The 54,751-nt window shown below is 72.2% G+C and carries 49 protein-coding genes and 2 tRNA genes; 26 read left to right on the top strand and 25 right to left on the bottom strand.

What is annotated here, in order from left to right; translation table 11 throughout:
- Positions 1–309: 309 nt before the first annotated feature.
- Complete coding sequence (locus tag IG74_RS0133505; protein WP_030684880.1) at positions 310–1,029, bottom strand: TetR/AcrR family transcriptional regulator; 720 nt, start codon at positions 1,027–1,029, stop codon at positions 310–312.
- Positions 1,026–2,039: an acyl-CoA desaturase gene (locus IG74_RS0133510; RefSeq protein ID WP_030684882.1), complete on the bottom strand. Its 1,014-nt coding sequence runs from the start codon at positions 2,037–2,039 to the stop codon at positions 1,026–1,028. The genes IG74_RS0133505 and IG74_RS0133510 overlap by 4 nt, the downstream gene beginning before the upstream one ends.
- Before the next feature lie 347 nt (positions 2,040–2,386).
- Here IG74_RS0133510 and ppc point away from each other — a divergent pair, with 347 nt between their 5' ends.
- Complete coding sequence (ppc, locus tag IG74_RS0133515; protein WP_030684884.1) at positions 2,387–5,134, top strand: phosphoenolpyruvate carboxylase; 2,748 nt, start codon at positions 2,387–2,389, stop codon at positions 5,132–5,134.
- Positions 5,135–5,314: 180 nt separating this feature from the next.
- Positions 5,315–8,491 carry a DUF11 domain-containing protein gene (locus IG74_RS48215; protein ID WP_158857868.1) on the top strand — a complete coding sequence of 1,059 codons (3,177 nt, stop codon included), beginning with the start codon at positions 5,315–5,317 and terminating at the stop codon, positions 8,489–8,491.
- 99 nt (positions 8,492–8,590) lie between these two features.
- Here IG74_RS48215 and pth read toward each other — a convergent pair whose 3' ends face one another.
- From pth to IG74_RS0133550, 6 genes are all read right to left on the bottom strand, one after another.
- Positions 8,591–9,187 carry an aminoacyl-tRNA hydrolase gene (pth, locus tag IG74_RS0133525; RefSeq protein ID WP_030684888.1) on the bottom strand — a complete coding sequence of 199 codons (597 nt, stop codon included), beginning with the start codon at positions 9,185–9,187 and terminating at the stop codon, positions 8,591–8,593.
- Positions 9,188–9,277: 90 nt separating this feature from the next.
- Positions 9,278–9,865 carry a 50S ribosomal protein L25/general stress protein Ctc gene (locus tag IG74_RS0133530; protein WP_030684891.1) on the bottom strand — a complete coding sequence of 196 codons (588 nt, stop codon included), beginning with the start codon at positions 9,863–9,865 and terminating at the stop codon, positions 9,278–9,280.
- Between the two features lie 190 nt (positions 9,866–10,055).
- Positions 10,056–11,030, bottom strand: a complete 975-nt coding sequence (locus tag IG74_RS0133535) for a ribose-phosphate diphosphokinase (protein WP_030684893.1) — start codon at positions 11,028–11,030, stop codon at positions 10,056–10,058.
- A 171-nt stretch (positions 11,031–11,201) separates the two neighbouring features.
- A complete protein-coding gene (gene glmU, locus IG74_RS0133540) occupies positions 11,202–12,659 on the bottom strand; it encodes a bifunctional UDP-N-acetylglucosamine diphosphorylase/glucosamine-1-phosphate N-acetyltransferase GlmU (RefSeq protein WP_078869244.1) in 1,458 nt (485 codons plus the stop codon).
- Positions 12,660–12,828: 169 nt separating this feature from the next.
- Positions 12,829–12,904 (bottom strand) — tRNA-Gln (locus IG74_RS0133545).
- A 14-nt stretch (positions 12,905–12,918) separates the two neighbouring features.
- Positions 12,919–13,767 carry a helix-turn-helix domain-containing protein gene (locus IG74_RS0133550; protein WP_030684898.1) on the bottom strand — a complete coding sequence of 283 codons (849 nt, stop codon included), beginning with the start codon at positions 13,765–13,767 and terminating at the stop codon, positions 12,919–12,921.
- A 176-nt stretch (positions 13,768–13,943) separates the two neighbouring features.
- Here IG74_RS0133550 and IG74_RS0133555 point away from each other — a divergent pair, with 176 nt between their 5' ends.
- Positions 13,944–15,275, top strand: a complete 1,332-nt coding sequence (locus tag IG74_RS0133555; protein ID WP_030684900.1) for a sensor histidine kinase — start codon at positions 13,944–13,946, stop codon at positions 15,273–15,275.
- A 137-nt stretch (positions 15,276–15,412) separates the two neighbouring features.
- Here the strand turns inward: IG74_RS0133555 and IG74_RS0133560 are convergent, their stop codons facing one another.
- Positions 15,413–15,904 carry an SUKH-3 domain-containing protein gene (locus tag IG74_RS0133560; protein ID WP_030684902.1) on the bottom strand — a complete coding sequence of 164 codons (492 nt, stop codon included), beginning with the start codon at positions 15,902–15,904 and terminating at the stop codon, positions 15,413–15,415.
- Between the two features lie 52 nt (positions 15,905–15,956).
- Positions 15,957–16,601 carry a YwqJ-related putative deaminase gene (locus IG74_RS0133565; RefSeq protein ID WP_234334533.1) on the bottom strand — a complete coding sequence of 215 codons (645 nt, stop codon included), beginning with the start codon at positions 16,599–16,601 and terminating at the stop codon, positions 15,957–15,959.
- A gap of 247 nt (positions 16,602–16,848) precedes the next feature.
- On the opposite strand from IG74_RS0133565, the gene IG74_RS0133570 reads away from it, so the two are divergent.
- Entirely contained in the window at positions 16,849–17,838 is a 990-nt protein-coding gene (locus IG74_RS0133570) for an SMI1/KNR4 family protein (RefSeq protein WP_030684907.1), read from the top strand.
- Between the two features lie 166 nt (positions 17,839–18,004).
- Here IG74_RS0133570 and IG74_RS53655 read toward each other — a convergent pair whose 3' ends face one another.
- Complete coding sequence (locus tag IG74_RS53655; protein WP_234334536.1) at positions 18,005–18,151, bottom strand: hypothetical protein; 147 nt, start codon at positions 18,149–18,151, stop codon at positions 18,005–18,007.
- Here IG74_RS53655 and IG74_RS49875 point away from each other — a divergent pair.
- Together IG74_RS49875 and IG74_RS0133590 are read left to right on the top strand one after the other, a co-directional pair.
- A complete protein-coding gene (locus tag IG74_RS49875) occupies positions 18,150–20,702 on the top strand; it encodes an SUKH-4 family immunity protein (protein ID WP_234334534.1) in 2,553 nt (850 codons plus the stop codon). The two genes, IG74_RS53655 and IG74_RS49875, sit on opposite strands and share 2 nt — an antisense overlap.
- A 371-nt stretch (positions 20,703–21,073) precedes the next feature.
- Positions 21,074–21,991: a hypothetical protein gene (locus tag IG74_RS0133590; protein ID WP_030684915.1), complete on the top strand. Its 918-nt coding sequence runs from the start codon at positions 21,074–21,076 to the stop codon at positions 21,989–21,991.
- 625 nt (positions 21,992–22,616) lie between these two features.
- Here IG74_RS0133590 and IG74_RS0133595 read toward each other — a convergent pair.
- Positions 22,617–23,702, bottom strand: a complete 1,086-nt coding sequence (locus IG74_RS0133595; protein WP_420709982.1) for a helix-turn-helix domain-containing protein — start codon at positions 23,700–23,702, stop codon at positions 22,617–22,619.
- A gap of 51 nt (positions 23,703–23,753) precedes the next feature.
- On the opposite strand from IG74_RS0133595, the gene IG74_RS0133600 reads away from it, so the two are divergent.
- A complete protein-coding gene (locus IG74_RS0133600) occupies positions 23,754–24,170 on the top strand; it encodes a cupin domain-containing protein (protein ID WP_030684920.1) in 417 nt (138 codons plus the stop codon).
- A 12-nt stretch (positions 24,171–24,182) separates the two neighbouring features.
- On the opposite strand, the gene IG74_RS0133605 is transcribed toward IG74_RS0133600, so the two are convergent.
- Together IG74_RS0133605 and IG74_RS0133610 are read right to left on the bottom strand one after the other, a co-directional pair.
- Entirely contained in the window at positions 24,183–24,632 is a 450-nt protein-coding gene (locus IG74_RS0133605) for a VOC family protein (protein WP_030684921.1), read from the bottom strand.
- A gap of 9 nt (positions 24,633–24,641) precedes the next feature.
- The gene (locus IG74_RS0133610; RefSeq protein ID WP_030684923.1) at positions 24,642–25,124 is read right to left on the bottom strand and encodes a winged helix-turn-helix transcriptional regulator; all 483 of its coding nucleotides are present in this window, start codon (positions 25,122–25,124) and stop codon (positions 24,642–24,644) included.
- Between the two features lie 89 nt (positions 25,125–25,213).
- Here IG74_RS0133610 and IG74_RS0133615 point away from each other — a divergent pair, with 89 nt between their 5' ends.
- Complete coding sequence (locus IG74_RS0133615) at positions 25,214–26,680, top strand: MFS transporter (protein WP_037826482.1); 1,467 nt, start codon at positions 25,214–25,216, stop codon at positions 26,678–26,680.
- Here the strand turns inward: IG74_RS0133615 and IG74_RS0133620 are convergent.
- Positions 26,617–27,477 carry an AraC family transcriptional regulator gene (locus IG74_RS0133620; RefSeq protein WP_030684928.1) on the bottom strand — a complete coding sequence of 287 codons (861 nt, stop codon included), beginning with the start codon at positions 27,475–27,477 and terminating at the stop codon, positions 26,617–26,619. The genes IG74_RS0133615 and IG74_RS0133620 overlap by 64 nt on opposite strands.
- Before the next feature lie 101 nt (positions 27,478–27,578).
- Here IG74_RS0133620 and IG74_RS0133625 point away from each other — a divergent pair, with 101 nt between their 5' ends.
- Positions 27,579–28,427, top strand: coding sequence for an NAD(P)H-binding protein (locus IG74_RS0133625; protein ID WP_030684930.1), 849 nt, complete (start codon positions 27,579–27,581; stop codon positions 28,425–28,427).
- On the opposite strand, the gene rarD is transcribed toward IG74_RS0133625, so the two are convergent.
- Together rarD and IG74_RS0133635 are read right to left on the bottom strand one after the other, a co-directional pair.
- Positions 28,378–29,346, bottom strand: a complete 969-nt coding sequence (rarD, locus tag IG74_RS0133630; RefSeq protein ID WP_030684932.1) for an EamA family transporter RarD — start codon at positions 29,344–29,346, stop codon at positions 28,378–28,380. The two genes, IG74_RS0133625 and rarD, sit on opposite strands and share 50 nt — an antisense overlap.
- A gap of 185 nt (positions 29,347–29,531) precedes the next feature.
- Complete coding sequence (locus IG74_RS0133635; protein WP_030684935.1) at positions 29,532–30,392, bottom strand: SDR family oxidoreductase; 861 nt, start codon at positions 30,390–30,392, stop codon at positions 29,532–29,534.
- Between the two features lie 102 nt (positions 30,393–30,494).
- Here IG74_RS0133635 and IG74_RS0133640 point away from each other — a divergent pair, with 102 nt between their 5' ends.
- Positions 30,495–30,881 (top strand): winged helix-turn-helix transcriptional regulator, encoded by a 387-nt coding sequence (locus IG74_RS0133640; RefSeq protein WP_030684938.1) that lies wholly within the window; start codon positions 30,495–30,497, stop codon positions 30,879–30,881.
- 40 nt (positions 30,882–30,921) lie between these two features.
- On the opposite strand, the gene IG74_RS0133645 is transcribed toward IG74_RS0133640, so the two are convergent.
- The 5 genes from IG74_RS0133645 to IG74_RS0133665 all read right to left on the bottom strand — a co-directional run bounded on the left by IG74_RS0133645 (position 30,922) and on the right by IG74_RS0133665 (position 38,121).
- Positions 30,922–32,004 carry a 2-oxoacid:ferredoxin oxidoreductase subunit beta gene (locus IG74_RS0133645; RefSeq protein ID WP_030684939.1) on the bottom strand — a complete coding sequence of 361 codons (1,083 nt, stop codon included), beginning with the start codon at positions 32,002–32,004 and terminating at the stop codon, positions 30,922–30,924.
- Positions 31,997–33,928, bottom strand: coding sequence for a 2-oxoacid:acceptor oxidoreductase subunit alpha (locus IG74_RS0133650; protein ID WP_030684941.1), 1,932 nt, complete (start codon positions 33,926–33,928; stop codon positions 31,997–31,999). The genes IG74_RS0133645 and IG74_RS0133650 overlap by 8 nt, the downstream gene beginning before the upstream one ends.
- Positions 33,929–34,318: 390 nt before the next feature.
- Positions 34,319–34,978, bottom strand: coding sequence for a response regulator transcription factor (locus IG74_RS0133655; RefSeq protein WP_324607526.1), 660 nt, complete (start codon positions 34,976–34,978; stop codon positions 34,319–34,321).
- Between the two features lie 328 nt (positions 34,979–35,306).
- Complete coding sequence (locus tag IG74_RS0133660) at positions 35,307–36,653, bottom strand: sensor histidine kinase (protein WP_420709983.1); 1,347 nt, start codon at positions 36,651–36,653, stop codon at positions 35,307–35,309.
- A gap of 286 nt (positions 36,654–36,939) precedes the next feature.
- A complete protein-coding gene (locus IG74_RS0133665) occupies positions 36,940–38,121 on the bottom strand; it encodes a sensor histidine kinase (protein ID WP_030684948.1) in 1,182 nt (393 codons plus the stop codon).
- 227 nt (positions 38,122–38,348) lie between these two features.
- Between IG74_RS0133665 and IG74_RS0133670 the strand changes: the two genes are divergently transcribed.
- The 12 genes from IG74_RS0133670 to IG74_RS0133725 all read left to right on the top strand — a co-directional run bounded on the left by IG74_RS0133670 (position 38,349) and on the right by IG74_RS0133725 (position 50,072).
- Entirely contained in the window at positions 38,349–38,741 is a 393-nt protein-coding gene (locus tag IG74_RS0133670) for an NADH-quinone oxidoreductase subunit A (RefSeq protein WP_030684951.1), read from the top strand.
- Positions 38,732–39,388 carry an NADH-quinone oxidoreductase subunit B gene (locus IG74_RS0133675; RefSeq protein ID WP_030684953.1) on the top strand — a complete coding sequence of 219 codons (657 nt, stop codon included), beginning with the start codon at positions 38,732–38,734 and terminating at the stop codon, positions 39,386–39,388. Before IG74_RS0133670 ends, IG74_RS0133675 begins: the two co-directional genes overlap by 10 nt.
- Entirely contained in the window at positions 39,385–40,572 is a 1,188-nt protein-coding gene (locus IG74_RS0133680) for an NADH-quinone oxidoreductase subunit C (RefSeq protein ID WP_078869252.1), read from the top strand. The genes IG74_RS0133675 and IG74_RS0133680 overlap by 4 nt, the downstream gene beginning before the upstream one ends.
- On the top strand, positions 40,569–41,537 hold the full coding sequence (locus IG74_RS0133685) for a complex I subunit 1/NuoH family protein (RefSeq protein WP_030684956.1): 969 nt from the start codon (positions 40,569–40,571) through the stop codon (positions 41,535–41,537). Before IG74_RS0133680 ends, IG74_RS0133685 begins: the two co-directional genes overlap by 4 nt.
- A 56-nt stretch (positions 41,538–41,593) precedes the next feature.
- Positions 41,594–42,235 (top strand): NuoI/complex I 23 kDa subunit family protein, encoded by a 642-nt coding sequence (locus IG74_RS0133690; protein WP_030684957.1) that lies wholly within the window; start codon positions 41,594–41,596, stop codon positions 42,233–42,235.
- Entirely contained in the window at positions 42,232–42,879 is a 648-nt protein-coding gene (locus IG74_RS0133695; protein WP_063761312.1) for an NADH-quinone oxidoreductase subunit J, read from the top strand. The genes IG74_RS0133690 and IG74_RS0133695 overlap by 4 nt, the downstream gene beginning before the upstream one ends.
- The gene (gene nuoK / locus IG74_RS0133700; protein WP_030684962.1) at positions 42,879–43,325 is read left to right on the top strand and encodes an NADH-quinone oxidoreductase subunit NuoK; all 447 of its coding nucleotides are present in this window, start codon (positions 42,879–42,881) and stop codon (positions 43,323–43,325) included. The genes IG74_RS0133695 and nuoK overlap by 1 nt, the downstream gene beginning before the upstream one ends.
- A complete protein-coding gene (locus IG74_RS0133705; protein ID WP_030684964.1) occupies positions 43,322–45,355 on the top strand; it encodes an NADH-quinone oxidoreductase subunit L in 2,034 nt (677 codons plus the stop codon). Before nuoK ends, IG74_RS0133705 begins: the two co-directional genes overlap by 4 nt.
- A gap of 6 nt (positions 45,356–45,361) precedes the next feature.
- Positions 45,362–47,026, top strand: a complete 1,665-nt coding sequence (locus tag IG74_RS0133710) for an NADH-quinone oxidoreductase subunit M (RefSeq protein ID WP_030684966.1) — start codon at positions 45,362–45,364, stop codon at positions 47,024–47,026.
- Positions 47,023–48,591 (top strand): NADH-quinone oxidoreductase subunit N, encoded by a 1,569-nt coding sequence (locus tag IG74_RS0133715; protein WP_420709984.1) that lies wholly within the window; start codon positions 47,023–47,025, stop codon positions 48,589–48,591. The genes IG74_RS0133710 and IG74_RS0133715 overlap by 4 nt, the downstream gene beginning before the upstream one ends.
- 183 nt (positions 48,592–48,774) lie before the next feature.
- Positions 48,775–49,638, top strand: coding sequence for a zinc metalloprotease HtpX (gene htpX, locus IG74_RS0133720; protein ID WP_030684970.1), 864 nt, complete (start codon positions 48,775–48,777; stop codon positions 49,636–49,638).
- Complete coding sequence (locus IG74_RS0133725) at positions 49,635–50,072, top strand: YccF domain-containing protein (RefSeq protein ID WP_030684973.1); 438 nt, start codon at positions 49,635–49,637, stop codon at positions 50,070–50,072. Before htpX ends, IG74_RS0133725 begins: the two co-directional genes overlap by 4 nt.
- A gap of 97 nt (positions 50,073–50,169) precedes the next feature.
- Here IG74_RS0133725 and IG74_RS0133730 read toward each other — a convergent pair whose 3' ends face one another.
- Entirely contained in the window at positions 50,170–51,447 is a 1,278-nt protein-coding gene (locus tag IG74_RS0133730) for an APC family permease (protein WP_051855909.1), read from the bottom strand.
- Positions 51,448–51,545: 98 nt separating this feature from the next.
- On the opposite strand from IG74_RS0133730, the gene IG74_RS0133735 reads away from it, so the two are divergent.
- Positions 51,546–51,812, top strand: coding sequence for a GlsB/YeaQ/YmgE family stress response membrane protein (locus IG74_RS0133735; protein WP_030684976.1), 267 nt, complete (start codon positions 51,546–51,548; stop codon positions 51,810–51,812).
- Positions 51,813–51,952: 140 nt separating this feature from the next.
- Here the strand turns inward: IG74_RS0133735 and IG74_RS0133740 are convergent, their stop codons facing one another.
- On the bottom strand, positions 51,953–52,441 hold the full coding sequence (locus IG74_RS0133740; RefSeq protein ID WP_030684979.1) for a YajQ family cyclic di-GMP-binding protein: 489 nt from the start codon (positions 52,439–52,441) through the stop codon (positions 51,953–51,955).
- Positions 52,442–52,637: 196 nt separating this feature from the next.
- On the opposite strand from IG74_RS0133740, the gene IG74_RS0133745 reads away from it, so the two are divergent.
- The 3 genes from IG74_RS0133745 to IG74_RS0133755 all read left to right on the top strand — a co-directional run bounded on the left by IG74_RS0133745 (position 52,638) and on the right by IG74_RS0133755 (position 53,916).
- A tRNA-Tyr gene (locus IG74_RS0133745) sits at positions 52,638–52,719 on the top strand.
- 228 nt (positions 52,720–52,947) lie between these two features.
- Positions 52,948–53,613, top strand: coding sequence for a GNAT family N-acetyltransferase (locus IG74_RS48220; protein ID WP_078869254.1), 666 nt, complete (start codon positions 52,948–52,950; stop codon positions 53,611–53,613).
- 81 nt (positions 53,614–53,694) lie between these two features.
- Positions 53,695–53,916 carry a hypothetical protein gene (locus tag IG74_RS0133755; RefSeq protein WP_030684982.1) on the top strand — a complete coding sequence of 74 codons (222 nt, stop codon included), beginning with the start codon at positions 53,695–53,697 and terminating at the stop codon, positions 53,914–53,916.
- Between the two features lie 25 nt (positions 53,917–53,941).
- Here the strand turns inward: IG74_RS0133755 and IG74_RS0133760 are convergent, their stop codons facing one another.
- Positions 53,942–54,598 carry an SDR family oxidoreductase gene (locus IG74_RS0133760; protein ID WP_030684984.1) on the bottom strand — a complete coding sequence of 219 codons (657 nt, stop codon included), beginning with the start codon at positions 54,596–54,598 and terminating at the stop codon, positions 53,942–53,944.
- Positions 54,599–54,751 lie beyond the last annotated feature (153 nt).

Raw genomic sequence — 54,751 nt, forward strand, 5'->3', positions numbered from 1 at the left:
CGTCGGGAGAGCCCGGTCCGGTGGGGGCGGGTGGGTGGGACTGTCCCGGCGGCGCGCAGCGCGAGCCCCGTGGCACCGGGCAGCAGCGTGGGGCAACGGCGGCAGGCGTCCCGCGCCGAGGGTCGGGCCGCGCAGGACCGGGGGTGGTCCTGCCCGGGGAGCTCGGCCCGGTGGGGCCCCGGCGGTGCGTAGCGCGGCCCCCGTGTCGCCGGGGCGCGCCGAGGGCCCGGCCTCGCAAGGCGTAGCCCGCTCCGGGGCCCGGCCGGGCCCCGGAGGGCGCGCCCCGTCGCGGTGGGCGGGGCGCTGTCGTCAGGACTTGCGGTGGCCTATGAGCCGCGGCTTCGGCTCGAGCCCGTCCAGACCGTGCCAGGCCAGATTGACCAGGTGCGCGGCCACCTCCGCCTTCTTGGGCTTGCGTACGTCCAGCCACCACTGCCCGGTCAGGGCCACGCTGCCGACGAGCGCCTGCGCGTACAGCGGCGCCAGCTTCGGGTCGAAGCCGCGGGTCTTGAACTCCTGGCCCAGGATGTCCTCGACCTGCGTCGCGATGTCGGAGATCAGCGAGGCGAAGGAGCCCGTGGACTGGGGGATGGGGGAGTCGCGGACCAGGATGCGGAAGCCGTCCGTGTACTCCTCGATGTAGTCGAGGAGGGCGAAGGCCGCCTGCTCGCACAGCTCCCGCGGGTGCCCGGCGGTCAGGGACCCCGTCACCATGCCCAGGAGCTGGCGCATCTCGCGGTCCACGACCACCGCGTACAGGCCCTCCTTGCCGCCGAAGTGCTCGTACACGACCGGCTTGGAGACCCCGGCCTTCGCCGCGATCTCCTCGACGGAGGTGCCTTCGAAGCCCTTGGCGGCAAACAGGGTGCGGCCGATGTCCAGCAGCTGTTCGCGGCGCTCGGCGCCGGTCATACGGGTCCGGCGGGTACGCCGGGGCTTGTCGTTGTTCGATTTCGACGGGCTCTTCGGGGCCCGGGAGGAGCCCTTCGTGCCCGGAGTGCTGGAGTCGGTCGCCACGTGTTCCATCATGCCGCGTCAGCGGCCTGACGGTTGCCAGGGGCATCGATCGCGTCGGTCGGCTTGCGGCGCGCGTCGATCCGGGACTGCGTCGGCCAGCGCACGTCGTACGCCCAGCCGAACTGTTCGAACCAGCGGATCAGGCGCGCGGAGGAGTCGATCTGCCCCCGCATCACACCGTGCCGCGCGGACGTCGGGTCGGCGTGGTGGAGGTTGTGCCAGGACTCGCCGCAGGACAGCACGGCCAGCCACCACACGTTCCCGGAGCGGTCACGGGACTTGAAGGGGCGCTTGCCCACGGCGTGGCAGATCGAGTTGATGGACCACGTGACGTGGTGCAGCAGCGACACACGGACGAGTGAGCCCCAGAAGAACGCCGTGACCGCGCCCCACCACGACATCGTCACCAGACCGCCGACCAGCGGCGGGAACAGCAGCGACACGAGCGTCCACAGCACGAACTGGCGCGAGACGCGACGGATCGCCGGGTCCTTGATCAGATCGGGCGCGTACTTCTCCTGCGACGTCTGCTCCTGATCGAACAGCCAGCCGACGTGCGCCCACCACAGGCCCTTCATCAGGGCCGGCACGGTCTCCCCGTACCGCCACGGCGAGTGCGGGTCGCCCTCCGCGTCGGAGAACTTGTGGTGCTTGCGGTGGTCGGCGACCCAGCGCACCAGCGGGCCCTCGACCGCGAGGGAACCCATCACCGCGAGGGCGATCCGCAGCGGCCGCTTGGCCTTGAACGAGCCGTGCGTGAAGTACCGGTGGAAACCGATGGTGATGCCGTGGCAGCCCACGAAGTACATGAACACGAGCAGACCCAGGTCGAGCCAGCTCACCCCCCAGCCCCAGGCCAGCGGCACCGCCGCGACCAGGGCGAGGAAGGGGACGACGATGAACAGCAGCAGCGTGATCTGCTCCAGCGAACCCTTCTGCTCGCCGCCAAGCGTCGCGGACGGGAGCGGGGCGCCGCTGGGCGCCCCTTTCGATTCTTCGATGACGTCGGGGCTTGTGGTCATTGGACGTTCCCCTGGGGGGTCGAGGGTGAGGGCACAGGCCGTGTGCCACGGGAGCGAGTGCCCGCGCGGCGCTCGGCGCATGCCACGCCTACGGGACCGTAACCTACGGGCACGTAAGTATCGCAGCGCGCGGCACGGCGGCAAGAGGCCGCGAGACAGCCGGATCGCATCGACACCTATCCTTGGATCGGTCGGACAGCGCGGTCCGCTCTGTATCTCCCCCGGTTCACCCGCCGGGACCCCTCCCAGACGTGCCCACCCTCCCCGAGCTCTCCATTCCGTTCGAGCAGGGGATGCCCCATTCCGCAGCCCGCGAGGGCCGGGATTCACCGCAAGGAGCCGCACCTGTGAGCAGTGCCGACGACCAGACCGCCCCGCAGGCCGCCACCACGGCCACCAGCGAGCTGCGCGCCGACATCCGCCGCCTCGGCGACCTCCTCGGCGAGACCCTCGTCCGCCAGGAAGGGCCCGAGCTCCTCGACCTCGTCGAGAAGGTCCGCCGCCTCACCCGCGAGGACGGCGAGGCCGCCGCCAAGCTGCTCGGCGGCACCGAGCTGGAGACCGCCGCCAAGCTGGTCCGGGCCTTCTCCACCTACTTCCACCTCGCGAACGTCACCGAGCAGGTGCACCGCGGCCGCGAGCTGCGCGCCCGCCGCGCCGCCGAGGGCGGACTGCTCGCCCGCACCGCGGACCGCCTCAAGGACGCCGACCCCGAGCACCTGCGCCAGACCGTCGAGCACCTCAACGTGCGCCCGGTCTTCACCGCCCACCCCACCGAGGCCGCCCGCCGCTCCGTCCTCAACAAGCTGCGCCGCGTCGCCGAGCTCCTGGAGACCCCGGTCATCCCCTCCGACCGGCGCCGCCACGACATCCGCCTCGCCGAGAACATCGACCTCGTCTGGCAGACCGACGAACTGCGCGTGGTCCGCCCCGAGCCCGCCGACGAGGCCCGCAACGCCATCTACTACCTGGACGAACTGCACGCCGGAGCCGTCGGCGACGTCCTGGAGGACCTCACCGCCGAACTGGAGCGCGTCGGCGTCCAGCTGCCCGAGGGCACCCGGCCGCTGACCTTCGGCACCTGGATCGGCGGCGACCGCGACGGCAACCCGAACGTGACGCCCGCCGTCACCTGGGACGTCCTGATCCTCCAGCACGAGCACGGCATCAACGACGCCCTCGACACCGTCGACGAGCTGCGCAGCTTCCTGTCGAACTCCATCCGCTACACCGGCGCCACCGAGGAGCTCCTCGCCTCCCTCCAGGCCGACCTGGAGCGGCTGCCCGAGATCAGCCCCCGCTACAAGCGCCTCAACGCCGAGGAGCCCTACCGCCTCAAGGCCACCTGCGTCCGGCAGAAGCTGGAGAACACCAAGCAGCGCCTGGCCAAGGGCACCGCGCACGAGCCCGGCCGCGACTACCTGGGCACCACCGAGCTCCTGCACGACCTCACGCTCATCCAGACGTCGCTGCGCGCCCACAAGGGCGCCCTGTTCGCCGACGGCCGGATGAACCGCACCATCCGCACCCTCGCCGCCTTCGGCCTCCAGCTCGCCACCATGGACGTACGCGAGCACGCCGACGCCCACCACCACGCCCTCGGCCAGCTCTTCGACCGCCTCGGCGAGGAGTCCTGGCGGTACGCGGACATGCCCCGCGAGTACCGCCAGAAGCTGCTCGCCAAGGAACTCAGGTCGCGCCGCCCGCTCGCGCCGTCCCCGGCCCCCCTCGACGCCGCCGGACAGAAGACCCTCGGCGTCTTCGAAACGGTCAAGAAGGCCCTGGAGGTCTTCGGACCCGAGGTCATCGAGTCGTACATCATCTCCATGTGCCAGGGCGCCGACGACGTCTTCGCCGCCGCCGTGCTCGCCCGCGAGGCGGGCCTGCTCGACCTGCACGCCGGCTGGGCGAAGATCGGCATCGTGCCGCTCCTGGAGACCACCGACGAGCTGCGCGCCGCCGACGTCATCCTCGACGAGATGCTCGCCGACCCGTCGTACCGCAGGCTGGTCGCCCTCCGCGGGGACGTGCAGGAGGTCATGCTCGGGTACTCCGACTCCTCCAAGTTCGGCGGCATCACCACCAGCCAGTGGGAGATCCACCGCGCCCAGCGCCGGCTGCGCGACGTCGCCCACCGCTACGGCGTGCGCCTGCGCCTCTTCCACGGCCGCGGCGGCACCGTCGGCCGCGGCGGCGGCCCCTCGCACGACGCCATTCTCGCCCAGCCCTGGGGCACCCTGGAAGGCGAGATCAAGGTCACCGAACAGGGCGAGGTCATCTCCGACAAGTACCTCGTGCCGTCCCTGGCCAGGGAGAACCTGGAACTGACGGTCGCCGCGACCCTCCAGGCCTCCGTGCTGCACACCGCCCCGCGCCAGTCCGACGAGGCCCTCGCCCGCTGGGACGCCGCCATGGACGTCGTCTCCGACGCCGCGCACGCCGCGTACCGCAAGCTGGTCGAGGACCCGGACCTGCCGACCTACTTCCTCGCCTCCACGCCGGTCGACCAGCTCGCCGACCTGCACCTGGGCTCCCGGCCCTCCCGCCGCCCCGGCTCCGGCGTCTCGCTCGACGGCCTGCGCGCCATCCCGTGGGTGTTCGGCTGGACCCAGTCGCGGCAGATCGTGCCCGGCTGGTTCGGCGTCGGCTCCGGCCTCAAGGCACTGCGCGAGGCCGGCCTCGACACCGTCCTGGACGAGATGCACGAGCACTGGCACTTCTTCCGCAACTTCGTCTCCAACGTCGAGATGACCCTGGCCAAGACCGACCTCAGGATCGCCCGGCACTACGTCGACACCCTCGTCCCCGACGACCTCAAGCACGTCTTCGCCACCATCGAGGCCGAACACGAGCTGACCGTCCGCGAAGTCCTCCGCGTCACCGGCGAGAACGAGCTCCTCGACGCCCAGCCCGTCCTCCGGCAGACCTTCGCCATCCGCGACGCCTACCTCGACCCGATCTCCTACCTCCAGGTCGCCCTGCTCAAGCGGCAGCGTGACGCGGCCGCCGCCGCGGACGAGGCCGACCCGCTGCTCGCCCGCGCCCTGCTGCTCACCGTCAACGGCGTCGCCGCCGGACTGCGCAACACCGGCTGACACCATCGCGCGGCCGCACGGCCCCGCACCGCCGCGTACCGCCGAAGGCCCCGTACCGCCGAAAGGCCCCGCACCCTCCCGGGAGCGGGGCCTTTCAGGTGAAAAGTGCGCTTAACGCCTTGTCGTAGCGGAGGAAGCCACCCCCACCGCCCCACAGTTGACCCGTCCTCAGGTCCCCTCGTGGTCGGAAGTGCTGTGGTCCTCCTCGCCCACCGGTACCGTCGCGCGCTCGGCGCCACGGTGGCCGTCCTGCTCGCCGCCCTCGCGGCGCTCGCCCTGGTCCCGCTCGACAGCGCGGCCCGCGCCGACGCCCGCATGAGCGTCCGCCTCGACCCCGGCACCTCGCCGGTGCCGTCCGGCGACCACGTCACCTACAACGGCTTCATCCAGTGCTCGATCCCCGGCGACTGCCAGTCGGTGACCGTCACCTTCACCCCGCCGCCCGGCGCCTCCGGCAAGGGCGTGGTCTCCCAGCCGTACCCGCCCGGCGTCACCGGCGTCACCGCCAACGACGACGGCAGCGTCACCGTCACCTACAGCTCCATCGCCAGCGGCCAGAGCTCACAGCTCACCGTCAGCTGGCCCACCGAGGACTACTGGACACCCCCCGGCGACCAGCGCGCGACCATGTCCGCGACCGCCACCAACGGCGACGGCACCCCCAGCACCGACGACGCCGTCGTCGAGGTGAGCGCCGAACCCAACCCGGCCGTCCGCAAGGAAGGCCCCTCCCGCGCCCGCCCCGGCGAGACCATCACCTACAAGGTCACCGCCACCAACGACCCGCGCAACGCCAACCGCCCCCGCGGCAACCTCGCCCTGGAGAACGCCACCCTCACCGACGTCCTCCCCGAAGGCGTCGACCTCGTCGACGCCACCCCCGCCGGATACACCTACGACCCCGCCACCCGCACCATCAGCTGGCCCGTCGACACCGAACCCGACCGGCCCGGCAACCAGCTCGCCCAGGTCAAGACCTACCCGTACGGCGTCGTCCACGAGATCAGGGTCAAGGTGCGCGACAGCGTCGCCGACGGCACCACCCTCACCGACACCGCCACCCTCAGCGGCGACCCCTTCGGCCCCGGCACCGAAGAGATCACCCGCAGCGACAAGGCCGACACCGTCGTCGGCACCGGCGGCGGCGAGGTCTCCGGCACCCTCGACAAGTCCGTCGACACCCCGCTCGCCGCCGACGGACAACGCGTCTCCTACGTCCTGCGCTTCGCCAACACCGGCACCGACGCCGCCGACGCCCGCCTCAGCGACACCCTCCCCGACGGCTTCACCGCGGAGACCCTCAGCCTCTCCACCCCCTCCGGCGGCGCCTACTCCGGCGACTGGACCGTCACCGTCACCCGCCGCGACGGCACCACCGAGACCGTCACCCCCACCGGCCAGACCATCGACCTGAGCCGCCTCGGCGACCTCACCGCCGTACGCGTCGACGTCCCCGGCCTCGCCGCGGGCACCAGCCTCATCGCCCAGATCGGCGGCCGCGCCGACGCCACCGCCCTGCCCGGCGGCAGCGGCGACGTCGACAACTGCGCCCGCCTGAACCTCACCGGCGCCGCGGGCACCGCCGACGAAGAGTCCTGCACCAGCTTCCACATCGAACCCGAGGTCTCCCAGCCCGAGCTGACCAAGTCCACCGACCCCACCCCCGTCGGCCCCGGCGGCAGCCACACCTGGACCGTGACCCTCCGCAACGACCGCTACCGCACCGGCTCCTCCCCGCTGCGCCCCCGCTTCGTCGACCTCGTACCCCGCCAGCTCGCCTACGAGAAGGGCTCCTGGACCCTCACCGACGGCCAGCCCGACTACTGCCCGGCCGCCGACCGCTTCACCGAGACCGTCTCCGAAGGACCCGACGGGCGCACCCGCGTCGAACTCACCGCAGAACCCGGCGCGCAGATCCCCGCCGACGACTCCTCCTGCGTGTACGAGTTCCGCACCACCGTCGAACCCGGCGTCGCCAGCGGCACCTACGGCGGCTCGCCCGACTCCGCCGACTACGCGGGCAACCGCGCCGGGCTCTACGACGCCCAGCGGCCCATCAACACCCGCAGGACCGACACCCACGACATCGACGGCGACGGCGACACCACCGAGAACGTCGCCGAGGCCACCGACGACTTCGCCATCGCCGAGTCCTCCGCCCTCTTCGTCACCAAGGAGGTCAAGGGCGACAAGGACGACGCCTTCAAGGGCTCCGCCGAAGTACCCGGCAAGGAGGACGAGGTCGGCCAGTCCACCATCTCCGGCACCGTCGAATACCGCACCGTCCTCGGCAACATGGGCAACACCGACCTCACCAACGTCGTCGCCTACGACCTGCTGCCCGCACCCGGCACCTACGGCGTCACCAGCGGCCGCTACGAGGACGACGTCACCAGCCAGTGGCGCCCCACCCTCACCGGACCCATCGACGCGGGCGGCGCCCCCGTGACCATCACGTACTCCGAGGAACCCGACCCCTGCCGCCCCGAGATGGACAACACCCCCGACAAGAGCGCGCCCTTCCAGTGCGACGGTGAGCCCGACCCGTCCTTCGTACCCGCCGACGAAGTCACCGACTGGAGCCGCATCCGCTCCATCCGCTTCGACTTCGACGGACACGTGTTCTCCGCCGGTGAGCGCTACACGCTGCGCTGGCTGATGGAGGTGCCGGACCGCGCCGCGGACGGGGATCCGTTCGAGGGCGGGGAGCGCACCTGGAACAAGATCGCCATCGCGGGCGACCGGCGCCAGCCGGACGGCTCCACGCGGGGCCTGCTGGCCACCGAGGCCCCCTGGGTGGTCGACGAGGTCCGCCCGTCCCCGTCCCCGTCGCCTTCGCCGTCCCCGTCGGATTCGCCGTCTCCGTCCCCGTCTCCGTCGGATTCGCCGTCGCCTTCGGATTCGCCGTCGCCTTCCCCCTCGCCGTCGGACTCCCCGTCTCCGTCGCCTTCGCCCTCGGATTCGCCGTCGCCGTCGCCTTCGCCGTCTGACTCGCCCTCCCCGTCCCCGTCCCCGTCTCCGTCGGATTCGCCGTCTCCGTCGCCGTCCCCCTCGCCGTCGGATTCGCCTTCGCCTTCGCCGTCTCCGTCTGACTCGCCGTCCCCGTCCCCCTCGCCGTCGGACTCGCCTTCGCCCTCGCCGTCCCCGTCGGACTCCCCGTCCCCGTCGCCGTCCGAGCCGACCGAACCGCCGTCGCCCTCGCCCTCACCTTCGGAGTCGAGCCCGACGCCGTCCCTGCCGGACACCGGGTCCGGCGGCGCGTGGCTGGCATCGGGGATCGCTGCGGCGCTGCTCGCGGCCGGTGCGCTGCTCGCGGCGATCGCCCGCAGGCGACGCGAGGTACGCGACCACCTGTAGGACCACCCGGAGGACGAAAAACCCCCGCCCACCCGCCCCGAACAGGGGTGGGTGGGCGGGGGAACATCCGTGGCGGATCAGCCGGAGACGGACCGCCGGTCAGGAGTTGTACGTCGACTGGGCCCGCTCCAGGCCCTCCACGACCAGGCACTCCGCCGCGTCCGCGGCCCGGTCCACGAAGTAGTCCAGCTCCTTGCGCTCCGTGGACGAGAAGTCCTTCAGAACGAAGTCGGCGACCTGCATCCGCCCGGGCGGCCGGCCGATGCCGAAACGGACCCGGTGGTAGTCCGAGCCCATGGCCTTGGTCATGGACTTCAGACCGTTGTGCCCGTTGTCACCGCCACCGAGCTTCAGCCGCAGCGTGCCGTAGTCGATGTCGAGCTCGTCGTGGACGGCGACGACGTTCGCCGTCGGCACCTTGTAGAAGTCGCGCAGGGCCGTCACCGGACCGCCCGACAGGTTCATGAACGACGTCGGCTTGGCGAGGACGACACGGCGGCTGCCCGGCCCCATCGGGCCGATACGGCCCTCCAGGACCTGCGCCTGCGCCTTGCCGGCACGCTTGAACGTGCCGCCGATCCGCTGGGCCAGCAGGTCGACGACCATGAAGCCCACGTTGTGCCGGTTCATGGCGTAGCCGGGCCCCGGGTTGCCGAGACCCACGACCAGCCAGGGAGCGCTCGGGTCCGTCGTCATCTGCGTCTCTCCTCCATCGCTGCTCACAACCCAACCGCCGCCCAGCGCCGGAGGGCGCTGGACGGCGGTTGACATGCCTCAAGGCGTGGCTCAGGCCTCGGCGGCCGCGTCGCCCTCGCCCTCGGCCGGGGCTTCCTCGGCCTGCGCGGCCAGGACCTGCAGGACGACGGCGTCGCCGTCGACGGCCAGGGTCGTACCGGCGGGCAGCGTGATGTCCTTGGCGTGGACGGAGGCACCGGCCTCCAGGCCCGCGATGGAGACCGTGACGGCCTCGGGGATGTGCGTGGCCTCGGCCTCGACCGGCAGCGTGTCCAGGACGTGCTCGAGCAGGTTGCCACCGGCGGCCAGCTCGCCCTCGGTGTGGACCGGGATCTCGACGGTGACCTTCTCGCCGCGCTTGACCAGGAGCAGGTCGACGTGCTCAACGAAGCCCTTCAGCGGGTCGCGCTGCACGGCCTTCGGGATGGCCAGCTCGTTCTTGCCGTCGATGTCCAGGGACAGCAGGACGTTCGAGGTGCGCAGGGCGATCATCAGGGCGTGACCCGGCAGCGTGATGTGGACGGGGTCCGTGCCGTGGCCGTACAGGACGCCGGGAACCTTGTTCTCACGGCGGATGCGGCGGGCGGCGCCCTTGCCGAACTCGGTACGGGTCTCGGTGGCGAGCTTGACCTCAGACATGAAGCACTCCTCGTAGAAAGGTGAACGGAAGCGTCACCCGGCCATACGACTGGCCTGCTACGAAGAGCGCGTCGATAACGGACCGCCGTACCCCAATGAGTACGGCCTCCCTCGCCGAGCAACTTCGACAGTCTACTCGGCGGGGAGGCCGCACCCCAAAACGATCAAGCGGGACCCGGTCCCGTGGACCCTACTGCTCCTCGAAGAGGCTGGTCACAGAGCCGTCCTCGAAGATCTCCCGCACCGCGTTGGCGATGGTCGGAGCGATCGAAAGGACCGTGATCTTGTCGAGCTCCAGCTCGTTCGGCGTCGGCAGCGTGTTCGTGAACACGAACTCGCTCACCTTCGAGTTCTTCAGCCGGTCCGCCGCCGGACCGGACAGCACACCGTGCGTCGCCGTCACGATGACGTCCTCCGCACCGTGCGCGAACAGCGCGTCCGCGGCCGCGCAGATCGTGCCACCCGTGTCGATCATGTCGTCGACCAGGACGCACACCCGGCCCTCGACGTTGCCGACCACCTCGTGCACCGTCACCTGGTTGGCGACGTCCTTGTCACGGCGCTTGTGCACGATCGCAAGGGGCGCGCCCAGACGGTCGCACCAGCGGTCGGCCACACGCACCCGGCCCGCGTCCGGGGACACGACCGTGAGCTTGTCCTTGTCCACCTTCGCGCCCACGTAGTCCGCGAGGATCGGCAGGGCGAAGAGGTGGTCGACCGGGCCGTCGAAGAAGCCCACGATCTGGTCCGTGTGCAGATCGACGGTGACGATGCGATCGGCACCCGCGGTCTTCATCAGATCGGCGACCAGACGCGCCGAGATCGGCTCACGGCCGCGGTGCTTCTTGTCCTGACGGGCGTAGCCGTAGAACGGCACGATCACGGTGATGCTCCGCGCGGAGGCCCGCTTCAGAGCGTCGATCATGATCAACTGCTCCATGATCCACTTGTTGATCGGAGCCGTGTGGCTCTGGATCAGGAAGCAGTCCGCACCACGTGCCGACTCCTGGTACCGCACGTAGATCTCGCCGTTGGCGAAATCGAAGGCCTTGGTCGGTACGACGCCGATGCCCAGCTGGTGGGCCACCTCCTCGGCCAACTCGGGGTGGGCGCGGCCGGAGAAGAACATCAACTTCTTCTCGCCGGTCGTCTTGATCCCGGTCACAGCACTGTCTCCTCAGACGAGTTCTTCCGCTGCTGCACCCGCGATACATCCAGAGGTCCAGGAGCGATTCCCCGCATCCCAGGACATAGGCCGCGCCACGAGTCAGCCGATTGGTGTGCACCTATCACGGTACGCGGTGTTCAGCGCACCTTTTTCCAGTCAGGTTGCCGGTCAGCTGTCCCCGACCGCGTTCTCGGCGCCCCGGGAGGCCGACTCGGCAGCCCTCGCCGCCGCACTCCCCGGCCGCTTGCGAGCCACCCAGCCCTCGATATTCCGCTGCTGGCCACGGGCGACGGCCAGCGAACCCGGCGGCACGTCCTTCGTGATCACGGACCCCGCCGCCGTGTAAGCACCGTCGCCAATCGTGACAGGAGCCACAAACATGTTGTCCGAACCCGTCTTGCAGTGCGACCCCACCGTCGTGTGGTGCTTGGCCTCACCGTCGTAGTTCACGAACACGCTCGCGGCCCCGATGTTCGAGTACTCACCGATCGTCGCGTCCCCCACGTACGACAGGTGCGGCACCTTCGTGCCCTCACCGATCGTCGCGTTCTTCATCTCCACGTACGTCCCGGCCTTGGCCTTCGTCCCCAGCCGCGTACCGGGCCGCAGATACGCGAACGGACCCACGGACGCCCCCTCGCCGACCTCCGCGCCGTTCGCCACCGTGTTGTCCACCCGCGCGCCCGCACCCACCGTCGTGTCCAGCAGCCGCGTGTTGGGGCCGACCTCCGCACCCTCACCGAGGTGCGTCGCCCCCTGGAGCTGCGTCCCCGGATGCACAAGCGCGTCCCGCTCGAACGTCACCGTCGCGTCGATCCACGTCGACGCCGGATCCACCACCGTCACCCCGGCCAGCATCGCCTCCGTGAGCAACCGGTCGTTCAACACGCGCCGCGCGTCCGCCAGTTGCACCCGGTTGTTGATCCCCGCGATCTCCCGGTGATCCGCCGCCACGGACGCCCCCACCCGGTGCCCCGCCTCGCGCAGGATGCCCAGCACGTCCGTCAGGTACTCCTCGCCCTGACTGTTGTCCGTACGCACCTTGCCCAGGGCGTCGGCCAGCAGCTGCCCGTCGAACGCGAAAACGCCGGAGTTGATCTCCCGGATCGCCCGCTGCTCGTCGCTGGCGTCCTTGTGCTCCACGATCGCGGTGACCGCGCCGGAGGCCGCGTCGCGCACGATGCGGCCGTAGCCGGTCGCGTCGGGGACCTCGGCGGTCAGCACGGTGACGGCATTGCCGTCGGTGGCGTGGGTCTCGGCAAGCCGCTTCAGCGTCGCACCCGTCAGCAGCGGGGTGTCCCCGCACACGACGACCACGGTCCCTTCGACCCTGCCGCCGATCTCCTCCAGGCCGATGCGGACCGCGTGGCCCGTGCCGTTCTGCTCCGCCTGGTACGCGGTGCGGGCCTCCGGGTCGATCTCGGCGAGGTGCGCCGTGACGCGCTCGCTGCCGTGCCCCACGACGGCGACCAGACGCTCCGGCGCGAGCTCGCGCGCGGCGGCGAGCACGTGCCCGACGAGGGAACGGCCACAGATGTCGTGCAGGACCTTCGGGGTGGCCGACTTCATACGGGTGCCCTCACCCGCTGCGAGTACGACGACGGCTGCCGGGCAATTGGCGCTCACGGGGGTGCCCTTCGGCTTCGGATGCGTGGGGTTCGGACATCCGCAGGATACCGGGGCGTAATCGGGCCGGGGGCCTTGGGCGGGCGGGGTGCCCGAGGTGGCTCACCGGGGCAAAAGGAAGCGGGCCCCGACCTTTGGGTCAGGACCCGAACCTAGGCCGTGTGCACTGTGGCTCCCCCGCAAGGATTCGAACCTTGTCCTACTGGTACCAAAAACCAGTGTGCTGCCAGTTACACCACGGGGGACAGCGCTTGAGACCTTACCTGAGACGGCTACGCGTGTGGGCGGCGATTCCCGCCCACCATCCTTCAACGCGAAGGTACAACTCAGCGCTCTGCAGGACTTGGATCACCAGGCAGCCGTGGTAAGTCTCGCCCACGTTCTTGCGCACGGTCTTGGGGTTGTGCTTCTTGATGGTCGTCTTGTTGAACGCGGAGCGGTCGGCGCCGACGAGGTCCGCCCAGTACTGCTCGGCACCTGGTACGTCCGCTGTCTCGTGGATCATGACGCAGTACCGCACGCGCTCACGCTCGACTTCGAGGAGGTCGAGCCAGCGCAGGAAGAGCTCGATCATTTCAGGGTCGCTGTTCACGAAAGTGACGCGCTCCCGCCGGGCGTAGGGCTTGCTCTTGGTGCCCTCCGCCCAGTACAGCGCGACCCCGATGATGAAGAGCTCGCGGTCCGAGAGGGGGCCGACGGAGGCCGTCGCGGCCTGTCGGGTGGCGATGCGCTCGCGGTCCTGCGCGGCGCGCAGCTTGGCCAGCCCCGCGTTCATGCGTGCGCGTTGTTCCTCCGGGGTGCAGCGCGGCTCCGGCTTGGGCAGGTCCCGTACCCACAGGGACACCGAGCTCTTGGAGCAGCCGAGCTCCGTCTTTATCTCGTCGTACGTCCAGCCCTGGCGGCGCAGCTTGCGGGCGCGGGCGCGGAGGTCGTCCTTGGCTCGGGGGCGTTTGGTCCACTCCGGTGCGGGTTCGCCCTCGACCAGGCGCTGGAGGAGGTCCTTGCTGCGGACCTGGAGCTCGTCGGCGATCTGGCGGAGGCTCAGCCCGGACCGGCGCAGCGCGACGGCGCGGTGGCGGAGGGAATCGAAGTCGGTGATCTCGGTCATGCGGCGAGCCTCGTTGGGAATTCGGGGTTCCGGGTCGAAAATCTGGGCGGTTCAACTGTTCGAGGGTTACCTGGCGGTTCGGGCGTCGCCCGTGGGCCGTGCGGGTAGGGCGCGGGGCGATCGCGTGCCGGAAACTCACCGGAAAACCGGGCGTCGGCGCCCGTAGGCTGGAAGACATGACCACGACGGGGGACAGCGGAACCGCGGCCAGGACCGGGCCGTGGTGGTGGGAGCGGCGGCGCAGTGCCGTGCTCGATGTGGGGCTCGGCGTCGTGTCGGCGGCCGAGTGCGGCGTGGAGGGTGTGGAGTTCGCGCGGGATGCCGGGCTGCCGCTGGCGGTGGGTGTGGGTTTCGGGGTGCTGGCCGGTGCGACGCTGGTGTTGCGGCGGCGCTGGCCGATCGCGGTGGTGCTGGTCGCGGTGGCGATCACGCCCGCGCAGATGGGCATCCTGATGACGATCGTGGGTCTGTACACGCTGGCGGCTTCGGAGCTGCCGCGGCGGATCATCGGGGCGCTGGCGGGGATGTCGCTCGCGGGGACGCTGATCGTGACGATGGTGCGGGCCAATCAGGACATAGCGAGCGGGGATCTGACGATCGGCGAGGGGGTCATCCCGTTCATCGCGATCAGTACGTCGCTGGGGGTGACGGCGCCGCCGTTGTTGCTGGGTCTGTACGTGGGTGCGCGGCGGAGGCTCATGGAGTCGTTGCGGGAGCGGGCGGACAGTCTGGAGCGGGAGCTTCAGTTGCTGGCGGAGCGGGCGGAGGAGCGGGCGGAGTGGGCGCGCAACGAGGAGCGCACGCGGATCGCCCGGGACATGCATGACGTGGTGGCGCACCGGGTGAGCCTGATGGTGGTGCACGCGGCGGCGTTGCAGGCGGTGGCTCGTAAGGATCCGGAGAAGGCGGTGAAGAACGCGGCGCTGGTGGGTGACATGGGCCGGCAGGCGCTGACGGAGTTGCGGGAGATGCTGGGGGTGCTGCGGGCGGGTGAGGCGCCGCCGAAGCCGGCTCCGGCGCCGGTGCCGTTGGCGGCGGTGGGGATGGCGGCGGAGCGGGCGGCGTCGCGGGCCGGGGGCGAGGAGGCCGCGGAGGCGGTGGAGGGCCCGTGTCTGGCGGAGCTGGACGAGCTGGTGGATCAGTCGCGGGCGGCGGGCATGGTGGTGGACATGTCCGTGGAGGGGGAGTCGCGGGCGTATGCGGCGGATGTGGAGGAGACGGCGTACCGGGTGGTGCAGGAGGCGTTGACGAACGTCTTCAAGCACGCGGCGGGTGCGAAGACGTATGTGCGGCTCGCGCATCGGAGTGCGGAGATCGCGATGCAGGTGGAGAACGGTCCGCCGCCGGAGACGGCTCCGGCGGACGCGCGGCTGCCGAGTGGTGGCAATGGTCTGGTGGGGATGAAGGAGCGGGTGACGGCGCTGGGCGGGGTGTTCGTGTCGGGGCCGACGGACGCGGGTGGTTTCCGGGTGTCGGCGGTGCTTCCTGCGGGGGCGGCCGGGGCCTGATCGGCGTGTGCCGCCGGGCGGGAGTGCCTCGTAGGGGCGCGGGGCGGTGTCGATGGCGGCTCCGCCGCGTGGCGCGGCCGGCCACGATGGACCCGCAGTCGCCAGGCGGCACAGGGCGGCGAGATCCAGCGAAGCGCCTACGTGCCGGCGGTGAGGCGTACCGGCCGGGTGCCGGCGACGAGGGTGGTGAGGGCCTGGTCGATGTGTTGTCCCAGGTACCAGTCGCCGGTGTGGTCGAGGCTGTAGACGCGGCCGCGGGCGTCGATGGCGAGCAGTGCCTGGGTCTCGGTCTCTTCGCCGATGGGGGTGACCTGGGTGCCGAGGGCGCGTCCGAGGTCGCCGAGGGTGCGGGCGAGGTGGAGGCCGTACATCGGGTCGAGGTGCAGGGTGGCGGGGGCTATCTGGCGGCCGGGGCCCTGTGGGGTGATGTGCAGGCCGCCGAATTCGGCCCAGGCTTCGACGGCGGCGGGGAAGACGGCGTGCTGGTGTCCCGCGGGTGAGGTGTGGCGGCGCAGGACGTCGGCCCAGATCTCGGCCTGTTTGATGTCCCAGCGGCCCGGTCGCCAGCCCGCGGTGCGCAGGGCGGCGTCGACGGGCACGGGGAAGCGGGTGGAGTGGTCGGTGTGCATGGTGGTGGGAGCCCTCGTGGTGCGGTGCGGATGTGGACGGCGCGCGGTGGTGTCAGCCGTCGGCCGCCGTGGGGTCCACGACGCGGACGCCGAAGTGGTCGGTGAGGGCGGTGCAGGAGCGGCAGGGGCGGGCGAAGGCGCCGTGCAGCGGGTCGCCGTCCTCGCGGATGCGGCGGGTGGTGAGTTTGGCGTGCTTGAGGGCTTTGCGGGCTTCGCCGTTGGTCATGGGTTTGCGGCGGGCGCGTTTGGAGCGGCCGGCGTCGGCGGTGGTGAGGTGCCGGGAGAGGAGCTGGGCTTCGGCGCAGCGGCCGGTGAAGCGTTCGCGCTGGGCGCTGGGGAGGGCGTCGAGGAAGTCCTGGACGAGGGGGTGCAGGTCGGGTGGGTCTTCGCCGCGCTTGGGGGTGGCGGTGAGGGTGGTGCCGCGGACGGAGAGTGCGGCGGCGACGGTCGGCAGGATGCCGTCGCGGCGGTGGAGCAGGATGGGTGCGTCGGCGGGGACGCTGCTCCAGCCGACGCGGGGGTCGCCGCCGGATGCGGCGGGTGCGGTGGCGGCTGTGGTGCCCGGGGGGCTGTGGGTGCCGGTGGTGCCCCGGGTGGTTGCCGTGGTGGTGGTTGCTGTGGTCGTGGAGTGAACGGTTCCGGCGCTTTCCGTGGATGTGTCGGTGGTCCGTGACATGCTGGTTTGTGCCGTGTGCATGTGGTGTTTCCCTCCCCGTGCCCGCGGCGTCGGCCGCTGGTGCCACGCCCCCGCGTTGCGGGAACAGACTGCCAAATGGGGCGCCTGGTGCGGAAGCTGGGTCGGTGCGACACGACCGGGTTTCGTCTCTGGGTGACGGTCTCGTGGCGGGTGGTCACGGATGTGGAGGCCCGATGACCCGTGTCGTCCTTCCGCATAGGCTGTCGCCATCCGTGAACCTCGACAGTGCCGCAGGAGGGCAACCGCCATGACGACAGGTCGGCCAGGTCGGCTCGGGCAGCAGGCCGCGCCGCCGAACGCGGCCTACGCCGGGCAGGTCGTGCACTTCCCGGACCCGGTCCGCGCCGCGCGCCATCCCAGGGGGGTGCGGGTGGACGGTGACGGCTATCCGGACTTCTCGCCGTACGCGCGTGCCGCGGCGGAGATCGCGGAGCCGCCGGAGGGTTTCGGCGTGGACGAGCTGCGGCTTACGGACTACGTGTCGGCGAACGCGGCGCTCGCGGCGTCGGGTCATGAGCTGTGGGACACGATTCCGGCGGTGGCGACCCCGCACGGCTGGACCTGGCACCACGTGCCGGGCGGTCGCCGGGTGGAGCTGGTGCCGGTCGAGGTGAAGGCGTTGCTGCGGCATCACGGTGGCATCGCCACGTCTGCCGTGGATCATCACAAGCGGGGTACGCGGCCGCTTCAGGAGACGCGTCCGGCGCATCTGGCCCTGCCGAAGGCGGCGCTCGCTGTCACGGAGGGGCAGGTCACGGGGGTCGAGGAGGATTTGGGCTACCGCCTGCCGGGGGCGTACCGCTCCTTCTTGAAGGCGGCGGGCGGGTGTGCGCCGGTGGGTACGGCGCTCGACGCGGAGCTGGGTCTGCTGATCGACCAGCCGTTCTTCACGGTCCGTGACGAGGCGGCCGTGAACGACCTGGTGTACGTCAACAAGTGTCTGCGTGACCATCTGACCAAGGACTTCCTGGGGGTCGGCTTCGTGCAGGGCGGTCTGCTCGCGGTGAAGGTGAAGGGCGATCGGATCGGCTCGGTGTGGTTCTGCGCGTACGACGACGCGCGTGACGTGGACCCGTCCTGGGCGCCCGCGGAGCGGGTGCAGCGGCTGCTGCTGCCGTGCGGTGACGACTTCGACGCGTTCCTGTCCCGGCTCGCGGGCAGTCCGCCCGAGCTGGAGACCGTGGCGAACCTGATGGTGGACGGCGGCTTCGCGCGCGTCGTCCCGGTGGGGGAGTGAGCTCCGAGATGGTGACCTTCGCACAGGCGCAGGAGCGCGCCGAGGAGTGGATCAACGGTGACGTGCCGCCGCCCGGGCACCGGGAGGTGCGGGTGCGGGAGTTCGACCTGGGCTTCGTGGTCTGGGCGGAGGACCGCGAGGGCGGTCCCCGTTCGGACGGCGGTGGTCAGCGGCTGGTCATCGCCCGGGACAGCGGTGAGGCCACGTTGTGGCCGGCGCTGCCGGTGGGTGAGGTGATCCGCCGGTACGAGGAGGAGTACGGGGTGCCGGACGTGCCGGAGCCGGCCGCGGCGCCCGCGGCGCCGGAGCGCATGGATCTGAATCAGACGTCGTTCCTGCTGAGTCCGCCGGAGTGGTTGCAGGAGGCGGCGGACAAGCTGGGGATTCCGGACCGGCGGTCGTCGGCCGGGGAGTCCGCGGCGGCGCGGGGCGGGGCCGGGGCGTCGCCGGAGCCTGTGGTTCCGGCCGCGCCGGTGGCTCCGGAGCCCGCGGTGACGTCGGCGGGCCCGCTGCCCGCTTCCGGTACGCCCGCTCCTTCGGGGGGCGGTACGGCGTGGCCTGCGGCCGGTGGGTCGGCCGGGGCGTCGGTGGGCGTCTCGGGTTCGGCCGTGCCGTCGTCGGAGACGCCGTGGGCGGGTACGGACACGAACGTCGGTGCCGATGACGACGACGTGGCGGTGCCGCTGCCCGCGACGGTGTTCTCGCCGCCGGTGAATCTGGACGGCGAGGAGGAGGACGCGTCGCCGGGTGTGTCGCCGGAGGCGAAGACCGCGCTGATCTCGGGCGGCAGTCAGCTCCCGAAGACGGCGGTCGCGCCCGCCGTCGAGGAGCCGGTGCCCGGGGTGCCGGGCGCGGGCCCGAACCTTCCGCCGCCGCCTGCGGGTGCGGCGGTGAGTGGTCCCAACCTTCCGCCGCCGCCTGCTGGTTCGGCCGTGAGTGGTCCTGACCTGCCGCCCCCGCCTGCCGGTTCGGCGGTGAGCGGGCCCAACATGCCGCCTCCGCCCGCTGGTTCGGCCGTGGGTGGGCCTGGTGTGCCGCCTCCGCCTGTGGGTGCGGCTCCGGGCGGGCCCGGCATGCCGCCGCCGCCCGTGGGTGCGACGCCGCCGCCCGTGCCGCAGGCGCCGGTCGCGTCCGAGGGTGCCGCTGTCGGTGGTGGCGCGGGTGCGCCGCCGCCCGGTGTGCCCGGTGTGCCCGGTGCGCCTGGTGCGCCCGGTGGCGGCTATGTGGCGACGCAGCTCGTGTCGTCGCTCGGCCCGGAGGGGCCGCAGCCTCCTGGCGCGCCGCAGCCTCCCGGTGCGACGCCGCCGCCTGCCGCTCCGCAGCCGCCCGCCGCTCCGGGTACGCCGCCCGGTGGGGTGCACCACGCCGCGACGATGCTGGCGGACCCGAGCATGGGCGGCGGGCTCCAGCCTCCGGCGGCTCCGGGTGCTCCCGGCGCTCCGGGTGCTCCTGGTGCTGCTCCTGGTGCTCCGCAGCCTCCCGGCCCGCCCGGTGTCCCGGGTGCGCCGGGCGGTGGGGCGCACCACGCCGCGACGATGCTGGCCGACCCGAGCATGGGCGGGGCGCCCAAGCCTCCCGGTGTCCCGGGTGTTCCCGGTGCGCCGCAGCCTCCCGGTCCGCCCGGTGCTCCCGGCGCTCCGCAGCCCCCTGGCGCTCCGGGCGCTCCGGGCGCTCCGGGGGCTCCGGGGGCTCCGGGTGGTGGCGTCCACCACGCCGCCACCATGCTCGCGGGTCCCGCCGTCGGCGGCCCGGGTGCGCCCCCGCCGCCCGCGGCCCCGGGTGCTCCTGGCATGCCGCAGCCCGCTCCGGGCATGATGCCGCCGCCGGGTCCCGGCATGCCGCCGCCCGGCGCGGGGCAGCCGTACGGCTATCCGCAGCCGCCCACCGGGCAGCCCACCGTGGGCCCCGGCTACCAGGCCGTGCTGCGGTACCGCGCCGCGGACGGGTCCGAGCAGCAGGTGATCAGGCGGTCGGCGCCGGGCACCCCGCACCCGGAGTGGCAGATCTTCCACGAGCTGCGCGGCATGAACGTGCCGCCGGACCAGGTCCTGGAGCTGCACACGGAGCTGGAGTCCTGCGAGCTGCCGGGCGCGTACTGCGCGCGGATGATCCGGGAGACCTGGCCGCAGGCGCGCATCACCTCGATCGCGCCGTACGGCAGGGACCACGCGTCGCGGCAGCAGGGCATGCAGCAACTGCTCGCGCACCAGGGCGAGTTGCACCAGGTGGCGGACGGTCCGGCGCGTCCGGCGCCGGTGCGGGCGCCGCTGCCGCCGGTGGCGCCCACGCCGCCGGTGCCGCCGGAGGGCGTGGCGCAGGAGCTCGCCGGGGCGTTCGGCCCTGGGGTGTTCCGGTTCGACCAGCGGGCGGTGTCGCGGCAGGGCGTGCCGGACGTCGTGGCGCACACGCTCGTGGTGGCGGGTCTGCCCCTGGACTTCGGCCCGTTCTTCTGGGCGCAGGCCCAGCCGGGGCGGCCGGTGCCGACGCTCGCGGAGCTGGCGCAGGAGCGGGGGGTGGCGCCCGCGTCGGACGCGGGCTCGTACCTGGTGATGGGCAGCGACTTCGGCCGGGCGATCTGTGTTCAGTACGGTACGGCGCACATCGTCGCGGTGCCGGTCGAGGCCGGTCCCGGCGGGGCTCCGGTGCCGCCGCAGTTCGTGAACACGGGGCTGCCCGAGTTCGTGCGCTGCCTGGGGCTGCTGGGCCGCATGTGGCGGCTGCGCTATGGCCTCAACCAGGAGCAGGCGGGCCGCTGGACCGTCGACTTCCAGTCGCAGTTGGCCGCGCTCGACCCGGCCGCGCTGTCCTCGCCGGAGAGCTGGTGGTCGGTGCTCCTTGAGCAGATGTGGGACGGCTTGCTGTAGCCCGCGTCCGTACGCGGCGCGCCCGGTCCGCCGGGTGACCGGGGCGCTCGATCCGCACGGCGGGTCGAGCGCCCCGGTCGTGCGCCCGTGAGTGCGCGGCCGCTCCCGGGGTGCCCGGTGTCGGCGGCGTCGTCGTACGGGACTCCGAGGGGTCCAAACGGCTCTTCGACGCACTGCGGAACGACACCCCGATTCCGACTTCCGGCCCCAATTGACGCATCCTTGACCGGATGGCGCTGACGGAGTGTCGTGTTATGACCACTTCCGCTTGATCCATCAAGATGTGCGCCAATCGCGTTGTACGCGGGTGGCGCGGCGGAGAGAGTCAGCGCGACGGTGAGAGTCCGTGTGGGCGAAAGAGGGGAACCAGGATGAGCGGCAGCGGTGCGTCACCTCATGGCTTCGTCGCCGTACGCGGGCGCGGCTACCGTCCCGAGCAGGTGGAGGCGTACGCCGTCGCGCTGTCCCGGGACCGGGACGCCGCGTGGGAGCGGGCCGCCCGGCTCACCGTCCTCGCCCGGGACATGGGGGAGGAGGCCGCGCGCCTGCGCGAGGCCGTCGCGCGGCTCGCCCCGCAGACGTACGACGAGCTCGGCCGGCGCGCCCAGTACCTGCTCGCGCTGAGCGAGGAGGAGGCCGCGGCCGTGCGGGACACCGCCGTGGCCGAGACGTACGAGCTCGGGCAGGCCGTGGGGGCCGCCGCCGACGAGCTGCGCGAGGCCGCGCGGGCGTACGCCGACTCCGTGCGGGGCGAGGCCGATGAGCGGGCCCGGCAGCGGCTGCTCGCCGCGCGGACCGCCGCCGACGAGCTGCGGATCGCCGCGCGCGGCGACGCGAAGGAGTGGCGCGGCGAGGCGCTCGCCGCGCTGCGGGAGATGCGCCGGCGCACGAGCGGGCTGCTCGCCGAGCAGGAGAAGGAGCACGGCGAGCGCTGGGAGGCCACGGAGCGGGAGATCGCGGAGCGGGAGGCGGTGGCCGACGCCCGCGAGGCGGCCCTCGTCGCGGCGGCCGAGGCCCGGCTCACCGAGGCCAAGCGGGCCTACGCCGAGGCGGAGGAGGCTGCCCGGCACGGCGAGGAGGACGCGGCCGCGCGTGCCGCCGAGCTGATCTCGCAGGCCAGGGTGCGGGAGGAGCGGGTGGGGCGGGACACGGAGCGGGTGTTGCGTGAGCACGGGGAGCGGTGGGACGAGGTGCGGGCGCACATGGACCACGTTCGCAACAGCCTGGCCGCCCTGACCGGCCGAGGCCACGGCGACGTCCCCGGGCAGCCCCCGGGGCCCGCCTCCTGAAACAGGGGCTTGCCCCTGCGGCCCCCCTCTGGGCCGGGCGACACCGGGCCCTGGCCGGGAGGCCGGGCGCCTGCGCACGACGTGGTCCCACCGACCCGCCCCCTGGTGACGCCCTGCCCCGCGCGTCTGCCTCTGCGGGCCTGGGGCCTTGGTGTATCGGCTGGGCGGCACCTGGGTGCTGTGCCCACCCCTCCCCAAGTTCTCGGCTTCGCTCGAGCAGGGGATGCCCCACTCGCCCTGCGGGACGATTGCCCACAGCGGGGTGAGGGGTGGTCCTGCCGCCCGCCCCTCACCGGTGACGGCAGCGTCGGCCGCAGCCTGGCCAACCCCATGACGGGGCACCAGCCTCGGCCTGCGTCTCCGCTGCTGCACTGGGACCCGCCCAGCTGCCTTGCTTGTGGCAGCAGTAGACCGCATGGGCCTCGCTCCGTGCGCCGGGGGCAGTCCTGCCCACCCGCCCCCGCCCGGGCAGGGGGGCGGCGACCACCCACCCGCGGCGCTACGCGTCGGGGTCGGGCATGGCGAAGCCGCGTGTTACGGGTGGGTGGGTGGGGGAGGAACCGCCGCGGTAGCGGCGCGTTGCGTGGGGGTGCGGTACGGCCGAGGAGGCGGGGAGCAGGCCCCGTCAGGGGCCGAAGCGGTGGCGGTAGGCCGTGGGGGTCAGGCCCGTGGCCCGGCGCAGGCGGGCACGGAGGTTGGCCGCGGAGCCGAGGCCGCTGCGCCGGGCCACCACGTCAAGGCGTTCCTCCCCGCGCTCGATGAGCCGGCACGCGAGCCCCACCCGCTCCCCGTTCAGCCAGGCCAACGGCGTCGTACCCAACTGCGCCCGGAACCGCCGGTGCAGCGTGGCCGGGCTGACGGCGGCCCGCGCGGCGAGCCCGGCCACGGTGAGGGGCTCGCCGAGCCGTTCCTGCGCCCAGGCGAGCAGCGGCGCGAGCGACTCGTCGGGCACGTCGGGGACGGGCCGTTCCACGAACTGCCGCTGCCCGCCGTCCCGGTGGGCGGCGAAGACGAGCCGCCGCGACACGGACACGGCGACCTCCGCGCCGAAGTCGCGGCGCACGATGTGCAGGCCGAGGTCGAGCGCGGCGGCGCTGCCCGCGGCGGTGAGGATGTCGCCGTCGTCGACGAAGAGGACGTCCGGTTCGAGCCGGACGGCGGGGAAGCGGGCCCGGAAGTCGTCGGCCCACTGCCAGTGCGCGGTGGCGCGGCGCCCGTCGAGCACCCCGGCCTCGGCGAGTGTGAACGCGCCGCTGCAGAAGCCGACGAGCCGGGCCCCGCGCGCGTGCGCGCGCCGTACGGCGTCCAGGACGGCGGGGCGCCGCGGCACCTCGGTGTCGGGCCGGTTGGGCACGATCAGCGTGTCGGCGGTGTCGGCGGCCTCGATCCCGGCCACGCCGGTGAGCGTGAAGAAGCCGTCGCGCATGAGGGTGCGCGGCTCGGGCGAGCACAGCGCGAAGTCGTACAGGGCGGGCCGCTCGCGGCCGAGCTCGGGCCGCTGGAGGCCGAAGATCTCGGTGACGCAGCCGAGTTCGAAGGGGTTGGAGTTCTCATCGACGATGACGACGACCCGATGCCCCCGCCCACCCGACAGCCCGCCCGACGGCTCGCCCGCGGCCCCGCCCGACGGCTCACCCGACGGCCCGCCCGCGGCCCCACCCGACGCCCCGGCCCCAGCGCCCGGCCACCCCTGCGAGTTTTCTTGCGTCATATGCGATTTCTAGCACTCGTGGCCGCTCGGGCCAAGGGTCACGATGGCCTCATGAGTAGAGAAACCGCAGCCCAGAGGCGTATGCCGGTCGCTCTCGACGAGGCCCTGGCCTCCTTCGACGAGCGCTGGAGCCCCCGTATCGTCACGCACGTCAACGACTACGACGTACGCGTGGCCAAGGTCGAGGGCGAGCATGTGTGGCACGTGCACGACGACACCGACGAGTTCTTCCTCGTCCTGGACGGCGAGCTGGACATCGCCCTGCGCGAGCCGTCGGGGGAGCGCACGGTGACGCTGCCGAAGGGGTCGGCCTTCACGGTCCCGCGCGGCACCGAGCACAAGCCGAGCGCGCGCGTCGGCGCCGAGATCCTGGTCTTCGAGCCCACGGGCACGCTGACGGTCGGGGACCGGCACGACGAGGTCCCCGACCACGTGGACGTCACGACGGGACACGCCCTCAAGGCCTAGCGCCGGTCCGCGTCACTGCACGCAGAACTCGTTGCCCTCAGGGTCCGTCATCACCACCCACTCGCCGCCCGCGGCCCGTACCCGCCGCTGCACGGCCGCGCCCAGCGCCTCCAGGCGGGCGACCTCGTCGTCCCGGGTGCCGGGCGTGGCGTGCACGTCGATGTGCAGCCGGTTCTTGCCGGACTTGGGCTCCGGCACCCGCTGGAAGAGCAGGCGGCGGCCGAGCCCGGTCCCGCTGTCCTGCTCGTACGGGTCGTCGGGGTGCCGTACGGCGATGAGGTCGCGGAAGGCGCGCTGCCCCCGGGGCCCCACGGTCTCGGCCTCGGTCACGGCGCCGAGGCCGAGCAGCCGCTCGATGAGGGCGCTGTTGTCCTCCACCGCGTAGCCGAGGGCCTCGGCCCAGAAGGCGGCCTGGGCGTGCGGGTCCCGCGCGTCGATGACGAGCTTCCAGTGCAAGGTCATGCGACCCAGTTAAGCGTCCGGACCGGCTTCCTCGGCCGCGCGGTCGTCGTACGCGGACCGCGCCGCCGCGATCTCGTTCTGATGCTCCTCGGTCCAGGTCACCAGGGACTGGATGGTGTGGTGCAGGGTGCCGCCGAGCGGCGTCAGCTCGTACTCGACGCGGGGCGGCACCACCGGGTGCACCGTGCGCAGGACCAGACCGTCGCGCTCCAGCTGACGCAGGGTGACGGTGAGCATCCGCTGGCTGATGCCGTCGATCTCGCGCCGCAGCTCGGTGAAGCGCAGCTTGCGCTGGTCCAGGAGCGCGATCACCAGGAGTGACCACTTGTCGGCGATCCGGTCGAGGATCTGCCGCACCTGGCAGTCCTCGCGGGTGTCCCACTGGAAGGGGTCGGCGTCCCCGTAGTCCACCCCGTTCCCGTACTCCTCGGTGCCGCCGTGGGGCACGGTGCTCCCCGAGTTACTCGGTGACTTCAAAGTGCCTTCTTCCATGCCTGTCGATGCTGCCGCACGCTGTCCATGGTTACAAGAAGGAACCGGCCATCAGTTGGGTAACCAACGGGTTGAATCGAGGAGTCACCATGGGCGCCCGAGCCTGGGCACTGCTGCTCGTCCTCTGCGGCACGATCTTCCTGGAGGGCGCCGACATCGCGATGCTCGCGATAGCGATCCCCACGATCAGGTCCGACCTGGACCTGTCGACGGCCACCGCGGCCTGGGTGATCAGCTCCTACGTCCTCGGCTACGCGGGCTTCACGCTGCTCGGCGGCCGGGCGGCCGACCTGCTCGGCAGACGGCGGATGTTCCTCGTCTGGCTCGGCGTCTTCCTGGTCTTCTCCGGGCTCGGCGGCCTCGCGACCGAGGGCTGGATGCTGATCGTGGCGCGGTTCGTGACCGGCGTGGCCGCGGCGTTCATGACGCCCGCCGCGATGTCGATCATCACCACCTCGTACGCGGAGGGGCCGGAGCGCAACAAGGCGCTGCTCGTCTTCGCGGGCACATCGGCGGGCGGCTTCTCGCTCGGCCTGGTCATCGGCGGGCTGCTCACCGAACTCGGCTGGCGGTGGGTGTTCTTCGCGCCGGTCCTCTTCGCCGCCGCGATCCTCGCCGCCGCCGTCCGGCTCGTCCCCGCGTCCGACGCGCCCCCGGTGAAGGTGTCGGCGACGCTGCGCTCCGGCGGCTTCGACCTGCCGGGCGCGGCCGCGGCCGCGGGCGCCATGCTGCTGCTCGCCTTCGGTGTCGTACGGCTCGAACACGGCCTGGACGGCTGGCCGCTGACGCTCGGTGCGGCCCTCGCCGGGCTGCTGCTCGGGGCGGCGTTCGTCGGCATCGAGCGCCGCGCGGCCGTACCGCTGGTGCGGCTCGGGATCTTCCGCACGGGCTCCGTGGTGCGGGCCGGGCTCGGGGCGCTGCTGTTCCTCGGCGCCTTCATGGGCTTCCAGTTCGTGCTCACGCTGTACTTGCAGGAGCTGCGCGGCTGGTCCTCGTGGCAGACGGCGATCGCCCTGGTCGTGATGGGCTGCGACGTGGTGCTCGCGCCGACGCTCACGCCCCGCCTGGTGAACCGCTACGGCCACGCCCGGGTGATCCTCGGCGGCTTCCTGCTCGCGGCTCTCGCGTACGCGCTGTTCCTGCCGGTCGGCATGGACTGGACGTACGCGGCGATGTTCCCGACGTTCCTCATCGCGGGCACGGCCTTCGCCCTCGCCTACGGGCCGCTGATGATCGCGGCGACCGACGGCGTCGCCGAGCGGGAGCAGGGCCTCGCGGGCGGAATCCTGCACACCGCCACGCAGTTCGGGGCGGCGATCGGGGTCTCGGGCGTGACGGCGGTGTACGGGCTCGTCACCGGGGGCCACGGCGGCATGGGCGGGGCCGGGCACTCGCTCGACGCCTTCCGCGCGGCCCTTGTGGTGCCGGTGGTCCTCGCCCTGCTGGGCGTGGCTGTCGCGCTCGCCGGGGTGGTGCGCGGCGCGCGACCGGGTCAGCCCGCGGCCCTGAGCGAAGAGCCGGCCGCCGCCCGGCCCGCGGCCAGCGAGGCGCGGTAGCCGCTCGGCGCGATGCCCCGGATCCGCTTGAAGGCGTCGCTGAAGCCGAACCCGTCGGCGTACCCGACCCGCCCCGCCACGGACGCCACCGTCGCGCCCGGCTCGGCGAGCAGCTCGGCGGCGAGCGTCATGCGCCACTCGGTGAGGTACGCCATCGGCGGCCGCCCGACGAGGTCGGTGAAGTTGCGGGCGAAGGCCGCGCGCGACACCTGGGCGCGCGCGGCCAGCGCCGCCACCGTCCAGGCCCTGCCCGGCTCGTCGTGCATGGCGCGCAGGGCCGGGCCGACCACGTCGTCGCCGAGCGCCCGGTACCAGGCGGGCGGGCAGGACTCCGGCAGGTCGAACCACTCCCGCAGGGTGCAGGCGAGCAGCCAGTCGAGCATCCGGTCCATCACGTACTGGCGCCCGGCCCGGTCGGCCGCCACCTCGTCCGCGATCAGCTCGATGATCGTCAGGCACTCCTCGCCGCCCGGCACCACGAGCAGCGGCGGCAGCGCGCTGAGCAGCCGCCGCCCGCCGCTGCCGTCCCACTGGTAGGTCCCGGTGACCAGCTCGGTCTCCGCGCCGCCCGCGGCGGTGACGGCGAACGGGCCCGAGGTGCGGACGGCGGCACAGCCCGCCCCCAGGGTGCGCGTCCCGCCCGGCCCCGTGACGTGCGCCTGCCCGCGGAACACCATGACGAGGGTCAGCGCGGCGGGCTCCGTCCGCTCCGGCTCCCACGCCCCGCGCAGCACCGTACGACCGAACAGCGCGCCGTCCGCGCGGATGCCGCGCAGCAGATCCCCCAGAGCGTCCATGACCCCACCGTAGACGGCGGTCGGGACCGGTGAGACGGACGCCTATGGGGCCGAGACGGACGCCCATGTCACCAGGGACGGCACGGGGGTTGGCTGGACGCATGACGACAACACCACGGACCACCGGCGAGCTGATCCTCGTCCTCGGCGCCACCGGCAAGACCGGGCGCCGGATCGTGCCCCGGCTGCGCGCGGCGGGCCGCACCGTGCGGGCGGCCTCCCGCTCCGGCGAGACCCGTTTCGACTGGAACGAACGTTCTACCTGGGCGCCCGCGTTGGACGGCGTGACCGCCCTCTACTTGGTGGCGCCGGAGGAGCCGGAGCCCGTCACCGACTTCGTCGCCCAGGCCGAGGCGGCGGGCGTGCGCCGCTTCGTGGTCCTGTCCGGGCGCGGCGTCGACGTGTCCGGCGAGTCCTTCCTCGCGGGCATGGCGCGGGCGGACCGCGTGGTGCAGGAGGCGGACGTCGACTGGACAGTGATCCGGGCCAACAACTTCGCGCAGAACTTCGACGAGGACTTCGCCCACGCCCCGCTCCTCGCGGGCCGCCTCGCCCTGCCGGTCGGCGACATCGCGGAGCCGTTCGTCGACGTGGAGGACATCGCGGACGTCGTGGTCGCGCTGCTCACCGAGGAGGGCCACTCCGGTCGCGTGTACGACCTCTCGGGCCCGCGCGCCCTCACCTACGCCGAGGCGGTCGCGGAGATCGCGGCGGCGTCGGGCCGCCCGATGCGCTTCGAGGCCGTCACGGCGGAGCAGTTCCTGGCGGAGCTCCGCGCGGGGGACGTCCCCGAGTCGCTGGCGCGCGAACTGGCCGCCGTCTTCACGTTCACGGCCGAGGGCCACCTCTCGCCCCTCGCGACGGGCGTACGGGACGTCCTGGGGCGCGAGCCGCGCGACTTCACGGAGTACGTGAAGGCTGCTGCGGCGCGGGGGGCCTGGGCGCGGTGACCCGCGCGGCGGCGAGCCGGGCCGCGTTGCGCCGCGCGAAGCGGAACGCGTCGAAGGTCAGCAGCGCGAGCGCCAGCCACACCAGGGCGAACCCGGCCCACCGCTCCGGCGGCATCTCCTCGTGGAAGTAGAGGATGCCGAGCAGGAACTGGAACATCGGCGCCAGGTACTGCAGCAGCCCCAGCGTGGACAGCGGCACGCGGATCGCGGCGGCGCCGAAGCAGACAAGCGGCGCCGCCGTCACCACGCCGGTCGCGGCGAGCAGCGCGGCGTGCCCGGTGCCCTCCGTGCCGAACACGAGGTCGCCCTGCGTGCCGAGCCACACCAGATAGGCGACGGCGGGCAGGAACTGCACGGCCGTCTCGGCGGCGAGCGACTCCAGGCCGCCGAGGTTCACCTTCTTCTTCACCAGGCCGTACGTCGCGAAGGTGAAGGCCAGGATCAGCGAGATCCACGGCGGGCGGCCGTAGCCGATCGCGAGGACGAGCACGGCGGCGAGGCCTACGCCGACGGCGGTCCACTGCACGGGCCGCAGTCGCTCGCCGAGCAGCAGGACGCCGATCGCGATGGTGACCAGGGGGTTGATGAAGTAGCCGAGGGAGGCCTCGACGACGTGGCCGGAGTTCACGGCCCAGATGTAGATGCCCCAGTTGAGGGTGATGACGGCGGCGGCGATGGTGACGAGGCCCAGCTTGCGGGGCTGGCGCAGCAGCTCGCCGGCCCAGGCCCAGCGGCGCACGAAGAGCAGCGCGATGGCGACGACCACGAGGGACCAGGCCATGCGGTGGGCCAGGATCTCGCCCGCGCCCGCGGGCTTGAGGAGCGGCCAGAAGAGGGGCACGAGGCCCCACATGCCGTAGGCGGCGATGCCGTTCAGGAGGCCTGTGCGGGCTTCCCCCTTCGCCTGCGCAGGTCCCACAGTTCCTCCTCCGAGCCGGCAGCCCCACGCTGCCTCCCGAAGGTAACGCCCAGGCCCCTCACCTGTCATGCCCGTTTCGCAATACGGTCATGACACGCTCCCCCCCGCTGTGGGCAGCTGGTCCGCCCAGAGGGCGGAACGGGTGGGCACAGCCCACCACGGCCCCGCACCCACCAACGAACCGGTCAGACCAGAGCAGCAGCAACAGCCGAGGCAAGCGGAGTGGTGGGCCGCCCGATGAGCCGGGCAAGGTCCCCGCTCGTCCCCGCCAGCCGCCCCCGGCGAATCGCGGCGTCGACATCCACCAGCACAGCCGCCACCGCCTCCGGCAGCCCCGCCCCCACCAGCACCGCCAGGTGCTCCGCGGGCGACACCTCCGCGTACGCCACCGCCTTGCCGGAGGCCTCCGCGACCTCCGCCGCGTATTCGGGGAAGCTCCACGCCACGTCCCCGCTCAGCTCGTAGGCGCGCCCCTCGTGCCCCTCGCCGGTCAGGACGGCGACGGCCGCCGCTGCGTAGTCGGCGCGCGCGGCGGACGCGACCCGGCCCGAGGGCCCGGCGCTGCCGACGACGGCCCCGTGCTCCAGGACCGGGGCGAGGTGCTCGGTGTAGTTCTCGTGGTACCAGCCGTTCCGCAGGAACGTGTACGGAAGGCCCGAGTCGAGCACCATCCGCTCGGTCTCCTTGTGCTCCGCGGCGAGGTCGAAGTCGGCGTCGGGCCCGCCGAGGACGCCCGTGTACACCAGGTGCGCGACCCCGGCGGCCTTCGCCGCGTCGATGACGGCCCGGTGCTGCGGCACCCGGCGCCCGATCTCGCTGCCGGACACCAGGAGCACCTTGTCGCCCGCGCCGAAGGCGCCCGCGAGGGTCTCGGGCGCGCTGTAGTCCGCGATCCGCAGCTCGACGCCGCGCGCGGCGAGGCCCGCGGCCTTCTCCTTGTTCCGTACGACGGCCGCGATCTGCCCGGCGGGCACGCCCGCGTCGAGCAGGCCCTCGACGACGAGGCGGCCGAGGTGTCCGGTGGCTCCGGTGACGACGATGCTCATGGGTGATTGCTCCTTGTATGCCCCGGTGGGATTCGGTATGACACTCACCCTAGCTAGGGCACTAACCATCCGTAAGTACCCACTTTGAAGTAAGGTACTGGTATGGCAGTAAGCAGCAGCGGTGCCGACGCCGAGCGGATGTGCCCCCACCGCCTCGTCCTGGAGCACGTCACGAGCCGCTGGGGCGTGCTCGTCCTGATCGCGCTCGCCGAGCGCTCGTACCGCTTCAGCGAGCTGCGCCGCGCGATCGGCAGCACCGGCGGCAGGACCGTCAGCGAGAAGATGCTGACCCAGACCCTCCAGATCCTGGAGCGCGACGGCATGGTGCACCGCGACGCCAAGCCGGTCATCCCGCCGCGCGTCGACTACTCCCTCACCGATCTGGGGCGCGAGGCGGCCGAGCAGGTCAGGGCCCTCGCCCTGTGGACGGACCGGCGCGTGGACGACGTACTGAAGGCACGCGAGAAGTACGACGAGGCCCGGTCCTGAAGGATCAGGACCGGGCCTCGTCGTACGCGGGCGGTGGCGGCTAGCCGACGACCGTCCAGGTGTCGCCGCCGGCGAGGAGCGCCGCGAGGTCGCCCTTGCCGTGCTGCTCGATCGCCGTGTCGAGCTGGTCGGCCATCAGCGTGTCGTACACCGGCCGCTCCACGCTGCGGAACACACCGATCGGAGTGTGGTGCAGCGTGTCCGGGTCGGCCAGGCGCGAGAGCGCGAAGGCGGTGGTCGGGGACGCGGCGCGGGCGTCGTGGACGAGGATGTCGCCCTCGTTCTCCGCGGTCACGGGGACGACCTTGAGGTCGCCGGTGGCCGGGTCGCGCACCACGCCCTTGGAGCCTTCGGCGCCGAAGCGGATCGGGGCGCCGTGCTCCAGGCGGATCACGGCCTCCTCGGCCTGCTGCTTGTCCTTGAGGACCTCGAAGGCGCCGTCGTTGAAGATGTTGCAGTTCTGGTAGATCTCCACCAGGGCCGTGCCGGGGTGGTCGGCGGCCTGGCGGAGCACCTCGGTCAGGTGCTTGCGGTCGGAGTCCACCGTGCGCGCGACGAAGGAGGCCTCGGCGCCGATCGCGAGGGACACCGGGTTGAAGGGCGCGTCGAGCGAGCCCATCGGCGTCGACTTGGTGATCTTCCCGACCTCGGAGGTGGGGGAGTACTGGCCCTTGGTGAGGCCGTAGATCCGGTTGTTGAACAGCAGGATCTTCAGGTTCACGTTGCGGCGCAGGGCGTGGATCAGGTGGTTGCCGCCGATGGAGAGCGCGTCGCCGTCGCCGGTGACCACCCAGACGCTCAAGTCCCGCCGCGACGAGGCGAGTCCGGTGGCGATCGCCGGGGCGCGGCCGTGGATGGAGTGCATCCCGTACGTGTTCATGTAGTACGGGAAGCGGGAGCTGCACCCGATGCCGGAGACGAAGACGATGTTCTCCTTGGCGAGGCCGAGCTCGGGCATGAAGCCCTGGACGGCCGCCAGGACCGCGTAGTCACCGCAGCCGGGACACCAGCGCACTTCCTGGTCGGACTTGAAGTCCTTCATGGACTGCTTGGCCTCGGCCTTGGGCACGAGCTTCAGAAGCGTCTCGGAGCCGGTGGGCCCCTCGATCGTGGTGTCAGCCATCGATGGCCTCCTTGAGAGCCGTGGCGAGCTGCTCGGCCTTGAACGGCATTCCGTTGACCTGGTTGTACGAGACCGCGTCCACGAGGTACTCGGCGCGGATCAGCGTGGCGAGCTGACCGAGGTTCATCTCGGGGATCACCACCTTGTCGTAACGCTTCAGGACGTCGCCCAGGTTCCGCGGGAAGGGGTTGAGGTGGCGCAGATGGGCCTGCGCGACGCTCTGCCCCGCGGCGCGCAGCCGGCGCACGGCGGCGGTGATCGGCCCGTACGTCGAGCCCCAGCCGAGGACCAGGAGTCTCGCGTCGCCGTTCGCGTCGTCGACCTCGAGGTCCGGCACGGCGATGCCGTCGACCTTGGCCTGGCGGGTGCGGACCATGAAGTCGTGGTTGGCCGGGTCGTACGAGATGTTGCCCGTGCCGTCCTGCTTCTCGATGCCGCCGATGCGGTGCTCGAGACCCGGGGTGCCGGGGATCGCCCACGGCCGGGCGAGGGTCTTGGGGTCCCGCTTAAACGGCCAGAAGACGTCGGTGCCGTCCGCCAGGGTGTGGTTCGTCCCGGAGGCGAACTGCACGCGCAGGTCCGGCAGTTCGTCCGCCTCCGGGATGCGCCACGGCTCCGAGCCGTTGGCCAGATAGCCGTCGCTCAGCAGGAAGACGGGCGTGCGGTACGTCAGCGCGATCCGGGCCGCCTCCAGGGAGGCGTCGAAGCAGTCCGCCGGGGTGCGCGGGGCGACCACCGGCACCGGCGCCTCGCCGTTGCGGCCGTACATCGCCTGGAGCAGGTCGGCCTGCTCGGTCTTGGTGGGCAGACCGGTGGAGGGCCCGCCGCGCTGGATGTCCACGACGACGAGCGGCAGTTCCAGGCTCACCGCGAGGCCGATGGTCTCCGACTTCAGGGCCACACCGGGCCCGGAGGTCGTGGTCACCGCGAGCGAGCCGCCGAAGGCCGCGCCGAGCGCGGCGCCGATGCCCGCGATCTCGTCCTCGGCCTGGAAGGTGCGCACGCCGAAGTTCTTGTGCTTGCTCAGCTCGTGCAGGATGTCCGAGGCCGGGGTGATCGGGTACGAGCCCAGGTACAGCGGCAGGTCGGCCTGGCGCGAGGCGGCGATCAGGCCGTAGGCCAGGGCGAGGTTGCCGGAGATGTTCCGGTAGGTGCCCGGCGGGAACGCCGTCGCCGCGGGCGCCACCTCGTAGGAGACGGCGAAGTCCTCGGTCGTCTCGCCGAAGTTCCAGCCCGCGCGGAACGCGGTGATGTTCGCCTCGGCGATGTCCGGCTTCTTGGCGAACTTCGTGCGCAGGAACCGCTCGGTCCCCTCGGTGGGCCGGTGGTACATCCACGAGAGCAGCCCGAGCGCGAACATGTTCTTGCTGCGGCCGGCGTCCTTGCGGGACAGGTCGAAGTCCTTCAGCGCCTCCACCGTCAGGGTGGTCAGCGGCACCGGGTGGACCTGGAACCCGTCCAGGGAGCCGTCCTCGAGCGGCGAGGTCTCGTACCCCACCTTCTGCATGGCCCGCTTGGTGAATTCGTCGGTGTTGACGATGATCTCGGCGCCGCGCGGCACGTCACCGATGTTCGCCTTCAGGGCGGCCGGGTTCATCGCGACCAATACGTTCGGCGCGTCGCCCGGGGTGAGGATGTCGTGATCGGCGAAGTGCAGCTGGAAGCTGGAGACGCCCGGCAGGGTGCCGGCGGGGGCGCGGATTTCCGCGGGGAAGTTCGGCAGCGTCGACAGGTCGTTGCCGAAAGACGCCGTCTCAGAGGTGAACCGGTCTCCGGTGAGCTGCATACCGTCACCGGAGTCACCCGCGAAACGAATGATCACTCGGTCGAGACGGCGTACGTCCTTCTCGCCCGCGGGCTTGCGCTGCTCTCCGACTACGGCTTCGTCGGCCTGCTCGGCCGGGCTACTGACCTGGCTGGTCACTGAACTGGACCTCCCTCGAGGCGACTGTGCGGGAATCGCAGGCAGCCCTGCCCTCCCATCGCCCACCCTACGTCTGTAAGGGGTACCTTCCTGGGGCCGCTCGCATGGTGGACGCACCTTTGAGACAGCTTGATGCCCTGATTTATCACGTTCTGCCTCGCCCCCCGGCCTCTCATGAAGACGCTCTCCGCTCATCCTTTGGTTCTAGGGCGCCGGGTCTAGGACCGGTGCCTTCGTACGGTGGACGCTGTCCCGCTGCCGGGACGTCCCCCCTGGTCGGAGTACCTCGTCCGGGACCCCTGACACGGTGTCGGTGCGGTGGGTGGATGGTGAATCCGGGAACGCCCGAAACGGCGAACGCGTTCCCGGAAAGTCACCGGAAATGCGGAACTAGGAATTCAGATAGGTGAGTACGGCAAGCACCCTTCGGTGATCGCCGTCGCTCTGCGAAAGTCCGAGCTTCAAGAAGATATTGCTGACGTGCTTTTCCACGGCCCCGTCGCTGACGACCAGCTGGCGCGCGATCGCCGAATTGGTCCGGCCCTCGGCCATCAGGCCCAGGACCTCGCGCTCGCGCGGCGTGAGCCCCGCGAGGACGTCCTGCTTGCGGCTGCGCCCGAGCAGCTGCGCCACGACCTCCGGGTCGAGCGCGGTCCCGCCCTGCGCCACCCGCACCACCGCGTCCACGAACTCGCGGACCTCCGCGACCCGGTCCTTGAGCAGATAGCCCACGCCCCGGCTCGATCCCGCGAGCAGCTCCGTCGCGTACTGCTCCTCCACGTACTGGGACAGCACGAGCACGCCGAGTCCGGGATGGGCCTTGCGCAGCTTCACGGCCGCGCGCACCCCTTCGTCCGTGTGCGTCGGCGGCATCCGCACGTCCGCGACCACGACGTCCGGCAGGGCGTCCTGGGCGGCGAGCTCCGTGATCGTCTTGATCAGCGCGTCCGCGTCCCCGACGCCCGCGACGACGTCGTGCCCGCGGTCGGTCAGCAGCCGGGTCAGCCCCTCCCTGAGCAGCACTGAATCCTCGGCGATGACCACCCGCACCTTGTCCTCCACGATGTTCCGGCCCCCCACAGCCTGTCCCCACCCCATTGACAGACTCCAGCATCCCAGCATCCGGACCCCCATGGGACCGACTCCGGCCACGTCCGAACAGGGGAGCGCCCCGAACGGGCAGATCAAGCCCGTCCGGGGCGTGGCTTTCCAGCCGTTCCGGCGTTTGAGTACGAGGCGCGGAGCGCCGCTGAGGGGGGTGCGCCGCTGAGGGGTGGGGTGCGTCGCTGAGGCGGGGTGCGCGGGTGCGCGGGTGCGCGGGCGCTCGGGTGCTCGGGGCCGCGAGGGGGTGCCGGGGAGGGCGGGTGGCCGGTGCGGGCTAGCCGCGCCAGGGCAGCTCCGCCGTCACCAGGGTCGGCCCGCCGACGGGGGACTCCACCACGAGGATCCCGTCCACCGCGTCCAACCGCTCGGCGAGGCCCGCGAGCCCGGAGCCCGCCGTCACGTCGGCGCCGCCCCGCCCGTCGTCGGACACCTGGAGCATCAGCCGGTCCTCCACCCGCCACACGTCCACGGACGCCCGCGCGGCCCCGCTGTGCTTGCTGATGTTCTGCAGGAGCTCGGAGACCGTGAAGTACGCGATGCCCTCGATCGCCGCCGCGGGCCGCGAGGGCAGATCGACCTCCACGTCCACCGGCACGGTGCACCGCGCGGCGAGCGAGGACAGGGCCGCGTCGAGCCCTCGGTCGGTGAGGACGGCCGGGTGGATGCCCCGCGCGAGGTCGCGCAGCTCCTGGAGCGCCACCTTCACCTCGCCGTGCGCCTCGTCCACCATCCGCGCCGCCGCTTGCGGGTCCTCCGCGAGCTTCTCCTTGGCGAGGCCGAGGTCCATGGCGAGGGCGACGAGCCGCGCCTGCGCGCCGTCGTGCAGGTCACGCTCGATGCGCCGCAGGTCCGCCGCCGCGGTGTCCACGACGACACCCCGGTCCGACTCCAGCTCCGCGACCCGGGACACCAGGCGGGAAGGGCCGAGCAGCCCGAGCACCAGGCCGCGGTCGACCGTGGTCAGGGCGCGGATGATCCAGGGCGTGGCCAGCGTGATCAGCAGACCGGTGAGCGCGGTGAGCCCGATCTCGAAGGGGTTGTCCAGATAGATGTGGTGCGTCTCGTCCCCGTAGAGCTGGATGCCGCCCTGGCCCGCGTAGACGGGGAAGACCCAGAACCACAGCGGGTACGTGAGCATCGCCCAGCCGTACGTCCAGAAGACCAGCGACACCGTGAAGGAGAAGATCGCCCACGGCATGTGGATGACGGCGTACACCGCGTGCCGCCAGGAGACGCCGCTCTTCAGGACGGCGCCCATCCACGCGAGGGGCCCCGAGTCACGCGGCTGGAGCGGGTGCGGGTCCTTCACCTCGACACCGAGCAGCGTCCGCGCCCGCGCCCGCTCCAGCGAGCCGAAGCCGCGGAGCGCGGTCAGCGCCAGGGCGAGGACGGGGATGCCGATGAACGTGATCAGCAGGCCCGCGCCGAGCGTCAGCATCGTCACCGCGAAGCTGAAGCCGATGACGCTGAGCGGCAGGGAGAGCAGCACGTACACGAACTCCCGCAGCGTGCGCCCCTCGAAGGGCGCACGCAGCCAGACCGGGAGGCGGTGGCGGCGGGCGGTCACCGCCCCGTCGCCACCGCGGTCCTCGGTCCAGCGGCCGTCGAGGTCGCTCCTCATGACGCGTCCGTACCCCTGTCCGTAGTCCGTGGCCATCGCTGCCGTCCGTTCTGCTCGTCCCGCGCGGTTCCCGGCCCTCCGTGACCGGCGCGGGCTACCTCTTCTCGTACCTCCAGAGTGCGCTCCGGGGCGTATGGCGGACCATGGAGCGCGTCGGCGTCTTCGGCCGGGGGTTTTCCCTACCCCACCGGGGGATGTGGGCCCCGTGCCGCCGGAGGACGCGAGCCCCGTGCCGGAGGATGCGGGCCCCGGCCGCGGAAGGGCACGCTCCGGCGCCGCGAGCGCCTCACCCCGTCCGGTCCCGCCACGGCAGCTCCGCCGTGATCGTCGTCGGGCCGCCCTGCGGCGAGTCGATGATGAACAGGCCGTCGACCGCGCCGAGGCGCTCCGCGAGGCCCGCCATGCCCGTGCCGCCCTCCAGACTGGCCCCGCCGCGCCCGTCGTCCCGCACCTGGATGAGCAGCCGCTGGTCCGAGCGCCACACCTCGACGCTCGCCGTGCGGGCGCCGCTGTGCTTGGACACGTTCTGCAGGAGCTCGGAGACCGTGAAGTAGGCGATGCCCTCGATCGCCGCCGCCGGGCGCGCGGCCAGGTCGGCGGTCACCTTCACCGGCACCGTGCACCGGGCCGACACCGAGGACAGCGCCGCGCTCAGACCGCGGTCGGTGAGGACCGCCGGATGGATGCCCCGCGCCAAATCGCGCAGCTCCTGGAGGGCGAGCTTCACCTCGCCGTGCGCCTCGTCGACCATGGCCGCCGCCGCGTCCGGGTCCTCAAGGAGCTTCTCCTTGGCCAGGCCGAGCCCCATCGCGAGCGCGACGAGCCGCGCCTGCGCGCCGTCGTGCAGGTCCCGCTCGATGCGCCGCAGGTCCGCCGCCGCGGTGTCCACGACCACGCCCCGGTCCGACTCCAGCTCCGCGATGCGCCGCTCCAGCTCGTCCGACGGCGAGAGCAGCCCGCGGGCCATCGCCCGGTCGGCGTTGGCGAGCGCCCGCACCACGAACGGCAGCACCGGCCACAGCACGAACAGGCCGCACAGGGTCAGCGTGAACGTCGCGACGCCCCACGGCAGGCGTATGAAGCCGTACAGCACGGCCCGCCAGCCCACCGGGTCCTTCAGCGTCGACCACAGCCAGGTCAGCACCCCGCCGCCGCGCCGGGACTTGAGCGGCATGGGGCTCGGCTCGTCGATGTGCACCCCGAGCAGCGTCCGCGCCCGCGCGCGCTCGAACTTGCCGAAGAGCCGCGCCCCGTACAGCGCGAGCGCGAGCAGCGGCAGACCGATGACCGTGAACGACAGGAATCCGCCGATGAAGCACGCCGTCACCACGTACGTGAAACCGACCAGGCCGGCCGGGAGATTCACCAGGAGATGCAGGATCTCCTTCCAGGTGTGCGCGTCGTACGCGAACCGGGCAGGCGGCAGTGGCTCCGGCGTGGCCTGCGAAGACGTGGGACGTGGGGTCATATGAGTAAGAGTGCCCGGAGCGCGGCACCGCGCGCCATGAGGGGTACCGCCGAACCGAACTGTGGATAACCCCACCAGATCGATCCGGTGGATCCGGCCGATGACGCGCCCGCGGCGAACCGGTCCGTGACGGTCTGCTTACCTCGCCTTTAGCAGGCCCTAGACTCCCGTGCGTACAGATCGTCGAACAGTGGCGAGACGCGGAGTGCAGGGAGCGAGGGGCTGACGTGCCAGGGACGACGTACGTCGCGGCGAGCTACTACGAGTCGTACTCCGTCGTCGGACTGCTCGCCGTGGTCGGCGTGCTGTTCGTCGCCGTCGCCTTCGGCGCGGGGCGGCTCCTCAGGCCCGTCGTGCCGACCCCCGAGAAGCTCCTCACGTACGAGTGCGGCGTGGACCCGGTCGGCGAGGGCTGGGCACACACCCAGGTGCGCTACTACGTGTACGCCTTCCTCTACGTGATCTTCGCCGTCGACTCGATCTTCCTCTTCCCGTGGGCGACGGTCTTCGCCGAGTCCGGCTACGGCGCGACGACCCTCGTCGAGATGTTCATCTTCCTCGGCTTCCTCGCCGTGGGACTGCTGTACGCCTACAAGAAGGGCGTCCTCACATGGACGTGAACCAGGAGCCCGCGGGGCCTGCCGAGCCCGTGCTCCTCCCGGAGCCGAAGAAGCTGGGCGTCCTGTCCCGGCTCGCCCCCGAGCCGATGAAGGTGGTCCTCAACTGGGGCCGCCGCTACAGCCTGTGGGTCTTCAACTTCGGGCTCGCCTGCTGCGCCATCGAGTTCATCGCGGCCTCCATGGCCCGCCACGACTTCATCCGGCTCGGCGTCATCCCGTTCGCACCGGGCCCGCGCCAGGCCGACCTGATGGTCGTCTCCGGCACGGTCACGGACAAGATGGCGCCCGCCGTGAAGCGCCTGTACGAGCAGATGCCCGAGCCCAAGTACGTCATCTCCTTCGGCGCCTGCTCCAACTGCGGCGGCCCGTACTGGGACTCGTACTCCGTCACCAAGGGCGTCGACCAGATCATCCCGGTCGACGTGTACGTCCCCGGCTGCCCGCCCCGGCCCGAGGCGCTGCTCCAGGGCATCCTCAAGCTCCAGGAGAAGATCGCCCGGGAGTCCCTCGGCGAGCGGTACGCCGCCAACGGGGCGCGCCCTTCCACGGCCGCGCTGCGCAGCGGCCTGGTGGCTCCGCCCGCGCCCTCGGGAGCGCCCGCGCCCCCGGCTCCGTCCGCGCCCTCGGCACAGGAGGACGGCAGATGACCGGCTGGCTGTCCGCCCCCGTGGAGGAGCTGTTCGGCGCGGAGGCGACCGCCGAGGAGTCGTACGAGGTCCTGACCGTGGACGTACCGTCCGCTTCGTGGCCCGATGCCCTGCGGACCGCCCGGGACACCCTCGGCTGCACGTACTTCGACTGGCTGAGCGCCGTCGACGAACCCGGCACCGGCTTCCGCGTGAGCGCCCACGTGGTGGCGCTGTCCCCGGTGCGGCGCCTCCTCGTCCGTACGACGGTCCCGCACGAGGCGCCCGTACTGCCCTCCGCGGTCGACGTCTACGCGGGCGCGGCCTGGCACGAGCGCGAGACCCACGAGATGTTCGGCGTCCGCTTCGACGGCCATCCGCACCTGGTCCCGCTGCTGCTTCCGGAGAACTTCGAAGGCCATCCCCTGCGCAAGGACTTCGTGCTCGCGGCCCGGGTCGCCAAGGCGTGGCCGGGCGCGAAGGAGCCAGGGGAGCCCGCGGCGGGGGCAGCACACGGTGGCCCCAAGCGGCGGCAGATGCTGCCGCCCGGCGTGCCCGACCCGAACGAGTGGGGCCCGATGAAGGGCCAGCTCCCCGCCGCTCCGGCGCGCCCCGCGCGCGGAGCCGGCCGTGCCGCGGCCGCGGGGGCTGCGGGGGAGCGTCCGGCACGTCGTACGCGTACGGCGAGCGGGGGCTCGGCGAGTCAGACGGACGCGGCGCCGCCGCGCCGGGCGCGCAGCGCGAGCCAGGGGTCGGCGTCGCAGCGTACGGCGGCGGACGCGGCCCCCGAGACCCCGGCCGCCGACGCTCAGGCCCCGGCCCCGGCCCCGAGCCCGGCCAAGCCGCAGTCCGCCCCGCACAGCTCCGACGCCCCGTGGCACCACGCCCGCCCGGCCTTCGACACGCCGGACGCGGACGCGGACGCGAAACCGCCGACCGCGCCGGAGCCGGAGCCCGCGCCCGCCCCCGCGCCGAAGACCCCGGCGGCACCGCCAGAGAACGCGGCGGACGCAGAAGACTCCGGGAGCACCGGGAGCACCGGGAGCACCGGGAGCACCGGGAGCACCGGGGGCACCGGGAGCACCGGGGGCACCGGGAGCACCGGGGGCACCGGGAGCACCGGGGGCACCGGGAACTCCGGGAGCACCAGGAATTCTGGGAGCGCCGAAGACACCGGCAACGGAAACGAAGGAGACCCGCAGTGAACGACGCCCTCGACGTCGCCCTGCGACTCCTCGTCGTCTTCGTCGCCTTCCTCGCGCTGCCCCTGATCGTCGGCCAGACCGAGCACAAGGTGATGGCCCACATGCAGGGCCGCCTCGGCCCCATGTACGCGGGCGGCTTCCACGGCTGGGCCCAGCTCGTCGCCGACGGCGTGAAGTTCGCGCAGAAGGAGGACGTCGTCCCCGCCGACGCCGACCGCCGCGTCTTCCAGCTCGCCCCGGCCGTCGCGCTGCTGCCCTATCTGCTGGTCCTCGTCGCCATCCCCATCGGCCCCCAAGAGGGCGCCGTCGGCCAGGTCGTCGACGCGGGCGTCTTCTTCGTCCTCGCCGTCATGGGCGTCGGCGTCCTCGGCTCCCTGATGGCGGGCTGGGCGTCGGCCAACAAGTTCTCCCTGCTCGGCGGCCTGCGCACCGCGGCCCAGCTGCTCGCGTACGAACTGCCGATGCTGCTCGCCGCCGCGTCCGTCGCGATGGCCGCGGGCACGGTCTCGCTGCCCGGCATCCTCAACGCCTTCGAGTGGTGGTGGCTGCCCTGGCAGATCGTCGGCGCCCTGGTCTTCTTCGTGGCCGGACTCGCCGAACTCCAGCGCCCGCCCTTCGACATGCCGGTCGCCGACTCGGAGATCATCTTCGGCGCGTACACCGAGTACACCGGGCTGCGCTTCGCGCTGTTCCTCCTCGCCGAGTACGCCGGGATCGTCGTCCTGTGCGGCCTGACCACCGTCCTCTTCCTCGGCGGCTGGCACGGGCCTGGGGGCGCCGACGGCCTCGGCTGGGTGTGGACCCTCCTGAAGACCGGCCTCCTCGCCTTCGTCGTCATCTGGCTGCGCGTCACCTACCCCCGGCTCCGCGAGGACCAGCTCCAGAAGCTCTCCTGGACCCTCCTCGTCCCGCTCGCCCTGGCGCAGATCGCGCTCACCGGAATCGTGAAGGTGGCGATCAACTGATGGCCCGCCCGTCACCCGACCACCGCCCCTCAACGACGCCCTCCGGGCGGCCCCGCATGTCCGTCCCCGGATCCGGCCTGGCCAAGGGCCTGGCCGTCACCCTCCGCACGATGACGCGGAAGTCCGTCACCGAGCAGTACCCGGACGTCCAGCCCGATCTGGCGCCCCGCACCCGCGGCGTCATCGGCCTGTTCGAGGAGAACTGCACGGTCTGCATGCTCTGCGCCCGCGAGTGCCCGGACTGGTGCATCTACATCGACTCCCACAAGGAGACCGTCCCGGCCGCGGCGCCCGGCGGCCGCGAGCGCAGCCGCAACGTCCTCGACCGCTTCGCCATCGACTTCTCCCTCTGCATGTACTGCGGCATCTGCATCGAGGTCTGCCCCTTCGACGCGCTGTTCTGGTCCCCGGAGTTCGAGTACGCCGAGACCGACATCCGCGAGCTCACCCACGAGCGTGACAAGCTCCGCGAGTGGATGTGGACCGTCCCGGCGCCGCCCGCCCTCGACCCCGCCGCCGAGGAGCCCAAGGAACTGGGCGCCGCCCGCAAGACCGCCGACAAGCTGGCCGCCGAACAGGAGACCGCCGCCCGCGAAGCCGCCGAGCGTGCAGCCGCCGAGCGCGAAGCCGCTGAGCGTGCGGCCGCCGAGCAGCGGGGCACCGAGCAGCGGGGCGCCGAGGCCGAGGGGGACGCGTGAACTTCGACATCGCCGCCACGGCCCCGCACGGCTTCCTGTCCCCGACGGGCGTCGAGATCGCCTTCCTCCTCGTCGGCCTCGTCACCCTCGGCGCCGCGCTCGTCACCGTCACCACCAAGCAGCTCGTGCACGCCGCGCTCTGGCTGGTCGTGGCGCTCGGCGGGCTCGCCGTCGAGTACCTGCTCCTGACCGCCGAGTTCATCGCCTGGGTGCAGGTCCTCATCTACGTCGGCTCCGTCGTGGTCCTCCTCCTCTTCGGCCTGATGCTCACCAGGGCCCCCATCGGCCGCTCCCCGGACGCCGACTCGGGCAACCGCTGGGTCGCGCTCGCCGTGGCCCTCGCCGCCGCCACCGCTCTGGTGTGGGTCGTCGTGGACGCGTTCCGTACGCAGTGGATCGACCTGGACGGCGCCCCGCAGGGCTCCACCGAGGTGACCGGCGCGTTCCTCTTCCGGAACTGGGTGCTGCCCTTCGAGGCCCTCTCCGTGCTGCTCCTCGCCGCACTGGTCGGCGCGATCGTGCTGTCCCGCAAGGCCAAGGACGACCCCGGCGGCGACGGCGGCAAGCCCCCGAAGGGCCGGACGGCCCCGCAGGCCCCGAAGGCTCAGCAGGCCCCGAAGGCCCAGCAGGAGAGGACCCGCTGATGCACCTCGCCTACCCCGCCGTCCTCGCCGTCCTCCTCTTCTGCGTCGGCCTGTACGGCGTGCTCGCCCGCCGCAACGCGATCCTGGTCCTGATGTCCGTCGAGCTCATGCTCAACGCCGTCAACCTCAACCTCGTCGCCTTCGACGTCTGGCTGCGCGACAAGCTGCACTCCGGCCAGGCCCTGACGCTGTTCACCATCGCCATCGCCGCCGCCGAGATCGGCATCGGCCTCGCGATCGTCCTGGCCGTCTACCGCAACCGGGGCAGCTCCGCCGTCGACGACCTCCGCGACACCGCCGAGCACCCGGACGACCCGGACGACGACGATGACGACGGCGACGACACGGACGCAGCCGCCCTCGACGAGCCCGAACCCGCCCCGGACGAGGCGTCCCCGCAGCCGCAGACGTCTCAGCAGTCGCAGAAGGCCGAGGCCACCGCGTGACCACGACCACCCTCGCCGTTCTCGTCCCCCTCCTGCCGTTCCTCGGCGCCGCCGCCGGTCTTCTGCTCGGCCGCACCGTCCCCGGCCTGGTGCGGCCCCTCGCGGTGCTGCCCACCCTGACGTCGCTCGTCCTCGCCGCCGTCGTGGCCGCCCGCCAGGGCGGCGACTCCGCCGTGGACGCGGCCACCCAGCTCACCCCCACCGGCTCGGTGCCGATCGACCTCGCCCTGCACATCGACGGCTTCGCCGCGCTCGTCGCCGTCCTCGTCGGCGTCGTCGCCTCCTGCGTGCAGATCTACTCGACGGGCTATCTGCGCGACGACCCGCGCTACCCCTCGTACGCCGCCCTCGTGTCGCTGTTCACCTCCGCGATGCTGCTCGTCGTCTACTCCGGCGACCTGATGGTGCTCCTGGTCGGCTGGGAAGTCATGGGCATCTGCTCGTACTTCCTCGTCGGCCACTACTGGGAGACCCCCGAGGCCCGTGCTGCCTCGCTGAAGGCCTTCCTGGTCACCAAGCTCGGCGACGTCCCCTTCCTGATCGGCCTGTTCGCGCTCGCCGTCGACGCGGGCTCGTTCCGGATCACCACGGTCCTCGCGACCGTCGCGGACGGCGGCCTCGACCACCCGACGCTGATCGCCCTGCTGCTGCTCGCGGGCGTGGCCGGCAAGTCCGCGCAGTTCCCGCTGCACACCTGGCTGCCCGACGCGATGGCGGGCCCGACGCCCGTCTCCGCGCTGATCCACGCCGCGACGATGGTCGCGGCCGGTGTCTACTTCGTCGCCCGGCTCCTCCCGGTCTTCGCCGCCTCGTCGGCGGCCCTGGTCGTCCTCGCCGTCATGGCCGCCGTCACCATGGCCGGCTCCGCCCTTGCCGCCCTCGCCCAGGACGACATCAAACGCGTCCTCGCGTACTCGACGATCGGCCAGCTCGGCTACATGACCGGCGCGCTCGCCGTCGGCGACCGGGGCGCCGCGGTCTTCCACCTCCTGTCCCACGGCGCCTTCAAGGCGCTCCTCTTCCTCGCCGCCGGCGTGATCATCCACGCGGCGGGCACCAACTCCCTGGCCGCGATGTCCCGCATGCGGAACCTGCGCGCCCGCGTCCCCGACGCCTACTGGACGATGACCGTGGCGCTCCTCGCGCTCGCCGCGATCCCGCCCTTCAGCGGCTTCTTCTCCAAGGAGGCGGTCCTCGGCGCCGCCGAGCACACGGCCACCGGCCACGCCGACTCCGCCCCCGCCGCGGCGGGCTGGATCGTCCTCGTCGCGGGCCTGCTCAGCGCGCTCCTCACCGCCGCCTACGCGGCCCGGCTGTGGCTGCTCGCCTTCCACGGCACCGGTACGGAGGCCCCGGACCACGGCCGTCAGCCCGTCACGATGACCGCCGTGCTCTGGGTGCTCGCCGTCCCCTCGCTCGCCTTCGGCCTCGCCGTCGGCACCCTGCCGGACTGGTTCGACGGCCACGAACTCGCCCCGAAGCTCACCACCTCCGTCCTCGGCACCGGCCTCGCCCTCGCCGGCGCCCTGGTCATGTACGGCGCGTGGCGGCACACCACCGCGCTCGCCGCCCGCGTCCCGATCGGCGCGGTCGCCGCCCGTTCCCAAGTCCTCGGCTCCGCTCGCACAGGGGAGAGCCCATTCGACGCCGACGGGGGCGAGGTCGAGGCGGAGGCCATCGCCACCCACGCCCCCGCGTACGGCGACATCGCGAGCGCCCCCGACCCGGCGGACCCCGGCCGTCTCCTGCTCGGCCCGCTGCACCGCCACGCCGCCGCCGGCTTCCATCTGGACGCCGTCTACGCGGCCTTGTTCGTCCGCCCCGTCCAGGCGGGCGCCCGCCTCGTCCGCTTCCTCGACCGCGAGGTCGTCGACGCGTACGTCCGCGGCGCGGGCACCGCCCCCCGCCTGCTCGGCGCGGCCGTCCGGCGCGCGCAGACCGGCAACGTGCAGACCTATCTGAGCGCGCTGCTCGCGGGCACCGTCGTCCTGGCGGTCGCCGCCGTCCTCGTCGCCACCGCCGGAGCGTGAGCAGCAGTGATCGGTATCAGTGAGTCCGTGATGCAGTTCCTTCTCGCGTTGATCGTGGTCGGTCCGCTGGTCGGCGCCGTGGCCGCCCTCCTCCCGGCGCCGCCCGGGCTGAAGGGGAAGTCGCCGGACCAGGCCGTGCTGCGCCACGGCGTGACCGTGACCGGCGCGGTGCTCGTCGCCGCCGTCGTCCTCGCGCTCGGCTTCGACCACGACCACCCGTCGAAGATGCAGGCCACGACCGACATCAGCTGGATCCCCGCGCTCGACGTGCGCATCCACCTCGGCATCGACGGCATCTCCCTCCCCCTTCTGGTCCTGACCGCGCTGCTGACCTTCCTCTGCGCGCTGTACAGCTACTTCAAGCAGCAACATCAGCGGCTGGCGCCGCGGGCCGAGGGCCCGTCACCCAAGGCATTCGTCGCGCTGATCCTCGTGCTCGAGTCCGGCACCCTCGCGACCTTCGCCGTCCTCGATCTGCTGCTGTTCTTCCTCGCGTTCGAGATGGTCCTCATCCCGATGTACTTCCTCATCGCCCGCTGGGGCGGTGCCCAACGCGCCCAGTCCGCCTGGAAGTTCATCCTCTACACGCTGCTCGGCTCCGTCGTGATGCTGCTCGGCCTCCTCCTCATCGGTCTCAGGTCCGGCACTTTCGACATGGTGGCACTCGCCACTGACAATCACCCGGGCCTGACCAAGTCCGTGCAGGTCATCGCCGTATTGGCGATCGGGATCGGGCTCGCGGTCAAGACGCCGATGTGGCCGCTGCACAGCTGGCTGCCGGACGCCCACACCGCCGCGCCGACCGTCGGCTCGGTCCTGCTGGCCGGCGTCCTGCTGAAGATGGGTACGTACGGGTTCATCCGGATCCTGCTGCCCATCGCGCCGGACGGCATGCGGACCTTCGCGCCCTACCTCGCCGCGTTCGCCGTCGTCGGGATCATCTACGGATCGCTCGCCTGCCTCGCGCTCGCGCGGCCCGGCGCCAAGGGCGACCTCAAGCGCCTCATCGCGTACTCGTCCGTCGGCCACATGGGCTTCGTCCTGCTCGGCATCTCCACGATGAGCCCGACCGGCGTGAACGGCGCCCTGTTCGCGAACATCGCCCACGGCCTCATCACCGGCCTGCTGTTCTTCCTCGTCGGCGCCCTCAAGGACCGCACCGGCACCAGCGACCTCGACGCCCTCTCCCGCCCGTCACCCGACCACCGCCCCTCAACGAGCGGCTCCGCCGCGCCGGATTCCTTCCAGCCCGGCGCCGCCCTCTACGGCAAGGCCCCGCGCCTCGGCGGCCTGCTCGCCTTCGGCGCCGTCGCCTCGCTCGGCCTTCCCGGACTCGCCGGGTTCTGGGGCGAGATGCTCGCCCTGTTCGGCGCGTTCGAACCCGCCGACGAGCTCAGCCGCCCCGCGTACCTCACGTTCATGGCGATCGCCGCCTTCGGCACCCTCCTCACGGCCGCGTACATGCTCATCGTCGTACGCCGCGTGTGCATGGGCCCGGCCGTGGACGGCGGGGCGCGGCAGACGCCGCGGCTCGCCGACGTCCACGGCTACGAGCTCGCCTCCTGGACCCCGCTCGTCGCCCTCACCGTCCTCGCCGGACTCTGGCCCGCGGCCCTCCTCGGCCTCACCGACCCGGCCGTGCAGCAGCTCCTCGCGGGAGGAAAGTCGTGACCGTGGCCCCCACCGACAGCGCCTTCGTCGAGAGCGCGGCCAGCGTCGTCCAGAGCGTCGACTGGCCCGCGATCCTGCCGCCCACCATCACGGCCGTCGTCGCGCTCGCCGTCCTGGTGATCGACCTCTTCGTAGGAGAGGACCGCAAGGCGCTCCTCGGCTGGATCTCCCTCGCGGGCCTGGCCGCCGCCGCGGTCTCCATGCTGCCGATCGCCGACTCCCACCACCGCGACACCTTCTGCGTGGTCGGCACGGGCGGCACCGTGTGCAGCTACACGGTCGACGAGTTCACCCTCGTCATCCAGCTCCTCGTCCTCGGCGGGGCGCTGCTCGCCGGTCTGCTCTCCCTGAGCACCCTCAAGGACGCGCGGGCCGCCAAGAGGGAACTCCCCGAAGGGGAGTTCTGGTTCCTGCTCCTGTCGTCGGTGGCGGGCGCCGTCCTGCTGCCCGCCTCCCGCGACCTCGCCACCCTCGTCGTCGCCCTCGAAGTCGCCTCCCTGCCCGCCTTCGCCCTGGTCGGCCTCAAGCGCGGGGACAAGCGGTCCTCCGAGGCGGCCCTGAAGTTCTTCCTCTCCTCGGTCGCCGCCACCGCGGTGACCCTCCTGGGCGTGAGCTTCGTGTACGCGGCCACGGGCACCCTCTACCTCACCGAGCTCGACGAGAAGCTCGGGCAGGTCGACGGCGAGCTGGAGACGCTCGTCCAGGCCGGTGTCGTGCTCACCCTCGTCGGGTTCGCCTTCAAGGCGGCGGCCGTCCCGTTCCACTTCTGGGTACCCGACGCCTACGTAGGCGCGCCCTTGCCCGTCGCCGCGTACCTCTCGGTCGTCGGCAAGGCGGTCGGCTTCACCGGCCTCATCCTCGTCACCGTCGTCGGCTTCCGGTCGTACGCCGACGTGTGGGGCCCGGCCATCGCGGCCCTCGCCGCGCTCACCATGACGGCGGGCAACGTCGCCGCCCTCAGACAGCAGGCCACGCGCGCGTACAGCGCGGTCCGGCTGCTCGCCTGGTCGTCGGTCGCCCAGGCGGGCTACCTCCTGGTGCCGATCGCGTCGGCCGGATTCGACAACGGGCGGGGGGAGGACGACCCCACGGACGCCGTCGGCGCCACCGTCGCGTACGCCCTGATGTACGCCGTCGTGAACCTGGGGGCCTTCGCCGTCGCCGCGCTCGTCGGCCGCACGAAGCGCAAGAACCGCGTCAGCGACTACCGGGGCCTGTACGCCAAGAGCCCGCTGTCCGCCCTGACCCTGGCCTTCTTCCTGCTCTGCCTCGCGGGCCTGCCCCCGGGCATCATCGGCCTCTTCGCGAAGGTCACCGTCTTCTCGGCGGCGGTCGACGCGGGCCTCGGCTGGCTCGCCGTGATCATGGCCGTCAACGTGGTCATCGCGCTGTACTACTACCTCCAGTGGACGGCGCTGCTGTTCCGCGCCCCCGAGGGCGAGCCCGCCCGGCACCGCGTCCCCGCCCCCCTCACCGCGGCCATCGCCGCGACCGCGGTGCTCGGCATCGCCCTCTCCGGAGCGCCCCAGCTGGTCCTGAGGTTCACCGGGACCAGTCCGTTCTGACGCCTTTCTGAAGCCGCTGCGCCCCCGACGCGACCGCGTCACCCGGGCGGCCCACAGCGGCTCCGGCGCGCACAAGGGAACTAGCTCCTCCCGCCTGGCGTTGACCAGGAAGGGAGGGTCCACTGAACAGTGGAAGCACCTGCAAACAGAGGGTTCCCCCGCGCACCACCAGGAGGGCGTACCGTGCACCGCCGAACCAACGGGCTGAAAACCGCCGTACTCCTCGGGGGACTGTCGGCACTCATCCTCGTCATCGGCAGCTTCTTCGGGCGTACGGGCCTGATCATCGCGCTCTTCGTAGCCATCGGGACGAACGCGTACGCGTACTGGAACAGCGACAAGCTGGCCCTGCGCGCCATGCGCGCCCGCCCGGTGAGCGAGTTCGAGGCCCCCGAGCTGTACCGCATGGTGCGCGAGCTCTCCACCCAAGCCCGCCAGCCCATGCCCCGCCTGTACATCTCACCCACCGAAGCGCCGAACGCCTTCGCGACGGGCCGCAACCCGCGCAACGCCGCCGTCTGCTGCACGGAGGGCATCCTGCGCATCCTCGACCAGCGCGAGCTGCGCGGCGTCATCGGCCACGAGCTGAGCCATGTCTACAACCGGGACATCCTGATCTCCTCGGTCGCCGGCGCCCTCGCGTCGGTCATCATGTTTCTGGTCAATTTCGCCTGGCTGATTCCCATCGGCCGGTCGAACGACAACGAGGGCCCCGGCATCTTCGGCATGCTCCTGATCATGCTGCTCGGCCCGCTCGCGGCGTCCATCATCCAGCTCGCCATCAGCCGCTCCAGGGAGTACGAGGCCGACGCCTCCGGTGCGCAGCTCACCGGCGACCCCCTGGCCCTCGCAAGCGCTTTGCGTAAACTCGACGCCGGTACGAAGCAGTTGCCGCTCCCCCCCGAGCCGCGGCTGGAAACGGCGAGCCACATGATGATCGCGAACCCGTTCCGGCCGGGTCAGGGTATGTCGAAGATGTTCTCCACCCACCCGCCGATGGCGGAGCGCATCGCCCGGCTCGAAAAGATGGCAGGTAGCCCGCGATGAAAGTAGTCCTGAACGTCATTTGGCTCGTCCTGTGCGGACTGTGGATGTGCATCGCCTACCTGTTCGCGGGCGTGGTCCTGTGCGTCACGATCATCGGCATCCCGCTGGGCCTCGCCGCCTTCCGCATCGGCCTCTTCGCGCTGTGGCCCTTCGGCCGCAAGGCCGTGGAGCGGGCCGACGCGGGCGCGCCGTCCCTGATCGGCAACGTGGTGTGGCTGATCCTCGCGGGCTGGTGGCTGACCCTCGGCCACATCATCACCGGCGTCCTGCTGTGCGTCACGATCATCGGCATTCCGCTGGGCCTCGCCAACTTCAAGATGATCCCGATCTCCCTGATGCCGCTGGGCCGCGAAATCGTGCCCACGGACGAGCCGTTCGGCGCGCCGTCGGTACGCCCGGCACCCGCCGGGCACCCGCAGAACCAGGGGTGGTGACGGGCTCCGGAGAGGCTGGCGTCGGGGCGATGCGCCGACGAAGGCGCGCGCCTAGGCGCGGTGTCGCTCCGGCGGACAGGTCCACGCAGGCCGCGCGTCAGCGTCGGCCCGCCGCGATTCGCCGCCGCACCCCGTAGGACACGACCCCCACCGCCAGCACCGCCGCACCCGCCACCACCGAGGCCCACGGCAGCGCGAACGCCAGCACCACGCACCCCACGGCGCCCACCAGCGGCCCCACGCGCGCGAGGGGCGCTCGACTCAGCGTCCACGCCGACGCGTTGGCGATCGCGTAGTACACGAGCACCCCGAACGACGAGAAGCCCACGGCGTCGCGCACGTCCACCGTCGCGGCGAGCAGCGCCACCACCGCGCCCACGGCGAGCTCCGCCCGGTGCGGCACCTGGAAGCGCGGGTGCACGGCGGCCAGCGCCCCCGGCAGATGGCGGTCGCGCGCCATGGCCAGCGTCGTCCGCGACACCCCCAGGATCAGCGCGAGCAGCGACCCGACGGCCGCCACGGCCGCCCCCGCCCGCACCACGGGCACCAGGCCCGGCGCCCCCGCGGCCCGTACGGCGTCCGCCAGCGGAGCAGAAGCCTCCGCGAGCCCGCCCGGCCCCAGGACGGCGAGCACCGCCACGGCCACGCACGCGTACACCGCGAGCGCGATGCCGAGCGACAGGGGAACCGCCCGCGGAATGGTGCGCCCGGGATCCCGGACCTCCTCGCCGAGCGTCGCCACGCGCGCGTACCCGGCGAAGGCGAAGAACAACAGCCCCGCCGCTTGAAGAACGCCGCCGAACCCGCCGCCGGAGAGCCCCACGTCCACGCGCCCCGCGTCGGCCTCGGCCGAGCCCAGACAGACCACGACGACCAGCACGAGGACCGCGAGCACCACGGCCACGATCACCCGGGTCAGCCACAGCGACTTCCGCACGCCCAGGTAGTTCACGGCCGTCAGCGCCACCACGGCCGTCACCGCGACGGCGTGCGCCTGCCCGGGCCACACGTACGCCCCGACCGTCAGCGCCATGGCCGCGCACGAGGCCGTCTTGCCGACGACGAACGCCCAGCCCGCCAGATGGCCCCAGAACTCCCCGAGCCGCTCGCGCCCGTACACGTACGTCCCGCCGGACTCCGGATGGCGCGCCGCGAGCCGAGCCGAGGCCATGGCATTGCAGTACGCGACCACGGCGGCGACCGCGAGCGCGATCAGCAGCCCGGACCCGGCCGCGTCCGCCGCGGGCCCGAGGACCGCGAAGATCCCGGCCCCCACCATCGCGCCGAGCCCGATCACCACGGCGTCCCGGACCCCGAGCGTCCGCCGCAGCCCGACAGCCTCCGCGGACCCCTGCCGTCCCGCCCGCCGTGTCATGGACCCGCACCTTACCGACGTCCGGGAACCGCCACCGGCCCATGCGGCGTCCTCCAGGACAACAACGCACGAAAAGGCACGAAAGGTCAGGTCACCGCGTGGGTGTCATCAGTTGGATCATTCTGGGCCTGCTCGCCGGTGCCACCGCCAAGCTGCTGCTCCCGGGCCGCGACCCGGGCGGCTTCATCGGCACGACGGTGATCGGCATCGCGGGCGCCTTCGTCGGCGGCTGGATCTCCGCGCGCTTCCTCGACCGGCCCATAGCCGAGCACTTCTACGACGGCGCCACCTGGATGGCGGCCATCGGCGGCTCGCTCGCCCTGCTCATCGCCTACCGCATCCTCTTCGGCCACTCCCGGCGCTGACTCCGCCGGACACCCGGAGACGTCCCCACGAGACCCACGAGTTCCGAGTTCCCCACACAGACCGCAGCCAGCAGCAAGGGCGGGCACCCGATCCGGGTGCCCGCCCCCTTTATGTCCTGTGACTATGTTCCGCGACCTGCCTACCGGTAGTTCACGAACTGCAGTGCGAAGTCGAAGTCCTTGCCCTTCAGGAGGGCGATCACGGTCTGGAGGTCGTCACGGCTCTTGGAGCTGACGCGCAGCTCCTCGCCCTGCACCTGCGCCTTGATGCCCTTGGGGCCCTCGTCGCGGATGATCTTCGCCACCTTCTTCGCGTTGTCCTGGGAGATGCCCTCCTCGATCGACGCGAAGATCTTGTACTCCTTGCCGGACAGCTGCGGCTCGCCCGCGTCCAGGGACTTCAGCGAGATGCCGCGCTTGATCAGCTTGGACTGGAACACGTCGAGGATCGCCTTCACGCGGTCCTCGCCGTTCGCCTCCATCAGGATCTTCTCGCCGGACCACGAGATCGAGGCACCCGTGCCCTTGAAGTCGTAGCGCTGCGAGATCTCCTTGGCCGTCTGGTTGAGGGCGTTGTCGACCTCCTGCCGCTCGACCTTCGAGACGATGTCGAAACTGGAGTCGGCCATGTCCTGTGGCTCCTTGTATCGGTAACTGCGTACTCAGCGGGTACACGGCCTTCAGTCGCCGACCGCATCCGCAAAGCCTAGCCACTGCCCCCGCGCCGGGTGCCGATCAATCGGGTGGCGAAGCACCCCCGGTCATCAGGTATCGTTTACGTCGTTGCCACGGGGCACCGCGAGAGCGGGGCCAGGCAGCAACCCCGGCGGTGTGCCCGAGCGGCCAAAGGGAGCAGACTGTAAATCTGCCGGCTCAGCCTTCCCAGGTTCGAATCCTGGCGCCGCCACGCTGAGAAAGACCCCCTTCGATGTGCGATTACGCAGGTCGGAGGGGGTCTTTGCGTAGGCAGGGGCAGCCGTTCGCTGGAATCGAAAACAGGTGACTTGCCTCACTCTGCTGCGCCCGGAGCCGTCGGCGGCGGAAGACACCCTCCCGCTACTCGATCGATCTGTCATGCCCTTGTGACGTGACGCGCCATGGCGCCGCCGGCCCGCCGCCCCTACCTTCGACAGCCATGGGCAGGCCCAAGAAGAACAAGCCGCGCCGAAGACGCCTGGCCGACCAAGAGTCGGGCGGCACCTACGAATGCCACGTCGAGGGAGTGCGTGTCCGGCGGGCGCGCCGCGGCGAAGGCCGACGTATCCGAGAAGTGCTCTCCGCGATCGACACCGACTACGAAGACCTCGATTACGCCGCGGACCGGATCGACATCGGCGTCTACGAGACCTCCGGTCCCGGCCTGCGCCGCGCCCTGGTCGCGGAAGCCACAGAGGCCACAGAGGCCGCGGACGAGCCGAATCTGGTCGGCGCCCTCCTCGCGCTGCCGCCAGGGAACCTCCTGCACCGGCTTCGAGAGGCCGGTACCGCTCCATCGGTGGTGAACAGCGCGGCCCGGAGCATCGGGAAGCTCAAGGCCGTGGCCGTCGCGCCGGAGCGCGAAGGCCACGGCATCGGATCCGCTCTGGTGCGGGCGTGCGTCGACGAGTACGCCGCGGCCCGGTACGACATCGTGTTCGCCCAAGTCGACCTCGGCAAACCGGCCCTGCTGCGCTGGTACGAGCACCTGGGCTTCGAGGCACTGGGCCCCGGCGCCCCCCTGCGCCTTGACCACGGCGGGCGGGTGGCCATCTACCCCGATGACGACGAACAACTCGTCGTGCGTGACCTGCGAGGGGGATGAGAGCGCGGCAGCGAGTCCTGACGGCTGCTTCGCCGGGAGCGGGTGCACGGCGGACGCGGGCCCAGTAGGCAAACTGGTGTCATGTCGTCCAGCTCAGCGCGCCGCAGACACTGCCCGGAGTGCCGTCGCGAAATCGCCGTCGTCGGCGGGCGGTTCGCCCGCCACGATCCGCCCGGGCCGCGCGGCGGAGAGGACCTGGTCTCCTGCCCCGGCTCGCGCCGGTTCGCCCAGATCGGCGCCGCGCAGCCCGCGCTCGACGGCTATGTGGTGCCGGAGTTCCCCGGCCAGCTGCCCCTGTTCTGAACTCCGGGCGGCCGGTGACGGCAGGTCAGTTGCCGGCCACCGACTTCACCGCCACCGACACCGGCGTCGAGCCGCTGACCAGTTCCAGCGTCAGACCCGCCGTCGCCGGGGTCTCCAGGAGTTCGGCGAGGCTCGCGGCCACGTCGTCACGGGGGACGGGGCCGCGCCCCGTCGACGCCTCCAGGCGCACGAGTCCCGTGCCCGCGTCGTCCGTGAGCATCCCGGGCCGCAGGATCGTCCAGTCGAGGGCCGAGCGGCTCCGTACGGCCGCGTCGGCCTCGCCCTTGGCGCGCAGGTACGCGTCGAAGACCTCGTCCCCCGCGTGGTTCGGGTCCGCGCCCATCGACGACACCACGATGTACCGGCGCACGCCCGCCCGTTCCGCCGCGTCCGCGAACAGGACGGCGGCCGCGCGGTCCACAGTGTCCTTCCGGGCGGCGTCGCTGCCGGGGCCCGCGCCCGCGGCGAACACGACCGCGTCCGCGCCCTCCAGGTGCGCCGCGACCTCCTCGACGGACGCCGACTCCAGGTCGCACAGCACCGGCTCGGCACCGGCGTCCCGCAGATCGGACTCGTGCGCCGAATTGCGGATGATCCCTACGGCTTCGTCCCCGCGCGCGGCGAGCAGCCGCTCCAGACGCAGGGCGATCTGTCCATGGCCTCCAGCGATGACAATGCGCATGTCTCCGACGGTACGGCAGATCCGGCCGCTCGGCCTCGGGCGGCGCCCACGGCCCCACCGGTCGTACGGCGCCCCGGTGAGCTGCCCGAACCAGGGAAGGAGCAGGAAGGGGAAGGCGAGGCCGCCGACCAGGGCGCCCACGTAGTCCGCGGC

It is taken from the genome of Streptomyces sp. NRRL B-1347 (genome assembly GCF_000720325.1).
Taxonomy (GTDB): Bacteria; Actinomycetota; Actinomycetes; order Streptomycetales; family Streptomycetaceae; genus Streptomyces.

Excerpts from the sequence above, each read along its gene's own strand:
- IG74_RS0133665 (WP_030684948.1), bottom strand. The coding sequence starts at position 38,121 with ATGACCCCACGTCCCACGTCTTCGCAGGCCACGCCGGAGCCACTGCCG.
- IG74_RS0133740 (WP_030684979.1), bottom strand. The coding sequence starts at position 52,441 with ATGGCCGACTCCAGTTTCGACATCGTCTCGAAGGTCGAGCGGCAGGAG.
- IG74_RS49875 (WP_234334534.1), top strand. The coding sequence starts at position 18,150 with ATGGATCTGAATCAGACGTCGTTCCTGCTGAGTCCGCCGGAGTGGTTG.
- IG74_RS0133595 (WP_420709982.1), bottom strand. The coding sequence starts at position 23,702 with ATGACGCAAGAAAACTCGCAGGGGTGGCCGGGCGCTGGGGCCGGGGCG.
- IG74_RS0133510 (WP_030684882.1), bottom strand. The coding sequence starts at position 2,039 with ATGACCACAAGCCCCGACGTCATCGAAGAATCGAAAGGGGCGCCCAGC.
- IG74_RS0133755 (WP_030684982.1), top strand. The coding sequence starts at position 53,695 with ATGTCGTCCAGCTCAGCGCGCCGCAGACACTGCCCGGAGTGCCGTCGC.
- IG74_RS0133640 (WP_030684938.1), top strand. The coding sequence starts at position 30,495 with ATGGCAGTAAGCAGCAGCGGTGCCGACGCCGAGCGGATGTGCCCCCAC.
- IG74_RS0133730 (WP_051855909.1), bottom strand. The coding sequence starts at position 51,447 with ATGACACGGCGGGCGGGACGGCAGGGGTCCGCGGAGGCTGTCGGGCTG.
- IG74_RS0133600 (WP_030684920.1), top strand. The coding sequence starts at position 23,754 with ATGAGTAGAGAAACCGCAGCCCAGAGGCGTATGCCGGTCGCTCTCGAC.
- nuoK (WP_030684962.1), top strand. The coding sequence starts at position 42,879 with ATGCACCTCGCCTACCCCGCCGTCCTCGCCGTCCTCCTCTTCTGCGTC.
- IG74_RS48220 (WP_078869254.1), top strand. The coding sequence starts at position 52,948 with ATGGGCAGGCCCAAGAAGAACAAGCCGCGCCGAAGACGCCTGGCCGAC.
- IG74_RS0133645 (WP_030684939.1), bottom strand. The coding sequence starts at position 32,004 with ATGGCTGACACCACGATCGAGGGGCCCACCGGCTCCGAGACGCTTCTG.
- IG74_RS0133555 (WP_030684900.1), top strand. The coding sequence starts at position 13,944 with ATGACCACGACGGGGGACAGCGGAACCGCGGCCAGGACCGGGCCGTGG.
- IG74_RS0133680 (WP_078869252.1), top strand. The coding sequence starts at position 39,385 with ATGACCGGCTGGCTGTCCGCCCCCGTGGAGGAGCTGTTCGGCGCGGAG.
- IG74_RS0133550 (WP_030684898.1), bottom strand. The coding sequence starts at position 13,767 with ATGACCGAGATCACCGACTTCGATTCCCTCCGCCACCGCGCCGTCGCG.
- pth (WP_030684888.1), bottom strand. The coding sequence starts at position 9,187 with ATGACGACGGACCCGAGCGCTCCCTGGCTGGTCGTGGGTCTCGGCAAC.
- IG74_RS0133505 (WP_030684880.1), bottom strand. The coding sequence starts at position 1,029 with ATGATGGAACACGTGGCGACCGACTCCAGCACTCCGGGCACGAAGGGC.
- IG74_RS0133615 (WP_037826482.1), top strand. The coding sequence starts at position 25,214 with ATGGGCGCCCGAGCCTGGGCACTGCTGCTCGTCCTCTGCGGCACGATC.
- IG74_RS0133760 (WP_030684984.1), bottom strand. The coding sequence starts at position 54,598 with ATGCGCATTGTCATCGCTGGAGGCCATGGACAGATCGCCCTGCGTCTG.
- IG74_RS0133605 (WP_030684921.1), bottom strand. The coding sequence starts at position 24,632 with ATGACCTTGCACTGGAAGCTCGTCATCGACGCGCGGGACCCGCACGCC.
- IG74_RS0133560 (WP_030684902.1), bottom strand. The coding sequence starts at position 15,904 with ATGCACACCGACCACTCCACCCGCTTCCCCGTGCCCGTCGACGCCGCC.
- IG74_RS53655 (WP_234334536.1), bottom strand. The coding sequence starts at position 18,151 with ATGCGCTCCGGCGCCGCGGGCGCCGCGGCCGGCTCCGGCACGTCCGGC.
- IG74_RS0133565 (WP_234334533.1), bottom strand. The coding sequence starts at position 16,601 with ATGCACACGGCACAAACCAGCATGTCACGGACCACCGACACATCCACG.
- IG74_RS0133590 (WP_030684915.1), top strand. The coding sequence starts at position 21,074 with ATGAGCGGCAGCGGTGCGTCACCTCATGGCTTCGTCGCCGTACGCGGG.
- IG74_RS0133725 (WP_030684973.1), top strand. The coding sequence starts at position 49,635 with ATGAAAGTAGTCCTGAACGTCATTTGGCTCGTCCTGTGCGGACTGTGG.
- IG74_RS0133690 (WP_030684957.1), top strand. The coding sequence starts at position 41,594 with ATGTCCGTCCCCGGATCCGGCCTGGCCAAGGGCCTGGCCGTCACCCTC.
- IG74_RS0133625 (WP_030684930.1), top strand. The coding sequence starts at position 27,579 with ATGACGACAACACCACGGACCACCGGCGAGCTGATCCTCGTCCTCGGC.
- IG74_RS0133660 (WP_420709983.1), bottom strand. The coding sequence starts at position 36,653 with ATGAGGAGCGACCTCGACGGCCGCTGGACCGAGGACCGCGGTGGCGAC.
- IG74_RS0133675 (WP_030684953.1), top strand. The coding sequence starts at position 38,732 with ATGGACGTGAACCAGGAGCCCGCGGGGCCTGCCGAGCCCGTGCTCCTC.
- IG74_RS0133530 (WP_030684891.1), bottom strand. The coding sequence starts at position 9,865 with ATGTCTGAGGTCAAGCTCGCCACCGAGACCCGTACCGAGTTCGGCAAG.
- IG74_RS0133570 (WP_030684907.1), top strand. The coding sequence starts at position 16,849 with ATGACGACAGGTCGGCCAGGTCGGCTCGGGCAGCAGGCCGCGCCGCCG.
- IG74_RS0133620 (WP_030684928.1), bottom strand. The coding sequence starts at position 27,477 with ATGGACGCTCTGGGGGATCTGCTGCGCGGCATCCGCGCGGACGGCGCG.
- IG74_RS0133610 (WP_030684923.1), bottom strand. The coding sequence starts at position 25,124 with ATGGAAGAAGGCACTTTGAAGTCACCGAGTAACTCGGGGAGCACCGTG.
- IG74_RS0133635 (WP_030684935.1), bottom strand. The coding sequence starts at position 30,392 with ATGAGCATCGTCGTCACCGGAGCCACCGGACACCTCGGCCGCCTCGTC.